This window comes from Enterobacter sp. SES19 (genome assembly GCF_011765665.1).
In the GTDB taxonomy this organism is placed as follows: domain Bacteria; phylum Pseudomonadota; class Gammaproteobacteria; order Enterobacterales; family Enterobacteriaceae; genus Enterobacter; species Enterobacter pseudoroggenkampii.
This window is the reverse complement of the sequence record NZ_CP050320.1, coordinates 1889321-1945310: the sequence shown is the minus strand read 5'-3', so window position 1 is coordinate 1945310 and position 55990 is coordinate 1889321. Positions and strand designations below refer to the sequence as shown.

Annotated in this window: 58 protein-coding genes and 1 pseudogene (2 of these 59 cut by a window edge); 26 read left to right on the top strand and 33 right to left on the bottom strand. The window is 56.0% G+C overall.

The window, feature by feature from the left end; genetic code table 11:
- The 6 genes and pseudogenes from GXP72_RS09245 to osmE form a co-directional block, all read right to left on the bottom strand.
- On the bottom strand, window positions 1-1179 hold the 5' portion of the coding sequence (locus GXP72_RS09245) for a 6-phospho-beta-glucosidase (protein ID WP_024909441.1). 177 nt of this gene lie to the left of the window's left edge; only the first 1179 of its 1356 coding nucleotides appear in the window; it begins with the start codon at window positions 1177-1179; its stop codon lies beyond the left edge, outside the window.
- Window positions 1180-1288: 109 nt separating this feature from the next.
- A pseudogene (gene chbR, locus GXP72_RS09240) lies at window positions 1289-2125 on the bottom strand (transcriptional regulator ChbR); the annotation flags it as partial.
- An 11-nt stretch (window positions 2126-2136) separates the two neighbouring features.
- A complete protein-coding gene (gene chbA, locus GXP72_RS09235) occupies window positions 2137-2484 on the bottom strand; it encodes a PTS N,N'-diacetylchitobiose transporter subunit IIA (protein ID WP_024909443.1) in 348 nt (115 codons plus the stop codon).
- Between the two features lie 47 nt (window positions 2485-2531).
- On the bottom strand, window positions 2532-3890 hold the full coding sequence (chbC, locus tag GXP72_RS09230; protein WP_028017210.1) for a PTS N,N'-diacetylchitobiose transporter subunit IIC: 1359 nt from the start codon (window positions 3888-3890) through the stop codon (window positions 2532-2534).
- A 79-nt stretch (window positions 3891-3969) separates the two neighbouring features.
- Window positions 3970-4287 (bottom strand): PTS N,N'-diacetylchitobiose transporter subunit IIB, encoded by a 318-nt coding sequence (chbB, locus tag GXP72_RS09225; RefSeq protein ID WP_008500676.1) that lies wholly within the window; start codon window positions 4285-4287, stop codon window positions 3970-3972.
- Window positions 4288-4568: 281 nt separating this feature from the next.
- On the bottom strand, window positions 4569-4913 hold the full coding sequence (gene osmE / locus GXP72_RS09220) for an osmotically-inducible lipoprotein OsmE (RefSeq protein WP_010430142.1): 345 nt from the start codon (window positions 4911-4913) through the stop codon (window positions 4569-4571).
- Window positions 4914-5145: 232 nt separating this feature from the next.
- Between osmE and nadE the strand changes: the two genes are divergently transcribed.
- Together nadE and cho are read left to right on the top strand one after the other, a co-directional pair.
- Complete coding sequence (gene nadE / locus GXP72_RS09215; RefSeq protein ID WP_023335358.1) at window positions 5146-5973, top strand: ammonia-dependent NAD(+) synthetase; 828 nt, start codon at window positions 5146-5148, stop codon at window positions 5971-5973.
- A gap of 181 nt (window positions 5974-6154) precedes the next feature.
- Window positions 6155-7033, top strand: a complete 879-nt coding sequence (gene cho / locus GXP72_RS09210) for an excinuclease Cho (protein WP_208763788.1) — start codon at window positions 6155-6157, stop codon at window positions 7031-7033.
- On the opposite strand, the gene ves is transcribed toward cho, so the two are convergent.
- The 7 genes from ves to GXP72_RS09175 all read right to left on the bottom strand — a co-directional run bounded on the left by ves (window position 7011) and on the right by GXP72_RS09175 (window position 14722).
- Window positions 7011-7568: an environmental stress-induced protein Ves gene (gene ves / locus GXP72_RS09205; RefSeq protein WP_021241069.1), complete on the bottom strand. Its 558-nt coding sequence runs from the start codon at window positions 7566-7568 to the stop codon at window positions 7011-7013. The genes cho and ves overlap by 23 nt on opposite strands.
- Window positions 7569-7865: 297 nt before the next feature.
- A complete protein-coding gene (gene spy, locus GXP72_RS09200) occupies window positions 7866-8360 on the bottom strand; it encodes an ATP-independent periplasmic protein-refolding chaperone Spy (RefSeq protein ID WP_024908549.1) in 495 nt (164 codons plus the stop codon).
- Window positions 8361-8698: 338 nt separating this feature from the next.
- Window positions 8699-9664 (bottom strand): succinylglutamate desuccinylase, encoded by a 966-nt coding sequence (gene astE / locus GXP72_RS09195; RefSeq protein ID WP_048991589.1) that lies wholly within the window; start codon window positions 9662-9664, stop codon window positions 8699-8701.
- Window positions 9665-9674: 10 nt separating this feature from the next.
- Entirely contained in the window at window positions 9675-11000 is a 1326-nt protein-coding gene (gene astB, locus GXP72_RS09190; protein ID WP_208763787.1) for an N-succinylarginine dihydrolase, read from the bottom strand.
- Complete coding sequence (gene astD, locus GXP72_RS09185) at window positions 10987-12474, bottom strand: succinylglutamate-semialdehyde dehydrogenase (protein WP_208763786.1); 1488 nt, start codon at window positions 12472-12474, stop codon at window positions 10987-10989. Before astD ends, astB begins: the two co-directional genes overlap by 14 nt.
- The gene (gene astA, locus GXP72_RS09180; protein ID WP_090417314.1) at window positions 12471-13505 is read right to left on the bottom strand and encodes an arginine N-succinyltransferase; all 1035 of its coding nucleotides are present in this window, start codon (window positions 13503-13505) and stop codon (window positions 12471-12473) included. The genes astD and astA overlap by 4 nt, the downstream gene beginning before the upstream one ends.
- Window positions 13502-14722, bottom strand: coding sequence for an aspartate aminotransferase family protein (locus GXP72_RS09175; protein ID WP_048991592.1), 1221 nt, complete (start codon window positions 14720-14722; stop codon window positions 13502-13504). The genes astA and GXP72_RS09175 overlap by 4 nt, the downstream gene beginning before the upstream one ends.
- 433 nt (window positions 14723-15155) lie before the next feature.
- On the opposite strand from GXP72_RS09175, the gene xthA reads away from it, so the two are divergent.
- The 6 genes from xthA (at window position 15156) to GXP72_RS09145 (ending at window position 21331) form a co-directional block, all read left to right on the top strand.
- Window positions 15156-15962, top strand: coding sequence for an exodeoxyribonuclease III (gene xthA, locus GXP72_RS09170; RefSeq protein WP_032645347.1), 807 nt, complete (start codon window positions 15156-15158; stop codon window positions 15960-15962).
- Window positions 15963-15968: 6 nt separating this feature from the next.
- On the top strand, window positions 15969-16652 hold the full coding sequence (locus GXP72_RS09165) for a TVP38/TMEM64 family protein (protein WP_208763785.1): 684 nt from the start codon (window positions 15969-15971) through the stop codon (window positions 16650-16652).
- Window positions 16653-16658: 6 nt separating this feature from the next.
- Window positions 16659-17828 carry an ABC transporter substrate-binding protein gene (locus tag GXP72_RS09160; protein ID WP_208763784.1) on the top strand — a complete coding sequence of 390 codons (1170 nt, stop codon included), beginning with the start codon at window positions 16659-16661 and terminating at the stop codon, window positions 17826-17828.
- Window positions 17801-19330, top strand: a complete 1530-nt coding sequence (locus GXP72_RS09155; RefSeq protein WP_208763783.1) for a thiamine ABC transporter permease — start codon at window positions 17801-17803, stop codon at window positions 19328-19330. Before GXP72_RS09160 ends, GXP72_RS09155 begins: the two co-directional genes overlap by 28 nt.
- The gene (locus GXP72_RS09150) at window positions 19330-19950 is read left to right on the top strand and encodes an ATP-binding cassette domain-containing protein (protein WP_208763782.1); all 621 of its coding nucleotides are present in this window, start codon (window positions 19330-19332) and stop codon (window positions 19948-19950) included. The genes GXP72_RS09155 and GXP72_RS09150 overlap by 1 nt, the downstream gene beginning before the upstream one ends.
- Before the next feature lie 73 nt (window positions 19951-20023).
- The gene (locus tag GXP72_RS09145; protein ID WP_208763781.1) at window positions 20024-21331 is read left to right on the top strand and encodes a rhodanese-like domain-containing protein; all 1308 of its coding nucleotides are present in this window, start codon (window positions 20024-20026) and stop codon (window positions 21329-21331) included.
- Here GXP72_RS09145 and GXP72_RS09140 read toward each other — a convergent pair.
- Both GXP72_RS09140 and GXP72_RS09135 read right to left on the bottom strand, forming a co-directional pair.
- Window positions 21328-21945 carry a CDP-alcohol phosphatidyltransferase family protein gene (locus GXP72_RS09140; RefSeq protein ID WP_208763780.1) on the bottom strand — a complete coding sequence of 206 codons (618 nt, stop codon included), beginning with the start codon at window positions 21943-21945 and terminating at the stop codon, window positions 21328-21330. The genes GXP72_RS09145 and GXP72_RS09140 overlap by 4 nt on opposite strands.
- Window positions 21938-22507, bottom strand: coding sequence for a carboxymuconolactone decarboxylase family protein (locus tag GXP72_RS09135; RefSeq protein ID WP_208763779.1), 570 nt, complete (start codon window positions 22505-22507; stop codon window positions 21938-21940). The genes GXP72_RS09140 and GXP72_RS09135 overlap by 8 nt, the downstream gene beginning before the upstream one ends.
- A gap of 75 nt (window positions 22508-22582) precedes the next feature.
- On the opposite strand from GXP72_RS09135, the gene GXP72_RS09130 reads away from it, so the two are divergent.
- The gene (locus tag GXP72_RS09130) at window positions 22583-23002 is read left to right on the top strand and encodes a pyrimidine (deoxy)nucleoside triphosphate diphosphatase (RefSeq protein ID WP_280115404.1); all 420 of its coding nucleotides are present in this window, start codon (window positions 22583-22585) and stop codon (window positions 23000-23002) included.
- On the opposite strand, the gene GXP72_RS09125 is transcribed toward GXP72_RS09130, so the two are convergent.
- Window positions 22959-23237 (bottom strand): DUF1496 domain-containing protein, encoded by a 279-nt coding sequence (locus GXP72_RS09125; RefSeq protein WP_157188972.1) that lies wholly within the window; start codon window positions 23235-23237, stop codon window positions 22959-22961. The genes GXP72_RS09130 and GXP72_RS09125 overlap by 44 nt on opposite strands.
- 228 nt (window positions 23238-23465) lie before the next feature.
- On the opposite strand from GXP72_RS09125, the gene gdhA reads away from it, so the two are divergent.
- The gene (gdhA, locus tag GXP72_RS09120) at window positions 23466-24809 is read left to right on the top strand and encodes an NADP-specific glutamate dehydrogenase (RefSeq protein WP_208763778.1); all 1344 of its coding nucleotides are present in this window, start codon (window positions 23466-23468) and stop codon (window positions 24807-24809) included.
- Between the two features lie 71 nt (window positions 24810-24880).
- On the opposite strand, the gene GXP72_RS09115 is transcribed toward gdhA, so the two are convergent.
- The 3 genes from GXP72_RS09115 to GXP72_RS09105 form a co-directional block, all read right to left on the bottom strand.
- Window positions 24881-26788, bottom strand: a complete 1908-nt coding sequence (locus GXP72_RS09115; protein ID WP_208763777.1) for a DNA topoisomerase III — start codon at window positions 26786-26788, stop codon at window positions 24881-24883.
- A 4-nt stretch (window positions 26789-26792) separates the two neighbouring features.
- On the bottom strand, window positions 26793-27836 hold the full coding sequence (selD, locus tag GXP72_RS09110) for a selenide, water dikinase SelD (RefSeq protein ID WP_024908567.1): 1044 nt from the start codon (window positions 27834-27836) through the stop codon (window positions 26793-26795).
- A 116-nt stretch (window positions 27837-27952) separates the two neighbouring features.
- Window positions 27953-28504: an NAD(P)H nitroreductase gene (locus GXP72_RS09105; protein ID WP_024908568.1), complete on the bottom strand. Its 552-nt coding sequence runs from the start codon at window positions 28502-28504 to the stop codon at window positions 27953-27955.
- Between the two features lie 167 nt (window positions 28505-28671).
- On the opposite strand from GXP72_RS09105, the gene sppA reads away from it, so the two are divergent.
- The 4 genes from sppA to GXP72_RS09085 all read left to right on the top strand — a co-directional run bounded on the left by sppA (window position 28672) and on the right by GXP72_RS09085 (window position 33735).
- On the top strand, window positions 28672-30528 hold the full coding sequence (gene sppA / locus GXP72_RS09100) for a signal peptide peptidase SppA (protein WP_024908569.1): 1857 nt from the start codon (window positions 28672-28674) through the stop codon (window positions 30526-30528).
- Window positions 30529-30591: 63 nt separating this feature from the next.
- On the top strand, window positions 30592-31608 hold the full coding sequence (ansA, locus tag GXP72_RS09095; protein WP_008500705.1) for an asparaginase: 1017 nt from the start codon (window positions 30592-30594) through the stop codon (window positions 31606-31608).
- Window positions 31609-31617: 9 nt separating this feature from the next.
- Window positions 31618-32259, top strand: coding sequence for a bifunctional nicotinamidase/pyrazinamidase (gene pncA, locus GXP72_RS09090; protein WP_148769061.1), 642 nt, complete (start codon window positions 31618-31620; stop codon window positions 32257-32259).
- Between the two features lie 219 nt (window positions 32260-32478).
- Window positions 32479-33735 (top strand): glycoside hydrolase family 18 protein, encoded by a 1257-nt coding sequence (locus GXP72_RS09085; protein WP_208763776.1) that lies wholly within the window; start codon window positions 32479-32481, stop codon window positions 33733-33735.
- Between the two features lie 60 nt (window positions 33736-33795).
- Here GXP72_RS09085 and GXP72_RS09080 read toward each other — a convergent pair whose 3' ends face one another.
- Together GXP72_RS09080 and msrB are read right to left on the bottom strand one after the other, a co-directional pair.
- Window positions 33796-34074 (bottom strand): YeaC family protein, encoded by a 279-nt coding sequence (locus GXP72_RS09080; protein ID WP_024908572.1) that lies wholly within the window; start codon window positions 34072-34074, stop codon window positions 33796-33798.
- A gap of 41 nt (window positions 34075-34115) precedes the next feature.
- Entirely contained in the window at window positions 34116-34529 is a 414-nt protein-coding gene (gene msrB / locus GXP72_RS09075; RefSeq protein ID WP_024908573.1) for a peptide-methionine (R)-S-oxide reductase MsrB, read from the bottom strand.
- Window positions 34530-34869: 340 nt separating this feature from the next.
- Between msrB and gapA the strand changes: the two genes are divergently transcribed.
- Window positions 34870-35865 (top strand): glyceraldehyde-3-phosphate dehydrogenase, encoded by a 996-nt coding sequence (gene gapA, locus GXP72_RS09070; RefSeq protein ID WP_014831506.1) that lies wholly within the window; start codon window positions 34870-34872, stop codon window positions 35863-35865.
- 73 nt (window positions 35866-35938) lie between these two features.
- Window positions 35939-36823 (top strand): D-hexose-6-phosphate mutarotase, encoded by an 885-nt coding sequence (locus tag GXP72_RS09065; RefSeq protein WP_208763775.1) that lies wholly within the window; start codon window positions 35939-35941, stop codon window positions 36821-36823.
- A 78-nt stretch (window positions 36824-36901) separates the two neighbouring features.
- Here the strand turns inward: GXP72_RS09065 and GXP72_RS09060 are convergent, their stop codons facing one another.
- On the bottom strand, window positions 36902-37648 hold the full coding sequence (locus tag GXP72_RS09060; protein WP_157188968.1) for a MipA/OmpV family protein: 747 nt from the start codon (window positions 37646-37648) through the stop codon (window positions 36902-36904).
- A gap of 430 nt (window positions 37649-38078) precedes the next feature.
- Between GXP72_RS09060 and yeaG the strand changes: the two genes are divergently transcribed.
- The 3 genes from yeaG to GXP72_RS09045 all read left to right on the top strand — a co-directional run bounded on the left by yeaG (window position 38079) and on the right by GXP72_RS09045 (window position 41970).
- Window positions 38079-40013 (top strand): protein kinase YeaG, encoded by a 1935-nt coding sequence (yeaG, locus tag GXP72_RS09055; RefSeq protein ID WP_008500713.1) that lies wholly within the window; start codon window positions 38079-38081, stop codon window positions 40011-40013.
- Window positions 40014-40087: 74 nt separating this feature from the next.
- Entirely contained in the window at window positions 40088-41371 is a 1284-nt protein-coding gene (locus tag GXP72_RS09050) for a YeaH/YhbH family protein (protein ID WP_148769065.1), read from the top strand.
- 98 nt (window positions 41372-41469) lie between these two features.
- Window positions 41470-41970, top strand: coding sequence for a YbaK/prolyl-tRNA synthetase associated domain-containing protein (locus GXP72_RS09045; protein WP_047651996.1), 501 nt, complete (start codon window positions 41470-41472; stop codon window positions 41968-41970).
- Window positions 41971-41990: 20 nt separating this feature from the next.
- On the opposite strand, the gene yoaI is transcribed toward GXP72_RS09045, so the two are convergent.
- Entirely contained in the window at window positions 41991-42095 is a 105-nt protein-coding gene (gene yoaI, locus GXP72_RS09040; RefSeq protein ID WP_010430055.1) for a small membrane protein YoaI, read from the bottom strand.
- Window positions 42096-42240: 145 nt separating this feature from the next.
- On the opposite strand from yoaI, the gene GXP72_RS09035 reads away from it, so the two are divergent.
- Window positions 42241-42687, top strand: coding sequence for a DUF441 domain-containing protein (locus GXP72_RS09035; protein ID WP_024908579.1), 447 nt, complete (start codon window positions 42241-42243; stop codon window positions 42685-42687).
- On the opposite strand, the gene GXP72_RS09030 is transcribed toward GXP72_RS09035, so the two are convergent.
- Window positions 42671-43462, bottom strand: a complete 792-nt coding sequence (locus GXP72_RS09030; RefSeq protein WP_048990780.1) for a helix-turn-helix transcriptional regulator — start codon at window positions 43460-43462, stop codon at window positions 42671-42673. The genes GXP72_RS09035 and GXP72_RS09030 overlap by 17 nt on opposite strands.
- A 99-nt stretch (window positions 43463-43561) precedes the next feature.
- Here GXP72_RS09030 and GXP72_RS09025 point away from each other — a divergent pair, with 99 nt between their 5' ends.
- Window positions 43562-44749, top strand: coding sequence for a CynX/NimT family MFS transporter (locus tag GXP72_RS09025; protein ID WP_208763774.1), 1188 nt, complete (start codon window positions 43562-43564; stop codon window positions 44747-44749).
- 31 nt (window positions 44750-44780) lie between these two features.
- Here the strand turns inward: GXP72_RS09025 and GXP72_RS09020 are convergent, their stop codons facing one another.
- Window positions 44781-45488, bottom strand: coding sequence for a CTP synthase (locus GXP72_RS09020; RefSeq protein ID WP_208763773.1), 708 nt, complete (start codon window positions 45486-45488; stop codon window positions 44781-44783).
- Window positions 45489-45589: 101 nt separating this feature from the next.
- On the opposite strand from GXP72_RS09020, the gene GXP72_RS09015 reads away from it, so the two are divergent.
- Window positions 45590-45934, top strand: a complete 345-nt coding sequence (locus GXP72_RS09015) for a DUF488 domain-containing protein (protein ID WP_032650899.1) — start codon at window positions 45590-45592, stop codon at window positions 45932-45934.
- On the opposite strand, the gene GXP72_RS09010 is transcribed toward GXP72_RS09015, so the two are convergent.
- Together GXP72_RS09010 and GXP72_RS09005 are read right to left on the bottom strand one after the other, a co-directional pair.
- Complete coding sequence (locus GXP72_RS09010; protein ID WP_032650897.1) at window positions 45935-46240, bottom strand: periplasmic protein; 306 nt, start codon at window positions 46238-46240, stop codon at window positions 45935-45937. It lies immediately after the preceding gene.
- 80 nt (window positions 46241-46320) lie between these two features.
- Window positions 46321-46575 (bottom strand): DUF333 domain-containing protein, encoded by a 255-nt coding sequence (locus GXP72_RS09005; RefSeq protein WP_024908585.1) that lies wholly within the window; start codon window positions 46573-46575, stop codon window positions 46321-46323.
- A gap of 309 nt (window positions 46576-46884) precedes the next feature.
- Here GXP72_RS09005 and GXP72_RS09000 point away from each other — a divergent pair, with 309 nt between their 5' ends.
- Both GXP72_RS09000 and GXP72_RS08995 read left to right on the top strand, forming a co-directional pair.
- Window positions 46885-47913, top strand: coding sequence for a sensor domain-containing diguanylate cyclase (locus GXP72_RS09000; protein ID WP_048990801.1), 1029 nt, complete (start codon window positions 46885-46887; stop codon window positions 47911-47913).
- A 45-nt stretch (window positions 47914-47958) separates the two neighbouring features.
- On the top strand, window positions 47959-48057 hold the full coding sequence (locus GXP72_RS08995) for a YoaK family small membrane protein (protein ID WP_014883431.1): 99 nt from the start codon (window positions 47959-47961) through the stop codon (window positions 48055-48057).
- 129 nt (window positions 48058-48186) lie between these two features.
- Here the strand turns inward: GXP72_RS08995 and GXP72_RS08990 are convergent, their stop codons facing one another.
- The 3 genes from GXP72_RS08990 to GXP72_RS08980 form a co-directional block, all read right to left on the bottom strand.
- A complete protein-coding gene (locus GXP72_RS08990; RefSeq protein ID WP_008500746.1) occupies window positions 48187-48435 on the bottom strand; it encodes a GlsB/YeaQ/YmgE family stress response membrane protein in 249 nt (82 codons plus the stop codon).
- A 113-nt stretch (window positions 48436-48548) separates the two neighbouring features.
- On the bottom strand, window positions 48549-50021 hold the full coding sequence (locus GXP72_RS08985; protein ID WP_208763908.1) for a sensor domain-containing diguanylate cyclase: 1473 nt from the start codon (window positions 50019-50021) through the stop codon (window positions 48549-48551).
- 125 nt (window positions 50022-50146) lie between these two features.
- On the bottom strand, window positions 50147-51667 hold the full coding sequence (locus tag GXP72_RS08980) for an EAL domain-containing protein (RefSeq protein WP_208763772.1): 1521 nt from the start codon (window positions 51665-51667) through the stop codon (window positions 50147-50149).
- Between the two features lie 235 nt (window positions 51668-51902).
- On the opposite strand from GXP72_RS08980, the gene GXP72_RS08975 reads away from it, so the two are divergent.
- Entirely contained in the window at window positions 51903-53402 is a 1500-nt protein-coding gene (locus GXP72_RS08975) for a cyclic diguanylate phosphodiesterase (protein WP_208763771.1), read from the top strand.
- A gap of 287 nt (window positions 53403-53689) precedes the next feature.
- On the opposite strand, the gene GXP72_RS08970 is transcribed toward GXP72_RS08975, so the two are convergent.
- The 3 genes from GXP72_RS08970 to icd form a co-directional block, all read right to left on the bottom strand.
- Entirely contained in the window at window positions 53690-53935 is a 246-nt protein-coding gene (locus GXP72_RS08970) for a DUF2543 family protein (protein ID WP_032650892.1), read from the bottom strand.
- 74 nt (window positions 53936-54009) lie between these two features.
- Window positions 54010-54357, bottom strand: a complete 348-nt coding sequence (locus GXP72_RS08965; RefSeq protein ID WP_032650890.1) for a DUF1304 domain-containing protein — start codon at window positions 54355-54357, stop codon at window positions 54010-54012.
- Window positions 54358-54434: 77 nt separating this feature from the next.
- Window positions 54435-55685, bottom strand: a complete 1251-nt coding sequence (gene icd / locus GXP72_RS08960) for an NADP-dependent isocitrate dehydrogenase (RefSeq protein WP_008500752.1) — start codon at window positions 55683-55685, stop codon at window positions 54435-54437.
- A gap of 117 nt (window positions 55686-55802) precedes the next feature.
- Here icd and rluE point away from each other — a divergent pair, with 117 nt between their 5' ends.
- Window positions 55803-55990, top strand: the start of a protein-coding gene (gene rluE, locus GXP72_RS08955) for a 23S rRNA pseudouridine(2457) synthase RluE (protein WP_032650888.1). Its footprint extends 466 nt past the window's final position; 188 of the gene's 654 nt are visible here — the first part of the coding sequence; it begins with the start codon at window positions 55803-55805; its stop codon lies off the right edge, out of view.

Here is a 55990-nt window from a genome sequence, read left to right as displayed (position 1 = left end):
TGCCGCCACTTCAAAGCCCTTAATGGTGTGGATCAGGCCCATGACCTTGTCATCAAAGTGGGTGATACGAGGATGCGGTTTAGCGCCCTCGCGCCCCAGGATGCAGGTCATCTCGACGGCCCAGTCCGCCGGGATATTGTCGATATGGCCGTGGTGCGGCACGTTGACATAGTGTTCCGCCTGCTTGTCGTTATAGATGGCGTTGATCACTTCACACGCCGCATCGGAGTAGTAGGCCCCGCCGCGCTGCTCCAGTTCTTTCGGTTTGACGTTCAGGTTCGGGTCTTTATACAAATCGAACAGCTGCTTCTCGACCTTCTGAACGATCTGCGCGCGCGCGCCGCCCTTATAGTACTCGCCCATTTCGATAGCCAGCATCTCTTTCTGCTTGAAGTAGTAAAGCAGGTACGAGCACGGCAGCAGGTTCAGCGAGCGGATCAGCCCTTCGCTGAACGGCAGGTCAAAGATGTTTTTCACGGATGCCGCCGTCAGGCGACCGGAAGCCACGCCGTCGAGGAGCTCGGCAAAGCGCGATTTTCCGTTCACGATGACATCTTTAATAAACACCATGTGGTTCAGGCCGAACAGATCGATGGAGAGATCGTCGCTGTCGGTCAGCGCCAGCACGTCGCGGATAAACATCTTCATGCCGATCGGAATGTTACAGACGCCGATAAAACGTTTGAAGCCGGTATGACGATAGACCGCTTCAGTGACCATCCCGGCCGGGTTGGTGAAGTTAATCACCCACGCGTTCGGGCAGATCTCCTGCACGTCTTTGACGATGTCGAAAATGACCGGGATGGTACGCAGACCTTTAAACAGGCCGCCTGCGCCGTTGGTCTCCTGCCCCAGATAGCCATGGCTCAGCGGAATACGCTCGTCCAGCTCGCGCGCCTTCAGCTGGCCAACGCGCAGTTGGGTGGTGACGAAATCCGCATCTTTCAGCGCCAGACGACGGTCCAGGGTTTTATGCACGGTCAAAGGCACGCCCGCTTTTTCCACCATGCGCTTGCACAGGTCGAAAATAATATTCAGCTTCTCCTGACCTTCCTCAACGTCCACCAGCCATAATTCGCTGACCGGTAATTCATGATAACGTTTCAGGAAACCTTCAAGTAATTCCGGGGTATAGCTGCTGCCGCCACCAATGGTTACGACTTTTAATTTCTTCTGCATAATATCTCCCTTAGCGTATCAGGTTAATCGCCTGCAAGGTATAGCGTACTCTTCCCGCTATTTGGGCAAGCCATTAAAGCAATATTTGTGGCGGATAATCCGCCGAAAGTTAATTCATTACCGTTAAATTCTTCCGGTAACTGTTCGGTGTGAATGACGTCAATTTTTTAAAGGTCTTAATAAACAGGCTGGGACTGCTGTATCCTGACTCGTACGCAATATCGGTGACAGAATAGTTGGTAATTTCCAGCTGTTTTTTGGCAAAGTTAATGCGGATTTCATTAATAATTTGCACGGGCGTTTTACGATAATAGCGCTGCGTTGCACGGGTCAGATATTCCTGGGATTTGCCCGACAGCGACACCATATTTTCCAGCGCATTTTCGCTGAACTGGCCTTTATCGTGCATCAGCTCAACGGTGCCACGCAGCCATTGCGGAATATCATCCGTCACCTGCTGCTCTTCACGATGGTGGCGCAGCCGGTTCATCACGTAGAAGGTCACCGTTTCAATAAACTCATCAAATTCATTGTCGCGGAAGTTAAGCGAAGCGATAACCGTCTCAATCCAGGTCATGAACTCGTTTTTGACCCGATAGACCTGGGAGGCAACGAAGCAGAACGGCACCAACGGCAGATAGTGCTTCTCGAAGAAACGTCTGCTGACGCCCACGTTCAGAATGCGGGTGGCACCAAATTCGTAAAAGCTCTGGTGATAAGACCCCATCGGCAGGAAGACAAAATCCCCTCGCTCAAGCAGGACGCGCTTACCGTTGATCTCCTGGTAGTAGCGACCGGTCAGAACAATCGTGAACTCGTAGTAGTCATGCTGGTGCAGACCACTGGCGCTCTCCGTTTTGTTGTAGATAACCACATGAAAATTTTTGCCATTAAACAGCTGCTGTTCAAGTGCGGTTTTAATTTCCATCGTGCTGACCTCCTGCTGCTCAGTCTGACTTACTGCATCTTCTCGTGAAGCTCAATGAGCTCCGCCACCAGCTCACGCGCCAGCATCGAGGTCATCAGGTGATCCTGCGCGTGGACCAGCACCAGGCTGACCTTCATCTTCCCTTCGCCCTGATCGCTTTCAATCAGCTTTGTCTGCACCAGGTGCGCTTCATTCAGCGCCGTGCGGGACTGCTCCATCATGGTTTTCGCGGCGGCGAAATCCCCCTGCTTGGCCTGCTTCAGTGCGGCATAGGCCAGGCTGCGGGCCTGTCCGGAGTTGATGATAAGCCCCATCACCACTTCTTCAAGATCGTTCTCGGCGGCTTCGTCTGCGACAATACTATCCAAATCTAACATGTTTAAGCTCCTTGTGGCTGGCGCGGGCTTCCCCGCGCCGGTCAATCTTAGAATTTCAGTGAGAGGGCAATATCCTCTTCGCTCTCTTCTTCATCAATGATGGTGGCGGCTTTGTTGGCAATCGCCACGAATGGCATGTACAGCAGGGTGGCAATCCCGAGGTTGAATATCGCCAGCAGGAAGGCTGCGACGCTGCCGTTGGTGTTGAAGAAGGCGCCCAGACCTGCTGGCATGGTCCACGGTGCAATGTTGGTAATCGGTGGAATGATGCCCATGTAATACGCCGTCAGAGTGATAGCGGCCAGCAGCGGCTGAATCAGGATGAACGGAATGAACATTACCGGGTTCATGATGATTGGCAGACCGAACAGAATCGGTTCGTTAATCTGGAAGATGCCTGATGGCAGCGCCAGCTTCGCGACCTGACGGTAATCAGCACGACGAGAGACAATAAAGACCGCGATGATCAGACCCAAGGTCGCCCCGGTACCGCCCAGGAAGATATAGGAGTCAAGCATCGGCTTCGCCCACACATGGAAGGTTTTACCGGCTGCCAGCGCCGCGTCAACGGAGCCGTACTGCTGGTAAAGCGCAACGTTTTCCAGTGCCCAGGGGGTCATAATCCCGCTGTCCAGCGCGGCCAGTGCCAGTGAACCATGCACGCCAAAGAACCACAGCAGAGAGGTGAAAATCACATACGCCCAACCGACCACGCCACCCATCGACGCCAGCGGCGTAGAGATAGAGTCCATGATGATCTGGTGGAAGTTTGTGCCCCAGTGGGAGAGCGCCCAGGCGATAATCCCCATGATAGAGAGAATAATGAAGCCCGGAATCAACGCGGAAAATGAACGGGAAACGGAAGCCGGTACGCTATCCGGCAGGCGGATAACCCAGTTGCGACGGATAATAAAGGTGAACATTTCTGCCACCACCAGGCCGATAACAATACCGGAGATAATGTTGGCCCCACCCAGCCAGTTGGCGCCGACGGCATAGGCTTCACCCACGCTGTATGGCGTCACGGTCATGAAAGCGGCGACGGATAATAACCCGGCGGCCAGCGGATCGACTTTACGCTCTTCTGCCAGTGCCATCCCAATAAAGAAAGGCGCCATCAGCGACATAATCCCCAACGTACCGTTATAGACGTTGCCGCCGATGGCTTTAAAACCATTAAGGGTTTCAATAGTGGAAGCGTCTAACCGAATTCCTAATGAATAAAAGAAGGAACCTTCACCAAAGCTCAGAAAAACGTTGTTAATTAAAACGAACATGGCCCCGGCCAGCGTCAGCGGCATTAATTTAATAAAGCCGTTTTTGATGGCATTAACGTGAGGCTGCTTTCCTATTTTAACAGCAAAAGGAAGGAGTACCTTTTCAAGTGAAGCGATGACTTTACTCATAGGAAAATACCCTTAAATGCCGTAACGCATGTTACGGCGTATTGTGTGTGAAATAACTCTTTGACGGGAAAAATAAAAATTAATTAGCAGCTTTTTTAATGGCTGCCACAGCAGCTTTAAGAACACCTAAACCATCAATCTTGCCGTACAGCCCCGAGTCGATCACTTCGACCGGTTTATTCGGTAACAGTCGTTGAATTTCGGGCAACATATAGGCAATTTGCGGCCCCAGTAAAACGACATCGGCTGTCTGGCCTTTTTCGCCCGCCAGCGTCTCTGGAAACGCTTCAATCACCACAGGGACTTCATACTTTTCAGCCTGCGCACGCATCTTTGACACCAGAAGCGAGGTTGACATGCCCGCTGAGCAGAACAGGTAGATATGTTTCTTTTCCATCGTGTTTTCCCTCTTTTATGACTACCTGCCATCGCGCTATCACTCGACTCGCTGTCCCGGCAGACAGGTAGCTTGCGTACTGTTGTTTATCGTTGGAGTGAGTATACGCAATGGTACAGACAGGGGATAATTCTGGATAGACTCAAATTGTCTCTCATTGACCTGGCTTGTTGACTCCCTTCACATTTCGGGCAAATAATTCGCGCAAAGAAATAAGATTTACGTATGCATAAAAAAACCGGCCCCTGGGCCGGTTTGTTAACATCCTCAGGCAAGGAGGGTTACTGCGCCTTAGGTGCCTGCGGATCGGTGTCGTATTCAGCACAGGTCTGATAGCCGGAGTTGATCACATGACCGGTATCATCCAGCGCGACAAAGTAGGTTTCTGCCTTACCATCACGTTGACCCAGGATATAGGTCTGGCAGGTCCCTTTCGCATGAATCATGGTCACTTCAGAAGAAGGTTTACCGGCAATCGCGGCCACCTGCGAACGGGTCATCCCTTTTTTAACGTCTTTTACTACGGGCTGCGTAAACTGATCCTTGGTTCGATCGTAAGCCGTACACCCTGCCAGCATAGTCAGTACCGCCGCTGCGCTAAGAATTCCTGCTACGTTCTTGTTCATATTCCGTCCTCTTGTTTATCAGCGTGTTATATAAGCATGGGATAAAAAGTACTATTGTTCAACTTTGTGAGTTACGCCAGACGAATTTCGGAAAATTCTAATAAAACAACGATAACCTGCTAAATCGGCGCAAATTAGCGCACTCGAAACTGTGATCCTTGTCGTTTCTCGCCCAAAGGGTTAGTTTTAACAGCTAACACATTCTGTTTATGTACTGCATATGGAGGGCGTGATGGCTCTGCAACAAGAGATTATTCAGGCACTGGGCGCGAAGCCCACGGTAGATGCACATGAAGAGATCCGCCGCAGCGTGGATTTTTTAAAATCGTACTTAAAAAAGAACGCTTTCCTGAAATCCCTGGTGCTGGGCATTAGTGGCGGCCAGGACTCTACCCTGACCGGTAAACTCTGCCAGATGGCGATTTCAGAGCTTCGCGAAGAGACGGGCGATGAGACGCTGCAGTTTATCGCGGTGCGTCTTCCTTATGGCGTGCAGGCGGACGAGCAGGATTGCCAGGATGCCATTACCTTCATTCAGCCTGACCGCGTGCTCACTGTGAATATTAAGGGCTCGGTGCTGGCAAGCGAGCAGGCGCTTCGCGAAGCGGGCATTGAGCTGAGCGATTTTGTTCGCGGCAACGAAAAAGCCCGCGAGCGCATGAAAGCGCAGTACAGCATCGCCGGGATGACCAAAGGCGTCGTCGTCGGCACCGACCATGCGGCAGAAGCGATCACCGGTTTCTTCACCAAATACGGCGACGGCGGCACCGACATTAACCCTATCTTCCGTCTGAACAAGCGTCAGGGTAAGCAGCTGCTGGCCGCGCTGGGCTGTCCTGAGCATCTGTATAAGAAAGCGCCGACAGCGGACCTTGAAGACGATCGCCCTTCCCTGCCGGATGAAGCGGCCCTTGGCGTCACCTATGACAACATTGATGATTATCTGGAAGGCAAAAAGCTGGATGAAGGTACCGCGAAAATCATCGAAGGCTGGTATCTGAAAACCGAGCACAAGCGCCACACGCCAATTACGGTGTTTGACGACTTCTGGAAGAAATAAAAGCAAAACGGTAACCCCAGGTTACCGTTTTTAGTGTTTGCGCCCTCTCCCGTGGGAGAGGGTTGGGGTGAGGGCATCAGGCCGCACGTCATGACCGGGTAAGGCGTCGCCGCCACCCGGCTCTTTTTTAACCACCACACTCCTGCTACACTGTATACCTGAACAGTATATGGAGCAGTATGTGAGCAGGCGTCAATCCGCCCCGCGTCTTGAGTTTGAAGCGGCGGCTATCTACGAATATCCCGAGCACCTTCGCCCCTGGCTTGAAGCATTGCCTAAACAGCCGGGCGTGTACATCTTTCACGGCGAAAGCGACACCCTGCCGCTCTACATCGGCAAGAGCGTTAACATTCGCAGTCGGGTGTTATCCCATCTGCGTACGCCGGACGAGGCCGCCATGCTGCGCCAGTCGCGACGCATTACCTGGTTCCAGACGGCCGGAGAAATGGGCGCGCTGTTGCTGGAGGCGCGGTTGATAAAAGAACAACAACCGCTGTTCAACAAGCGCCTGCGCCGCAACCGTCAGCTCTGCTCCCTGCAGATCTGCGAGGGCAAGCCGCAGGTCGTCTACGCGCGCGACGTTGATTTTTCTCATGCCCCGAATCTCTACGGGCTGTTCGCCAATAAACGAGCCGCACTTCAGGCGCTGCAGACGCTCGCGGACGAGCTCCAGCTTTGCTACAGCCTTTTAGGTCTGGAGGCAACCACCCGCGGACGCGCCTGTTTTCGATCCGCGCTGAAGCGCTGCGCCGGTGCCTGCTGCGGGAAAGAAAGCGTTGAGGCGCACCAGGCCCGCCTCCTCAGCGGTCTGGCAGCCATCAGCGTGAACTGCTGGCCCTGGGAAAGCGCCGTTGCGCTCAAAGAGGTGGGCGAGGCAATGACCCAGTATCACATCGTCAACAACTGGCTCTGGCTGGGCGCCGTCGACGACATCAACGACGCGGCAACCCTGCTGCGCACGCCCGCCGGATTTGACCACGATGGCTACAAAATTCTCTGTAAACCGGTCCTGGCCGGTAAGTTTGAGATCATTGAACTCAATGGCCTGGCAGCCATGTGATTTCGCTGAACAATAAGGTACCCTGAGCCTCCAGCAGACGCAGCGTATGGGTACCCTCCTCCCAGCTGGCGCCCTGATCGGCCGTCAGCAATTTATCACCCAGCTGCCACGCCCCGCTTAACACAAACACCACGCCCCCGCGTGTGCCAAAGGTGGTAAAGGTACGGTCAGCCACGCGCACCTTCGCCCGGCAGCAGTCGCGACGGGTCATGATGTTGAAGTCCATCGCCATCCGCCCATCGGACAGCAGCGCTTTCACCGGCAGGTCGCCGGCAAAGCTATAGGGCTGATGGTGCTTCAGGGTATGGAAGAACGCCTGACCGGCATCCAGGGTCACCTCCCCGCCTTCCAGCAAAGTAATCACCCGATCGACGCCGGGAAACGAGGAGAATTCGCCGTTGCTGGCGATAGTCGCGATACTGGCACGCCAGTGAAAATCCCTCGTCGCGGGAGGGAAGCAGCAAATCTCACGCGTTTCGCCAGCACCATTGCGCCAGAGGCTGACCGGCATCTTACGGATATCAAAGAACTCCATCACCACTCCTGAATGGCACAACCCGTGCCAGGGCAAGGATATCGCTATCGTTGCTGTCTTGATTGTTATCGTTGGGTATTCACAGAAACAGTATCGGCAGCAGAGCGGGCAGGCCTTAGCGCAACGTTAATAAAAATGCTAACGCCATGACTCTACGAACATTCTCTGAAGCGACTACAGGAGGATACCGCGCTGGCGGCGGCAGGCAAGAGGGCAGGAAAGAAAAACCGCCGGTCCTGTCCACAGCGATTGCGCTTTTGTGGACAGGATCCCGGCGGTCTTAAGAGTGTGAACCGATTATTCGGTTGGTGCTGGCATTTTACCTTCCATCGCCGGACGTTCTGTCAGACGCTTCTCAAAATTCGCATTAAATTGTTTTTTCTGTTCCGGGGTCAGAATGTTGTAGATCTTGTTCTGAGTTTCCATGTGAGCCAGCATGCGGGCTTTGTGCTGCGCGGCCATTTTGTCAATCTGCGCTTCGGCTTTCGCCTTGTCGAAGCTGTCGCTGGCGATGATGTCATGCATCGCACGACGCTCTTCAAGCGGAGGACGTTTCATCTGGTCGCGTTCACCTTTTCTGATGTCGCGGATCTGCTGCTTCTGCGCATCCGTCAGGTTGAGATCCTTAAACATCATCATCTCGTTGTGCATACCCGGACCTTTATGATGCATCATCATTTTGCCTTCAGCAGGCGCGGCAGTGGTGGTGGTCGCAGTATCTGCGGCGAACGCCATGCTGGTAGCGCCCAGAGCCAGGGTAGAAGCAACAAACAGTGCAGTAAACTTACGCATAATTTATTTCCTTTCTTTCAGTTATTCTTCGGCGCTATGCCGTGTTGACGAGATTAACTTTACGGGGTTTATCGTCAATTAGTCAGAGCAACGGTAAAACAATGAAAGTGTAAAAAACAAATTTTCGCCAAATGTGGAGGAAATAAGGATAAAGCGTGGAGAGTTGCAACAAAAAATATTCAATGCGATGATTTTAAAGCGATTTAGCAGAATTATAACGGAGTGAAGGTGAATAATAAAGCAATTCACCAGGAATATTCTGCAAAACAAGCGCAAGCGCTTTAATCGTTAAGAAAAGTTTTTTACTTCCCCCTCCCGAATGATGAGAGGGGAAAGGTTCAGGATATTTTTTCCAGCATCAGCCCGGCCCGCAGGCCAAACGCGACGGTGGGGTTAGGGAATAAAACATACTCGGTGGTTTTCTGCACCTCGTAACGCTCCTCGCCATCCTCGGCCAGCAGCGCCCCTTTGCGGAACGGCGTGAAGTTGAGGGTATGTGCGGCCATGTGGAGCAGGAAGGCATCGCTGCGGCGCGTGATCTGCTGTACGACCCGGTACCGCTCAACGGGTTGATGCGCGTGCTCGGGAGCCTTTCCTCCCAGCAGCGCCCGAAGGGCGAGATGCGTAGGCGCAAAGCGGGTGAGATCGTTCTGGCCAAACGGCAGCGCTTTCCCCAGTTCCAGCGTACAGGACAACGCACCAAAGTTCTCACAGGTGAAGTGCGTAAAGGTTCCGCCCGGCGACTGGTGAAAGACCAGCGCCTCCAGCCCGGCGTCTCCCAGCCAGCTCAGGAAATCTTCCTCCCACGGCTGATTGCGCTGCGGCAGAACGCCAAAGCGAACATGGTAAGACGCGCGGATGGCCGTATGCAGATCCAGATGCCAGCGCACGGGCCCCGCAGCGGCAAAAAACGTGGTCACCACGTTCTCCAGCCACGCTGCCCGCGCCGTTTCATCGCTCTGCGGAAACTGCGCCCAGCGCCCGCCGAACATGCGGTTAATGTCGCTGACCAGATACCGTTTGTTTTGGGCCAGCGCAGGGGGATTGCCCAGCACCACCAGCACGCGGCACGTCAGGGCAATTTCATTGCGATACAGCGCGCGCAGCAGCAGATCGACAATCTCAACGGGTGCCGTTTCATTCCCGTGAATGCCCGTTGAAAGCAGCAGCGAGAGATCGCTTTTTGCGGTCGGCGTCAGCTCAAGCACCCCGCGCCCCAGCCACCGCCAGCGAAATGAGGGGCCGTCCCCCTCTTTCTGTTCCGGCGTCTCATCGGCCAGGGTCAGCGCCAGTAAATTTTCCATATCCACTCCTTTAGCGCTGGAACGGGTAAACCGATCCCAGCTGCAGGATTGTCGATAACGCGTCCAGCGCCTCGCGTCCTTCACGCAGAAGCTGCGGGTCAACCAGATCCGCCTGCGTTAGCCGATCGCGATAGTAGCGATCGACCCAGTCATTCAGACGGGTAAAGAGCGTATCGTTCATCATGACCGCCGGGTTAACCGCCTGCATTTCGTCCTGGGTCAAGACCACGCGCAGACGTAAACAGGCTGGGCCACCGCCGTTAGCCATGCTTTCGCGCAGATCAAACACGCGCAGTTCGTCAATCGGGTTATCGGCCTTCACCAGCTCGGTCAGGTAGCGCCACACGCCCTGATGATCCCGGGACTCCTGCGGCAGGACCAACATCATGCTGCCGTCATCGCGGCTCAGCAGCTGGCTATTGAACAGATACGTTTCGACCGCGTCCTGCACGCTTACCGCCGCCGTTGGCACCTGAATTGGCGTGAAGCCGCGCACGCGCTCATGCAGCGTGGCGAGCAGCTTCTCCTGATGGGCAAACGCCTGCTCGTGGCAGAACAGCACCTGGCGGTTGGAAACGGCAATCACGTCGTTGTGGAACACGCCCTGGTCGATCACATGCGGGTTTTGCTGGGCAAAAATCACCTGGGAAGGATTAACCTTGTTCAGGCGGGCAACCGCCTGGCTGGCCGCCAGCGTCTGACGCGCAGGATAACGGGTTGGCGCAGCGTGCCCCCCCTCTTCTCGTCCGTAGATAAACAGCTGCAGGCCCGGGTCGCCATAATCGCCCCCCAGGCGGTTATGGTTGGCCGCGCCTTCGTCGCCGAACATCGCCACCTGCGGCAGAGCCTGATGCACCTCAAAATGGGCGTCCTGGCTGAAAATGGCGCGCAGCACGCGCTCGGTGGTTTCCGCTTCGGTGGCGCGGTGGAATTTATTGTTCAGGTTCGCCACCGTCAGATGAACTTTGCCATCCAGCGTATCGGATGACGGCGCGACGGTCGCGGCGTTGGCCACCCACATCGAGGAGGCCGAACTTGCCGCCGAGAGCAGGTGCGGCGTCTGCGTACCCGCTTTTTCAACCACCTGCTCATCGGTGCCGCTAAAGCCGAGCTGACGCAGCACCGCCACGTTCGGACGCTCCTGCGGCGGGATCACCGCCTGCGGGAAACCGGTATCCGCCAGCGCCTTCATTTTTAGCAGCCCCTGCTTCGCCGCCAGCTTCGGGTTCGAGACCTGAAAGCGATGCTTCGTCGAGGCTTCATTACCAAAAGAGAGACCGGCATAGTGGTGCGTCAGCCCCACCAGCCCGTCAAAGTTAACTTCACGCGCTTTCATGACGATCCCCTCCGGTAAAGTCCAGCCCCGGATTCAGCGTGTCCGGCAGCGTCAGCGCCGGGGTTTCCAGGCTCGCCATCGGCCACGCACAGTAATCAGCGGCATACCACGCGCTGGCGCGATGGTTGCCCGACGCGCCCACGCCGCCGAACGGCGCGGTGCTCGCGGCCCCGGTCAGCGGTTTATTCCAGTTCACAATACCGGCGCGTGCTTCCAGCAGCAGTTGTTCAAACTTCTCGCGATGCGGCGAAATCAGCCCGCTCGACAGGCCGTAGCGGGTGTTATTGGCCATCGCAATGGCCGCATCAAAATCGTCGTAGCGCCAGACGCACAGCAGCGGGCCAAAGACCTCTTCATCCGGCACGTTGCTCGCGCCGCTCATCTCAACGATGCCCGGCGTCAGCAGCGAGGTGCCCGGCTGAACCTGCTTTGGCTCGAGCAGGGTTTTCGCGCCGCGCGCGACGTGGTCCTGCCAGGCCTTCAGTACGTTCAGCGCGGCCTGTTCAGAAATCAGCCCGCCGATAAACGGCTGCGGGTCGGCATCCCACGCGGCAGGCACCAGACGCGCGCTCACCTCTACCAGACGTTTGAGGAAGGCATCGCCCTGCGCGCCGCGCTTGACCAGCAGGCGGCGGGCGCAGGTGCAGCGCTGTCCGGCGGTAATAAAGGCGGACTGAATCGTCAGGTGCACCGCGGCGTCGATATCATCAGGATCTTCCACAATCAGCGGGTTGTTGCCGCCCATCTCCAGCGCCAGAATTTTCTCCGGCTGCCCCGCCAGCTGGCGGTGCAGCTGATAGCCCGTCCCGGCGCTGCCGGTAAACAGCAGGCCGTCGATATCGCTCAGCGCGCTCAGCGCCTGGCCGGTTTCACGTCCGCCCTGCACCAGGTTCAGCACGCCCGGCGGCAGGCCGGCCTGTTCCCACAGCTTAACCACCGCCTCGCCGGTTAATGGCGTGAGCTCGCTCGGTTTGAAAATGACGGTATTGCCCGCCAGCAGCGCGGGCACAATGTGGCCATTCGGCAGATGCCCCGGGAAGTTGTACGGACCAAACACCGCCAGCACGCCGTGCGGACGGTGGCGCAGCGTGGCCGCGCCGTCCGGCATGTCGGTATGCTGTTCGCCGGTACGGGTATGGTACGCCTTGACCGAAATGGCGATTTTATTGATCATCGCCGTCACTTCGGTTGTCGCTTCCCAGCGCGGTTTACTGGTTTCAGACGCGATGATGCGCGTCAGTTCAGCCTTGTTTGCCTCCAGCAGCCCGGCGAACTTTTCAACAATTGCCTGGCGCACGGCGAAAGGCTGTTTTGCCCACGCCGGAAACGCGCGGCGAGCGGCATGGCAGGCCTGATCTACCTGCGCGGCGCTGGCGTCATGCCCCTTCCAGAGCACCTCTTTTCCAACCGGATTGGTCTTTACGCGCTGTTCGCCTTCACCCGTGACCCAGTCACCGTTAATCCATAATGTCATGCTGTTTTCTCCTCAGGGCAGAGACGCACCAGGCGAACCGTATCGCCGGCGTTACATTTCAGGGCATCGAGCTCAGCAGCCGTCAGCACCAGACGTTCACATTTCGGGTTGGTTCGCACCAGCATGGCGCGGAAGTTGGCGTAATTTTCGTTTGCCACCAGGCATGCGGGCCAGTCGCCCGGCGCGGGCTGGCCTTCAGAGACCTCAACCAGCCGGCTTTTACGGATCGCGCGCACGCGGTCGATATCGCACTCAAGCGTAGGCCCGCCGTCAAAGATGTCGACATAGTTGCGGTAGCGGAAGCCTTCTTTCTCCAGCACCGCGCGGGCGGGGGCGGTTTGCGGATGCACTTCGCCGATCACCGCCTGCGCTTCCGGGCTGAGGAAATGGGTATAGATAGGATGCTTCGGCATCAGCTCGGCAATAAAAGCTTTCTGGCCGGTACCGCACAGGTAGTCCGCCCGGCTGAACTCCATCGAGAAGAAGCGCTCGCCCAGGCTCTCCCAGAACGGCGAGTAGCCGGTGTCGTCGATCACGCCGCGCATCTCTGCGACCACTTTTTCGTTAAAGCGATCGCGGAAGGCGGCCATAAACATAAAGCGCGATTTGGAGAGCAGATAGCCGTTACCCTCTTTGCGCCACGCCGGATCGAGGAACAGCGTGCACAGCTCGCTGGCCCCCGTGTGGTCATTGCAGAGAAACAGCGTGGGCAGCGCGTTATAAACGTTCAGCTCTTTCGAGGCGTGAACCATGGTGCCGACGCGGTAGTTGTACCACGGGTCGTTAAGCCCGACGGCCACTTCAATGGCGCAGATCCCGGCCACGGTTCCCGTGTCGGTGTCTTCCAGCACGAACACATACCCCTGCTCGCTTTTTGGCAACGTCCCCTGCCAGGTTTGCAGGGCGCGCTCGATGCGCGCCGACAGCGTTTTTTCATCGGCAGGAAGCGAGGTCAGCCCGCCTCCCGTCTTACCGGCAAGCTGCATGAGCCCGGCGAGATCGCCGAGCTCAACGGGACGGATGACCATCATGATGACACCCCGGATTTCACTTTTTCACACGCCAGCGCAAAACGGTCCAGACCGGTTTGCACTTCTTCTTCGCTGACGATCAGCGCAGGCGCAAAACGCACCACGTTGGCACCGGCAATCAGCACCATCACGCCCACTTTTGCCGCTTCCTGTGAAATAAGTTTAGCTTTCCCGGCAAACTCAGCGGTGAGCTCGCAGCCGATTAACAGCCCCAGACCGCGAATTTCTTTAAACAGCCCCGTTTTGCTGTTGATGGCATTCAGACGCTCGACAAACCAGTCGTGACGCTGCTTAACGCCTTTCAGCACCTCAGGGGTGTTAATGATATCGAGAACCTGTCCGGCAACGGCGGTAGCCAGCGGGTTGCCGCCGTAGGTGGTGCCGTGGGTGCCCACGGTCATTACGCTGGCGAATTTATCGGTGGTCAGCATCGCCCCAATCGGGAAGCCGCCGCCCAGCGCTTTGGCGGTCGAAAGCACGTCCGGCGTCACGCCGTAGTGCATATAGGCATACAGCTCGCCGGTGCGGCCCACGCCGGTCTGCACTTCGTCGAAAATCAGGACCGCATCGTGACGATCGCACAGCTCGCGCAGCCCCTGCAGGAAGGCTTTTTGCGCCGGAAGCACGCCGCCTTCGCCCTGCATCGGCTCGACGATCACCGCGCAGGTGGTGTCGTTAATCAGCTCGCTGGCGGACTGCAGATCGTTATAAATACCGTGACGAATATCCGGCGGCAGCGGCGCGAAATCCTGCGAATAGGAAGGCTGACCGCCCGCGCTGACGGTAAAGAGCGTGCGTCCGTGGAAGGCATTTTTAAACGCCACGATGCCGCTCTTGTGGGTTCCAAATTTATCGTGCGCATATTTGCGCGCCAGCTTCAGCGCCGCCTCGTTGGCTTCCGCCCCCGAGTTACAGAAAAAGACCTTCTCCGCAAACGTCGCGTCGATCAGTTTTTTGGCCAGGCGCAGCGCGGGCTCGTTGGTAAAGCCGTTGCCGGTATGCCAGAACTTCGCCGCCTGGTCGTTCAGCGCCTGACGCAGCGCCGGGTGCGCATGACCCAGCGCGTTGACCGCAATCCCACCTGCAAAGTCGATGTACTCTTTACCCTGCTGATCCCACAGGCGCGAGCCTTCCCCACGAACCGGAATAAAAGCCGCCGGAGCGTAAACCGGCATCATCCATTCATCGAAATTTTCACGCGTAATTGACAGAGACATAGCGACCTCATCCGGTAAATAAAAGGTTATTTGAATGTTAAATAATTGAGTGTTTGCACTGTGAATGTAGATTGCAGCCTTCGTGCCAGCCAGCGATAAAAATGCATAAACGGGTTGAGGTAACAGAATATCAACAAGTTACGACATGGAGTTATTCACTGTTAGTGCATAAAAAGTGAATATTTTTACGACAAGCGGCGCTTTGCCGCATGAAAATCAGAAAGAGTATGCACAGGCCAAATATAATTCTGGAATTGTGATCGCTCGCGAAATTTATCGGTCATTTACGCCCTGTTTGGGGGCGAGACGCGTCAGAATGGTGCAAATATTGCACCACCGGCATTATCTGTCGCAGTTATTGGTCGAACCCGGTAACAGTTGACGCAAATTCTGCTACCATCCATGCACTATTCACCTTGCACTGGCAGCGACTATGAAATTTGTCTCTTTTAATATCAACGGCCTGCGTGCCCGTCCTCATCAGCTTGAAGCTATCGTTGAGCAACATCAGCCAGATGTGATCGGCCTGCAGGAGACAAAGGTTCACGACGACATGTTCCCCCTCGAAGAGGTGGCGAAACTCGGCTACAACGTCTTCTATCACGGTCAGAAAGGACACTATGGGGTCGCGCTGCTCACCAAAGCGCCGCCGGTTTCCGTGCGTCGCGGCTTCCCTGGCGACGGTGAAGAAGCGCAGCGTCGCATCATCATGGCGGAAGTGCCTTCTGCGCTCGGGAATATCACGGTCATTAACGGGTATTTCCCGCAGGGTGAAAGCCGTGACCATGAAACCAAATTCCCGGCCAAAGCGAAGTTTTATCAGGATCTGCAGGACTTCCTGACAACCGAACTCAAAAAAGAGAATCCGGTGCTGATCATGGGCGACATGAACATTAGCCCGACGGATCTCGATATCGGTATTGGCGAAGAGAACCGCAAACGCTGGCTGCGTACCGGCAAATGCTCCTTCCTGCCGGAAGAGCGTGAGTGGATGGAGCGCCTGCTGGGCTGGGGCCTGGTGGATACCTTCCGCAATGCCAACCCGGAAACGCAGGATCGCTTCTCCTGGTTTGACTACCGCTCAAAAGGCTTTGACGACAACCGTGGCCTGCGTATAGACCTGCTGCTGGCCAGTTCGCCGCTGGCCGAGCGCTGCATCGAAACCGGGATCGACTACGATATCCGCAGCATGGAAAAACCGTCCGACCACGCGCCGGTGTGGGCTAAATTCAAACTGTAATGACGCGTGAACATTCGAAAAATCGCTTTCCTGTGCGCCCTTCTGGGCGCATTTATTCTGACGTTTGTCATGCTTCCCCCGGGAACCCTCTCCCTGGAAGGGATTAAAACTCACCAGCAGGCGTTACTTTCCCATGTCGACCACGCGCCGCTGCGCAGCGCGCTGATCTTTTTTGCGCTCTATGTCGCGGTCTCCGCCCTGTCGATACCCGGCGCGGCGGTCCTAACCCTGCTGGGCGGGGCATTGTTTAGCCTGTGGGAAGGCACCGTGCTGGTCTCCTTTGCCTCCACGCTCGGGGCCACGCTGGCGATGCTCGCCAGCCGCTATTTTTTGCGCGACTGGGTGCAACGGCGGTTTGCCCGGCAGATGAGTACGGTGAATACCGGCATGGCACGCGACGGCGCGAACTTTCTTTTTGCCCTGCGCCTGATGCCGCTGTTCCCGTTTTTTCTGGTGAATTTGCTGATGGGGCTGACCCGGATTGGGGTATTTCGCTACTGGTGGGTCAGCCAGGTCGCCATGCTGCCCGCCACGATTATCTTTCTGAACGCCGGGCGCGAGCTGGGAAAAGTGACCTCGCTGCGCGATATTTTGTCGCCGGGCATGGTATTCGCCTTTACACTACTGGGGTTATTACCGCTGGTCACCCGCCGGCTGTTTTCCCGTTTTCTCCCGTCTGCTAAAAAGTGAGGCATTATGCGCCGTGTGCGTTTTTGCACGTTCCTGACCGGTCTGCTGCTGGCAGCCCCCCTATTTGCCGCCGACGGCTGGCAGGTCATTCAGCAACAGGCTAAAGGCCAGACCGTCTGGTTTAACGCCTGGGGCGGCGATCCGGCGGTCAACCGCTATCTGGAGTGGATCAGCGGTGAGATGCAAACGCACTATGCCATTACCCTTAAAATTGTCCCGCTGGCGGATGCCGCCGACGCGGTAAAACGTATTCAGACCGAAGCCGCCGCGGGGCGTAAGACCAACGGCTCCGTCGACCTGCTGTGGGTTAACGGCGAGAACTTCCGCACGCTGAAAGAGGCAAACCTGCTTCAGACCGGATGGACGCAGACGTTGCCCAACTGGCGCTATGTTGATACCCGCAAGCCCGTCACGGAGGATTTTGCTATCCCCACAGACGGCGCGGAATCGCCATGGGGCGGCGCGCAGCTGACCTTTATCGCCCGCAAGGCCAGCATGCCGACGCCGCCTGTGGATCCTCAGGCGCTGCTGGCTTACGCGCAGCAGCACCCCGGCAAGATCAGCTATCCTCGCCCGCCCGATTTTACCGGCACGGCATTTCTTGAGCAGCTGCTGCTGACGCTAACCGCTCACCCGGAGGCACTGCAAAAGGCCCCCGATAGCACCTTTGCCGAGGTCACGGCCCCACTCTGGGATTATCTGGACAAACTCCACCCGCTGCTGTGGCGCGAAGGGAAAGATTTTCCCCCTTCTCCTGCACGGATGGATGCCCTGCTTGCCAGCGGCAGCCTGAACCTGTCCCTGACCTTTAACCCCGCACATGCGCAGCAAAAAGTGGCGAGCGGCGAACTTCCCGCCGACAGCTACAGCTTTGGTTTCCACGGTGGAACGATTGGCAACGTCCATTTTGTGGCGATTCCGGCCAATGCCAGCGCCAGCGCAGGGGCGAAAGTGGTCGCCAATTTTCTGCTTTCACCGCAGGCGCAGATCCGCAAAGCTGACCCGGCCATCTGGGGCGATCCGAGCGTGCTGGATGCCAAAACGCTGCCTGAAGGTGAAGCCAGACAGCTGCTGGCCCACACGCCGCAGGGGCTGCCGAAGGTGCTTGCAGAGCCCCAGTCCGCCTGGGTGAATGCGCTGGAGCAGGAATGGCTGCGTCGTTACGGCACCCGCTGAGCAGGCTTGTCTGGCTGGCGATGGCGGTAATTTATCTGCCGCTCCTGCCCGCCAGCGCCATGCTGTTTGCCCCGGCGTTTTCGGTGACAAACTGGCAGCGGCTGCTGAACGATCCGCAGCTACCTCAGGCGACCGTCGCCACGCTGGTCTCAACGCTCATCGCCACGCTGGGGGCGTTGCTGATTGCCCTTCTCCTCGTCAGCCTTGTCTGGCCCGGGAAACGCTGGCGACGTCTCACAACCCGCCTGCCGTGGCTGCTGGCGATCCCCCATGTGGCGTTCGCCACCGGCGCGCTACTGCTGTTTGCCGAGGGCGGTCTGTTTTATCAGGTCTGCACCGTCTGTTCCCCACCGTTTGACCGCTACGGTGCCGGGCTGGGCCTGACGCTCGCCGTCAAAGAGAGCGCCTTTGTCCTGTGGGCGATTTACGCCGTGCTGCCGGAAAAACGGCTCGCGCAGCAGAAAATCGTCCTGCAGACATTCGGCTATGGCCGTTTTCAGACGCTCAGCTGGCTCATCCTGCCGGCTATCGCGCCCGTTCTCGGCGCGGTGATGCTGGCGGTGCTGGCGTGGTCGCTGTCGGTCGTCGATGTGGCGATCGTTCTCGGGCCGGGCAACCCGCCTACCCTGGCCGTGCTGGCCTGGCAGTGGTTAAGCCAGGGCGACGCGCAGCAGCAGGCAAAAGGGACGCTGCTGTGCCTGCTTCTCCTTCTGCTGCTGGCCGCGCTTGCCGCCCTGGGATACGGCCTCTGGAAGGCATGGGTTCGCACGTTTGCGGATTTCTCCGGAACGCGTCCCCGGTCTCAGCTCGCCCTGCCTGAGCGGGCACTGAGCGGGTTCCTGCCCGCGTGCGGCGTGCTGTGCGCCGCGGTGCTGCTGATGCTGGCGCAACGGGAAGACGTTGGCCCGGTGGGGACCAGCCTGTCATTCGGTCTGCTTTCAGCCCTGATTGCCCTGGTCGTCGGCTTACTCTGGCTGGAATGGGGTCCGCAGCGCCGCGCGCTGTGGGTATGGTTACCGCTCGCCCTTCCGGCCCTCCCGCTCGTCACCGGCCAGTATGCGATTGCGTTGCATCTGGGACTCGACGGGCGCTACGCCGCCGTACTCTGGAGCCACCTCCTGTGGGTATTACCGTGGACGCTGCTGGTGCTGCAACCCGCCTGGCGGCGGATCGATCCCCGACTTGTTCTTACCGCCAGAACGCTCGGCTGGCGACGGGAAAAAATATTCTTGCTGCTGAAATGCCCCCTGCTGGTGCGCCCTGCGCTGCTGGCCTTTGCCACCGGCTTTTCCGTCAGCATGGCACAATACATGCCGACGCTGTGGCTGGGCGCGGGGCGTTTCGCCACGCTGACCACCGAAACCGTCGCGCTCAGCAGCGGAGGCAGCATCCCGATTCTCGCTAACCGGGCGCTGGGATTACTGCTGGTCACGGGCACGGTGTTTGGTCTTGCCGCCCTGTTATCCCGGCTCGCGGGCCGCTACCGTCAAGGATTACGATAATGCTGAAGGTAAAAGATCTCACCATCGAACCGCTTTTCCGCGAGGTCAGTTTTTGCGTGCCCCGCGGGGAGATCGTCACCCTGATGGGGCCGTCCGGCAGCGGAAAATCGACCCTATTTGCGTGGATGGTCGGCGCGCTGTCAGACGATTTCCAGGCACGGGGCGAACTGTGGCTCGACGCGCGTCGCTGCGACGGACTTCCCGTGGAGTCCCGCGGGCTGGGTATTCTCTTTCAGGACGCGCTGCTGTTCGACCCGTTCAGCGTCGGGCAAAATTTGCTGCTGGCGCTGCCTGAACGGATCGCCGGGCGCGCGCGTCGGGAAGCGGTCGAGCAGGCGCTGGATTCCGCCGGGCTGAGCGGTTATTACGCCAGCGATCCGGCCACCCTTTCCGGCGGGGAGCGCGCACGGGTCAGCCTGCTGCGGGCCCTGCTCGCGGAGCCGCAGGCGCTGCTGCTGGATGAACCGTTCAGCCGCCTCGATAAAGCGTTGCGGGCTTCATTTCGGGCATGGGTGTTTGACGCCGTCCGCGCGCGCAATATTCCGGTGGTGCTGGTCACGCACGATGAGGACGATATTCCACCCGGCGGCGAGCTGATTGAGATTTCTCGCTGGCAATAATGTGCTAACGCAATGTTTTCCGATTCGGGAGAGACGACAATGCCCCCCTCTTTTACTGACGTCAGGTTATACGATGAAACGTGTTTCTCAACTGACCGCGCTGGCCCTGCTCTGCGGCCTCGCTTCTTTTTCCTCGCTGGCGGCTGATATGCCCAACGCCATCACGCTGTCTCAGCTTCAGGCACAGCACGGCACGCCTGTCGACACACGCGCCAGCGCCTTCTATAACGGCTGGCCGCAGACGCTCAGCGGCCCCTCCGGGCATGAACCCACCGCACTCAACCTTGCTGCCGCCTGGCTTAGCGCCATGAGCGACGAGCAGATTGCGCTGTGGGCCAAACAGCATCAGCTTACCCCTGCGACGGCCATCGCGCTGTACGGCGACGAAAACGATAACCAGGCGGTGAAAGCCCGCCTGGAGAAAGCCGGTTACCGCCACGTTTCGCTGCTCAGCGATGCACTGCAGACCCCAGACCGCCTTCAGCGTCTGCCCCACTTTGAACAGCTGGTTTACCCGCAGTGGATCCACCGGCTCCAGCAGGGTAAACCCGTGACTGCCGCACCGGCGGGCGACTGGAAAGTGATCGAAGCCGCCTGGGGCGCGCCGAAGTTTTACCTGCTGAACCACATTCCCGGCGCGGGCTATATCGACACCAACGAGGTGGAAAGCGAACCGTTGTGGAATAAAGTCTCCGACGACAAGCTGAAAGCGATGCTGGCGAAGCACGGGATCCGTCACGACACCACTGTCATCTTGTATGGCCGCGACGTCTACGCCGCCGCGCGCGTGGCGCAGATTATGCTGTATGCGGGCGTGAAGGATGTGCGTATTCTCGACGGTGGCTGGAAGGCGTGGTCAGATGCAGGCCTGCCGGTTGAGCGCGGCACGCCCGGTAAAGTAATGCCAGCCCCCGATTTTGGCGCGCCAATCCCCGGCCAGCCGCAGCTGATGGTGGATATGGAACAGGCGCGCGGCATGCTGCACCGTCAGGATGCCTCCCTGGTCAGCATTCGTTCGTGGCCGGAGTTCATCGGCGAAACAAGCGGCTACAGCTACATCAAGCCAAAAGGTGAAATAGCCGGTGCCCGCTGGGGTCATGCGGGCAGCGATGCTACCCACATGGAGGATTTCCATAACCCGGATGGCACCATGCGCAGTGCGGACGACATCGCCGCCCAGTGGAAGCGCTGCAATATTCTGCCGGAACAGCACGTCGCGTTTTACTGCGGCACCGGCTGGCGGGCGTCCGAAACCTTTATGTACGCCCGGGCGATGGGCTGGAAGAATATCGCCGTCTATGACGGCGGCTGGTACGAATGGAGCAGTCACCCGCAGAACCCGGTGACAACCGGTGAGCGCGGGCCAGAAAGCGCTCTCTAAGGGTTGAGTGACTTCAGCGTCACGTAGCCGCTCCAGACGCGCGTTGTGGTGGTCAGCCAGCACAGCGCGCCAAATACCCACGCGAAAAGCGTGAAGTGCGCCGGGAAAAGGCAGCACAGCACAAACAGCGCGATGGTCTCCGTCCCTTCCGTTAACCCGCCGATGTAATAAAACGACTTGTGCGCATAGCCGGGGTTGTCGATGTCGTGCTTCGCGGCCAGCGCCGCAAACGCCAGAAAACTGCTGCCGGTACCAATAAACGCAAACAGCAGCCAGGCGGCCGCCAGCGCATTCTCTGCGGGAGCCGCGAGCGCAAAGCCAAACGGCACCAGGGCGTAGAACAGAAAGTCGAGCTCGATATCGAGAAATCCTCCCGCATCGGTCAGCCCTCTGCGGCGCGCCAGCGCCCCGTCCAGACCGTCCAGCAGGCGGTTCAGCACGATGACGACCAGCGCCGCCGGATACCAGCCGAGGGCCAGAAACGGCAGCGCCAGCACGCCAATCGCAAACCCGGTAAGGGTTAATCCGTCGGGCGTAATGCCCGGCCTGTCCAGCACGGAAACCAGACGATTCAGAACGGGCTTTACCCGCGGGTGCAGGTGACGGTCAAGCATGAGGCGTCTCATTAAACGTGGCGCACAGCCCCTGAGCCGGAATATCCAGCGCGGCATTAAAGCGGGCGGAGAGATTCTGAAAGGCAATGAGCGCCGTCATCTCGGTGATGGCGTCATCCGTAAAGTGGCGCTTCAGCGCCGTTCTGATGGCCTCATCCGCCCGGGGCGGCGTGGCGGTCACCGCCTCGGCGTAGGCCAGCGCCGCGCGCTCCTGCTCGGTGAACAAGGCGGAACCCTGCCAGTCGCTCACGGCCTGCACCTTATCCAGCGCGCCGCAGCGCTCGGCCAGCCGCAGGCTGTTGGCATCAATACAGAAAGCGCAGTGGCAGAGCTGGGACACCCGCGTCATGAGCAGCGAACGAAGCACGGGCGTCAGGCGCGCGCGACGACGCTCCAGAAAACCGACAAACAGCGCCACCAGCCAGAACAGACGCGGCATGCGCGCCCACCAGCGCGTGGGATTCAGCACCGCGCCAAAATGCTTTTTCTGCATGGCGGCAATGGGTTTAAGGCTGGCGGGAAGGGATTCGATAGGGGCAACCCAGGTGGTAGTCTCTTTCACCTGATTCTCCTGATAGCTGGACTCTGAGAAAGGGCACGATAATATGTCTTTTTTCGCTATCAATTATTGACGACCATGCTGAAAACACTCGATGTCGTTGCCGCCATCATCGAAAAAGACGACAAAATTTTACTGGCACAGCGCCCTGCCCACGCCGACCAGCCGGGCATGTGGGAATTTGCAGGCGGCAAAGTCGAGGCGGGTGAAACCCAGCCCGAGGCGCTTATCCGCGAGCTGCGTGAAGAGTTGGGTATTGAAGCGCTGCCTGCGCAATATGTGGCAAGCCACCAGCGCGAAGTCTCGCAGCGGTTAATCAACCTGCACGCCTGGCACGTTCCTGCTTTTCGCGGCGAGCTCACGGCGCACTACCACAGCGCGCTCGCGTGGTGTACGCCGGAAGAGGCGTTTGGCTACGCCTTAGCCCCCGCGGATATTCCGCTGCTGGAAGCGTTTATTGTTTTACGCGACGCCAGACCAGCGGGTTCGTACCGATAACGCGCTCGTCGCGCTGGCACTGCAGCAGAATGCCGTCCGCTTTCACAACGGCCCCTTCCGAGTAGTTCTGATTCTGATAGATACAGCACTGATTGCAGGGCTGCACCGTTTGATTCTGGCCGCTGGAGCTAAACACTTCCGGCGGCACATTCACCTCCACGTCCGGGAGAATGGGGTTGGCCTGCACGCCTGCGGCAAAGATCGCGCATAACGCGGTGAGTAGATAACGTTTCATAGACACATCTTCCTGTAGTTCCTTGATAATGACTATAACGGTAAACCAGAGCGGAACCTTTAATTTATCTCTTCATCGCTTTTGGTTATGACGCCCGCGCTCTCATTAATTTCCCTTTCGCCCTACATTTCTGCTTGCCTCACAAAGCGGTACGGGTGGTATAGTCAAAAAAACAACACAAATCGCATAAGTAATACACATAAAATACGATAAGAGGTTCTTATATCTATGGATCAGACACGCTCTCTGGAAAGTTTCCTTGCCCATGTTCAGCAGCGCGACCCGCACCAAAGCGAGTTCGCGCAGGCCGTACGAGAAGTGATGACCACCCTGTGGCCCTTCCTTGAACAAAACCCGCGTTATCGCCAGATGTCGCTGCTTGAACGCCTTGTCGAGCCAGAGCGCGTGATCCAGTTCCGCGTGACGTGGGTTGACGATCGCAATCAGGTACAGGTTAACCGCGCGTGGCGCGTGCAGTTTAACTCGGCCATTGGCCCGTTTAAGGGTGGCATGCGCTTCCACCCGTCCGTAAACCTGTCAATTCTGAAGTTCCTCGGCTTCGAGCAGACCTTTAAAAACGCCCTCACCACGCTGCCGATGGGCGGCGGGAAAGGCGGAAGCGATTTCGATCCGAAAGGCAAAAGCGAAGGCGAAGTGATGCGCTTCTGCCAGGCGCTGATGACCGAGCTCTACCGTCACCTCGGCCCGGATACCGACGTCCCTGCCGGTGATATCGGCGTCGGCGGACGTGAAGTGGGCTTTATGGCCGGAATGATGAAAAAGCTCTCCAACAACAGCGCCTGCGTCTTTACCGGAAAAGGGCTGTCGTTTGGCGGGAGCCTGATCCGCCCGGAAGCGACCGGATACGGCCTGGTTTACTTCACCGAGGCCATGCTCAAGCGCCACGGTTTAGGCTTTGAAGGCATGCGCGTCGCGGTGTCCGGCTCCGGTAACGTGGCGCAGTACGCGATTGAGAAAGCGATGCAGTTTGGCGCTCGCGTGGTAACCGCCTCTGACTCCAGCGGCACGGTGGTGGATGAAGCGGGCTTCACGGCAGAGAAGCTGGCGCGCCTGTGTGAAATCAAAGCCAGCCGCGATGGACGCGTGGCGGATTACGCCCGGGAGTTTGGCCTGACCTACCTGGAAGGAAAACAGCCGTGGGGCGTGCCGGTGGATATCGCCCTGCCGTGCGCCACGCAGAACGAGCTGGACGTTGAAGCCGCGCGCACGTTGATTAGCAACGGCGTAAAAGCGGTGGCCGAAGGGGCGAACATGCCGACCACCATCGACGCGACCAATCTGTTCCTGGACGCGGGCGTGCTGTTTGCACCGGGCAAGGCCGCTAACGCCGGTGGCGTGGCAACCTCCGGCCTCGAGATGGCGCAAAACGCCGCGCGTCTCGGCTGGAAGGCAGAAAAAGTGGATGCGCGCCTGCACCATATCATGCTGGATATTCACCACGCCTGCGTGGAGTACGGCGGTGAAGCGTCACAAACCAACTACGTGCGCGGGGCGAATATCGCCGGGTTCGTGAAGGTGGCAGATGCCATGATTGGGCAGGGTGTGATTTAAGGTTTATATCGTGCGGCCGGGTGCCCTCACCCCAGCCCTCTCCCACAGGGAGAGGGAGAAAACCGGGCGTATCAGGCCGCGCTCTTCTTCTTTTTAAACGGTTTCTTCGCCCCCGCGCCTGGTGCAACCATCCCTCTGAAGCGCTTCACCGGCGTGCTGCGCGCCTGATCGATCAGCTGGTAAAGCGTCCCCACCAGCGGCTGCATAAAGTCCTGATAGCGACACTGCTTCTCGCTGATCTGCGTCAGCACCGATTCCCAGTGCGCGGTCATGTCCGGCCTGGCGGCCAGCTCCGGCAGGGAATGAATCAGCGCGCGTCCCGGCTCGGTCGAATGGATATAGCGCCCCTTTTTCTCAAGAAAACCGCGCTTAAAGAGCAGCTCGATGATCCCCGCGCGGGTTGCTTCCGTACCCAGACCGTCGGTGGCGCGCAGGATCTTCTTCAGATCTTTATCCTGAACAAACCGGGCGATGCCGGTCATCGCCGACAGCAGCGTCGCATCGGTGAAATGGCGCGGCGGCTGAGTCTGACGTTCAACCACTTCGCCCTTCTCGCACAGCAGTTCGTCATCTTTAGCAACTACCGGCAGCGGCGTGCCGTCGTTCTCCTCGTCACGCTCTTTGTTCCCCAGCAGCGTGCGCCAGCCTGCTTCTGCAAGGAAACGGGCTTTAGCAATAAATTTCCCTTTCGCGATTTCCAGTTCGATTACGCATTTGCGGAACACCGCGTCCGGGCAGAACTGCATCAGGTACTGACGGGCGATCAGGTTATAGACCTTCGCTTCGTTGTCGGTCAGGTTGACGCTGCTGGCACGCGCCGTCGGGATAATCGCGTGGTGGGCGTCCACCTTTTTATCGTCCCAGCAGCGGTTATGGGTGTCCGGGTTCACCACCGGCTGCGGCAGCAGATCCGGCGCGTGCACGCTAATGGCGTTCATCACCGAATGACGTCCGGCAAAGTGCTCTTCCGGCAGATAGCGGCTGTCCGAACGCGGATAGGTGATGAGCTTATGGGTTTCGTAGAGCTTCTGGCAGATATCCAGCACGTTCTGCGCGCTCAAGCCAAACTTTTTGGCCGCCTCAATCTGCAGGGCCGACAGCGAGAACGGCAGCGGTGCGGGTTCTGATTCCCGTTTATCGTTATAGCTGGTAACGATAGCCGGCTGCCCGGTAATGCGGTTAACCACATGATCGGCCAGCGGACGATGGAGCAGGCGCCCCTCTTCATCCTGATAGGATTCGCAGGCATCGCTTGGCTGCCAGACGGCGGTAAAGCGCTCGTCTTTAGGCGTGACGATATGCGCTTTCACTTCAAAAAAATCTTTAGCGACGAAGTTCTCAATCTCTTCGTCACGACGCACGACCAGCCCCAGCACCGGCGTCTGCACGCGGCCCACGGAGAGCACGCCCTGATAGCCCGCGTTGCGCCCGAGGATGGTGTAGGCGCGGGTCATGTTGATGCCGTACAGCCAGTCGGCACGGGCGCGGGCTAAAGCCGAGACGCACAGCGGAATAAACTCGCTGTTGGCGCGCAGGCGCGAAATGGCTCGCTCCACCGCCTGCGGGTTGAGGTCGTTGATCAGGCAGCGCTGCACCTGCTGGCGCTTTTCCGGCGCCAGCTCCAGATAGTCCAGCACCTCATCCACCAGCAGTTGCCCTTCCCTGTCCGGGTCACCCGCGTGCACGATTTCAGCGGCTTCATGCAGGAAGCGCTTGATCACGTTGAGCTGTTTGGTGACTGAAGGCCGGGGCTGCAGGCGCCATTTTTCCGGCACGATGGGCAGATCGTTTAAATTCCAGCGGGCGTAGCGGCTGTCATAGACATCCGGCTGCGCCTGCTCAAGCAGGTGACCGATACACCAGGTGACCACCTGCCCGTTACCGCATTCGATAAAGCCGTCGCCTTTGCGATGCGGCTTAGGCAGCACGTCGGCGATGGCACGGGCCAGGCTCGGCTTTTCGGCAATAAACAACCGCATCGAATTAACGGATCTCAATCATCGGTCGGCCACCGCGCGCGGTCACCAGCTCGCCGATCGCCGTCAGGGTGATGCCGAACTCGGCGGCGGTCGCCTGAACGTCAGCTTCTGACTCCGGCGTCACCGCCAGCAGCAGGCCGCCGGAGGTTTGCGGATCGCACAGCAGGTTGCGCCACTCCTCAGGCATTTCGCCCATCAGGTGACCGTAGCTGGCGAAGTTGCGCTGGGTACCGCCCGGAACCGCGCCCTGAGCAATATACTCCTCCACGCCCGGCAGCTTCGGCACGTCCTGATACCAGATCTGCGCCTGCACGCCCGCGCCCTGACAGACCTCAGAGAGGTGTCCCAGCAGACCAAAACCGGTGACGTCGGTCATCGCCTTCACGCCGTCGATATTGGCGAATGCCGCACCGGCGAGGTTCATCTGGCACATCACTTCCGTTGCCAGACCTTTGTGCTCGGGCTTCAGCAGGGACTTTTTCTCGGCGGTGGTCAGCACGCCAATGCCCAGCGGCTTGGTGAGGAACAGCTTGCAGCCCGCCTGCGCGGTGCTGTTGCGCTTCACGCGTTCGGTCGGCACCACGCCGGTGACGGCCAGGCCGAAGATCGGTTCAGGTGCATCAATAGAGTGACCGCCGGCCAGCGCAATCCCCGCCTGCTGGCAGGCAAAACGGCCGCCATCAATCACTTCACGTGCCACTTCCGGCGGGATGGTGTTGATCGGCCAGCCCAGAATGGCAATCGCCATGATCGGCTTCCCCCCCATGGCGAAGATATCGCTGATGGCGTTGGTGGCCGCAATGCGACCGAAGTCGAACGGGTTGTCGACAATCGGCATAAAGAAGTCGGTGGTGCTGATAATACTGGTGCCGTTACCTAAGTCATAAACTGCAGCATCGTCACGCGTTTCGTTGCCGACAAGCAGGTTCGGGTCGACAAACTTCGCCTGTTCACTGTGCAGGATGGTCTCCAGCACTTTCGGGGAAATTTTACAACCGCAACCGGCTCCGTGGCTGTACTGCGTTAAACGAATGGTTTGCTCGCTCATGGACGTCTCCTGTCATCTCAATCGCGCTATGGTAGCGCTCATTCCATAAAGAGGTAAGTATGACTGTCTGAATTCTGCGGCAGATGCTCAGAATCCAGACAGTTTAGCGTGCGTTATCAGAAACGGCTGACGAAAGGCGTGGTGTCCGGCACGCTGATGGTGCTGGAGGCTTTAAGCTGCGGGGTGCCGAGGTAGAGGAAGCCGACAATTTTGTCATGCTCACCGCAGCCAAAACCGTCCCGGACCGCCGGGCTTTCGGTCAGCGGGCCGGTGCGCCAGATACCGTTGAAGCCTTGTGCGACAGCGGCCATTTGCATCGCCATCACCGCACAGCCTGCGGACATTTCCTGCTCCCAAACCGGCACCTTATGGTCGGCCTGGCATTTTGCCACGACGGTGACGATCATCGGCGCGCGGAACGGAGCATTGCGCGCCTTGTCGATCCCTTTCTCATCCTGCCCGGCGGCCACCGCCCCCTGCTCCAGCAGTTGACTGAAACGATCGCGGCCTTCGCCTTCAATTACAAAGAAGTGCCATGGCTGCAGTGTGCCATGATCGGGGGCACGCATGCCGGCACGCAGAATGTTCTCCAGCTGCTCGCCTGCCGGGGCAGGTTCGGCCAGACGGGAAGCGCTACGGCGGTTAACAAGCAGTTCGAGTGCGTCCATTGGTTAACTCCTTTCTTGAAATTTACTCACAAAATTAACACGGCGGCAGATTTTGTTACAGCCTGGCAGGCGATTCCTGCTGACAAGTGGCGGTTGGGTCATTACGATAACCCAACATTACCGTCCAGTGGCGACGGAAACAGTCATTTTCTGGTTAGGGAGAATACATGCGAACCCTTTGGCGAATCATTGCCGGTTTCTTTAAATGGACGTGGAGACTGCTCAACTTCGTCCGCAACCTGGTGATGAACATCTTCTTCATCTTCCTGGTTCTGGTTTGCGCGGGCATCTGGATGCATATCAGTAACGCTAATCAGGCGCAGCATTCAACGCGCGGCGCGCTATTACTCGATATCACCGGCGTTATCGTTGATAAGCCGTCCACCAGCAGTCGCCTGAGCGTGATTGGTCGCCAGCTGTTTGGCGCAACCTCAGATCGTCTGCAGGAAAACTCCCTGTTTGATATCGTCGATACCATCCGCCAGGCCAAAAACGACCGTAACATCACCGGGATCGTGCTGGATCTGAAAGATTTTGCCGGAGGCGATCAGCCTTCAATGCAGTACATCGGTAAAGCGCTGCGCGAATTCCGCGACAGCGGCAAGCCGGTAATTGCCGTGGGCGACAGCTACAGCCAGGGGCAATATTATCTGGCGAGCTTCGCCAATAAGATCTGGCTCTCCCCGCAGGGTACGGTGGATCTGCACGGCTTTGCCACCAACGGCCTGTACTACAAATCGCTGCTCGACAAGCTGAAGGTCACCACCCACGTCTTCCGCGTCGGTACCTATAAATCCGCCGTTGAGCCGTTTATCCGCGACGATATGTCCCCTGCCGCCCGCGAAGCGGACAGCCGCTGGATTGGCGAGCTGTGGCAGAACTATCTGGGCACCGTTGCCGCGAACCGTCAGATTACACCTGAGCAGGCGTTCCCCGGCGCGCAGGGCGTGCTGGAAGGCCTGCGTAAGGTTGACGGTGATACCGCGAAATATGCGCTGGATAACAAACTGGTTGATGCCCTGGGCACCAGCGCCGAGATTGAAAAATCCCTGAGCAAGCAGTTTGGCTGGAGCAAAGAGGATAAAAACTACAGCGCCATCAGCATGTATGATTACTCGACGAAAAAGCCGGATGACAGCGGTGACAGCGTCGCGGTGGTCTTTGCCAACGGTGCGATCATGGACGGTCAGGAGACCCCGGGGAACGTGGGCGGCGATACTACCGCGTCACAAATCCGCGATGCGCGCCTCGATCCAAAAGTGAAGGCGATTGTCCTGCGGGTCAACAGCCCTGGCGGTAGCGTCAGCGCCTCCGAGGTGATCCGCGCTGAACTGGCCGCGGCGCGCGCCGCCGGCAAGCCGGTCGTCGTCTCAATGGGCGGAATGGCCGCCTCCGGAGGTTACTGGATCTCCACGCCAGCCAACTACATCGTGGCTAACCCAAGCACGCTGACCGGTTCGATTGGCATCTTCGGGGTGATCAACACCGTAGAGAACAGCCTGGATTCCCTGGGCGTGCATACCGATGGCGTAGCGACCTCTCCGCTGGCGGATGTGTCGGTGACCAAATCTCTGCCGCCGGAAGTCTCTGAGATGATGCAGCTCAGCATTGAGAACGGCTATAAACGCTTTATCACCCTGGTCGCAGACTCGCGTAAAAAGACGCCTGAGCAGATCGACCAGATTGCGCAGGGCCACGTCTGGACCGGTCAGGATGCGAAGAGCAACGGACTGGTGGACAGCCTGGGTGACTTCGATGACGCGGTGAAGAAAGCCGCCGAACTGGCGAAGCTGAAGCAGTGGCATATCGAGTATTACCAGGACGAACCGTCGTTCTTCGATATGGTCATGGACAGCATGTCCGGCTCGGTACGCGCCATGCTGCCGGAGGCGCTGCAGGCTTACCTGCCTGCGCCAGTCGCCACGGCGGCAAAAGCGATGAAGGCAGAAAGCGATAAGCTTGCGGCCTTTAACGATCCACAGAGTCGTTACGCGTTTTGCCTGACCTGCGCTAACGTCCGTTAAAAACCGTCCCCTCTTCCCGCGAAGAGGGGATTTTTTTCTTTTGAAGAACAAGAACTCACTACCATGCAGAAGAAATCGATTTATGTAGCCTACACTGGCGGTACCATCGGTATGCAGCGCTCCGAAAACGGCTATATCCCCGTCTCCGGCCACCTTCAGCGTCAGCTTGCGCTGATGCCTGAATTCCACCGTCCGGAAATGCCTGACTTTACTATCCACGAATACGAGCCGCTGATGGACTCCTCCGACATGACGCCGGAAGACTGGCAGCACATCGCGGATGACATTAAAGCCCATTACGACCAGTACGACGGCTTCGTGATCCTGCACGGTACCGACACCATGGCGTTTACCGCCTCGGCGCTCTCCTTCATGCTGGAGAACCTGAGCAAGCCGGTTATCGTCACCGGGTCGCAAATCCCGCTGGCGGAGCTGCGCTCGGACGGGCAGATCAACCTGCTGAACTCCCTGTACGTGGCGGCGAATTACCCGATCAACGAAGTGTCGCTGTTCTTTAACAACCGTCTGTATCGCGGCAACCGCACCACCAAAGCCCACGCAGACGGCTTTGACGCCTTTGCCTCCCCTAACCTGCAGCCGCTGCTGGAGGCCGGTATTCATATCCGTCGTCTGGGAACCCCTCCGGCGCCGAACACCGCCGGCGAGCTGATTGTGCATCCGATTACTCCGCAACCGATTGGCGTGGTCACCATCTATCCGGGTATCTCTGCGGACGTGGTGCGTAACTTCCTGCGCCAGCCGGTGAAAGCGCTGATCCTGCGCTCCTACGGCGTGGGCAATGCGCCGCAGAACGGTGAATTCCTGAAAGAGCTTCAGGAAGCCAGCGAGCGCGGAATTGTGGTGGTGAACCTGACCCAGTGCATGTCCGGTAAAGTGAATATGGGCGGCTATGCCACCGGCAACGCGCTGGCGCATGCGGGGGTCATCAGCGGCTTCGATATGACCGTTGAGGCAACGCTGACTAAACTTCACTATTTACTGAGTCAGGATCTGGACATTCAGTCCATTCGCAGCGCGATGATGCAAAACCTGCGCGGCGAGCTGACCCCGGACGAATAAGGAGTGCTCATGAAGCAACGCGCCCTGCTACTGGTCGATTTGCAAAATGATTTCTGCGCGGGCGGTGCGCTGGCCGTCGCTGAAGGTGACAGCACCGTTGACGTGGCCAACACGCTGATAGACTGGTGCAAAGCCCGCGGCGAAGCGGTTGTCGCAAGCCAGGACTGGCACCCGGCGAACCACGGCAGCTTTGCCAGCCAGCATAACGTCGAGCCTTTCACTCAGGGAGAGCTCGACGGGCTGGCGCAAACCTTCTGGCCGGATCACTGCGTACAGCAGACGGAAGGCGCGGCGCTGCATCCGCTCCTGAATCAGAGAGCCATCGACGCGGTGTTCCATAAAGGTGAAAACCCGGCTATCGACAGCTATAGCGCGTTTTTTGATAACGGGCATCGCCAGAAAACGGCGCTGGACGCGTGGTTACGTCATCACGAAATCACGGAGCTGATTGTGCTGGGGCTGGCGACGGACTACTGCGTGAAGTTCACCGTGCTGGATGCGCTCCAGCTAGGTTATACCGTCAGCGTCATCACCGACGGCTGCCGCGGGGTGAACATTCACCCGCAGGACAGCGCTCAGGCGTTTATGGATATGGCTGCGGAAGGCGCGACGCTGTATACGCTCGAAGACTGGCTAGAGACGCAGGCGTAAGCCTTTTAAGCCGGGTGGCGCTGACGCTTACCCGGCCTACCTTTCCCCGTAGGCCGGGTAAGGCGCAGCCGCCACCCGGCAAAACTCCCCCTCCGATCCCCCATAAAGTGAACTCCCTCGCATCCTCAGCGAAGCGGCAATGCTATTCTCTGTAGGTTGTTTTTTCGCCACGCCTTTTCCGTGGCGTGGTTAATATTATTAAGTCAAAGAGGAACTTGTATGAAACGTTTGCCCTTGCTGGCAGCATTACCCTTGCTTTGCGCGTCAGTTGCCTCCGCCAGTTCCATGATGTCCGTGGGCTACTTTAACGGGGGTGGCGATGTCACCGCCGGACCGGGTGGCGATATCAATAAACTGGACGTTCGCCAGATCACCCATCTGAACTACTCGTTTGGTCTGGTTTATAACGACGAAAAAGACGAAACCAACGCCGCGCTGAAAGATCCGGCGAAGCTGCATCAGATCTGGCTATCGCCAAAAGTGGCGTCCGATCTGGCTTTAATCCCCACTCTGCGTAAGCAAAACCCAAATCTTAAGGTCCTGCTCTCCATCGGCGGCTGGGGCGCGCGTGGCTTCTCTGGCGCAGCGGCAACCAAAGAGACGCGCGCGGTGTTCATCCGCTCCGCGCAGGAGATTGTCGACAAATATGGTCTGGACGGGATCGACCTCGACTGGGAGTATCCGGTCAACGGCGCCTGGGGGCTGGTGGCAAGCCAGCCCGCCGACCGGGATAATTTTACCGCCCTGCTGAAGGAGATGCGCGACGCGTTCGGGCATAAAAAGCTGGTCACCATTGCGGTAGGCGCGAATGCGGAAAGTCCGAAAAGCTGGGTGGATGTCAAAGCTATCGCCCCCCTGCTCGACTACATCAACCTGATGACCTACGACATGGCGTACGGTACGCAGTATTTTAACGCCAACCTGTATGACTCCAGCGCCTGGCCGACGGTGGCCGCCGCGGACAAATACAGCGTGGACTTTGTGGTGAACAACTATCTGGCCGACGGGCTGAAGCCGCAGCAGATGAATCTCGGGATTGGTTTCTATGGCCGCGTGCCGAAACGCGCCGTAGAGCCGGGGATCGACTGGACCAAACCGGATGCGCAAAAAAATCCGGTTACCCAGCCCTACTTCGGACCGCAGGAGATCGGGTTGTTCAAGTCACTCGGCTATGACCTGACCAAAGATACCTACGTGAAGTACAACGATATCGTGAAAAAGCTGTTGAACGATCCGCAGAAGCGCTTTACCGAGCACTGGGACGACCAGGCAAAAGTGCCATGGCTCTCGGTGAAGGGTGCCGATGGCAACGCGCTGTTTGCGATTTCCTATGAGAACCCACGTTCCGTTGCGATCAAAGCGGACTACATCAAAGAGAAAGGTCTCGCCGGGGCGATGTTCTGGGAGTACGGGGCTGATGACAACAATCAGTTAGCGAAACAGCTGGCGGAGTCGCTCGGGATCCCGCATAAGTAGTAAGACAATCAAGCCCTCTCCCCGTGGGAGAGGATTGGGTGAGGGCATCAACCCGCACCGTTATTGCATTTTCATCGTCGCAATCGGCTTCGGCGTGATACCGAAGTCCTCTTTCAGCTCACGCTTGCTCTTCATCACCATCTGACCACGGGTGTCGATCGTCATGTGCTGCGCGTCGGTGTTGTTGCGCGCCTGCCACAGCATCACCAGCTGCAGGCTGTTCTCTTTCTGCTCAGGGGTCAGCGCGACGCCATCGGGCCATTTTCCCAGCTCTACGGCGGTCACCAGACGCTGATAAATCTCCGGCGTCATACCGCTAATCATGTCATCAATATTCACAATCCCGCCCTTTCAAAGGAATAATTTGCTGAATCGTTTTTTCAACCCTTCACCTGGTCGCCGTTTTCGTCGTCAGTGAAGCTCATTGAGGCTGAATTCACGCAGAAACGCTCGCCCGTGGGCTGAGGGCCATCCGGGAAGACGTGCCCAAGGTGCGCATCGCAGTTGCCGCAGCGAATTTCCGTGCGCACCATGCCGTGTGACGAGTCGGTCAGGTAGCGTATGGCCTCATCGCTCACCGGCTCGTAAAAGCTCGGCCAGCCGCAGCCAGAATCAAATTTCGTTTGGGAATTAAACAGCGGTGCATCACAGACCAGGCAGTGGTAGACGCCGTCCCGCTTGTTGTGCAGTAAACGCCCGGTGAACGGCGGTTCCGTCCCGTGGTTCTGCGTCACGTAAAACTGCATTTCTGTGAGGTTTTTTTTCAAATCTTCAGGGTTACGTTGGTTCGACATATGCTTACATCTCGCTGTAGAAACAGACATCTTTTAACCCGGATTCTAACAAAACATTAACACCCTTGCGTGCACTTTTGATCTAAACTTATGTGTCGCGAAAAGGCGGTCAGGCAATTGTGATCATGCTCACATTTTTATCCTGCGAGGCCTTTAAAATCCCGGCGCAGCCCCCATATGGGTGCAAGCTCAAAGGGAAAGTGAGGCGAGTCAGTCGCACAAACGTTAGTCACAGGATTGATTTGTCGCAATGATTGACACGATTCCGCTTGACGCTGCGTAAGGTTTTTGTAATTTTACAGGCAACCTTTTATTCACTAACAAATAGCTGGTGGAATATATGACTATCAAAGTAGGTATCAACGGTTTTGGCCGTATCGGCCGTATTGTTTTCCGTGCTGCTCAGAAACGTTCTGACATCGAAATCGTTGGTATCAACGATCTCCTGGACGCTGAATACATGGCGTACATGCTGAAGTACGACTCAACTCACGGTCGTTTCGACGGCACCGTTGAAGTGAAAGACGGCCACCTGGTTGTTAATGGCAAAACCATCCGCGTTACTGCTGAAAAAGACCCAGCTAACCTGAAATGGAACGAAATCGGTGTTGACGTTGTTGCTGAAGCAACCGGTATCTTCCTGACCGACGAAACTGCACGTAAACACATCACTGCGGGTGCGAAGAAAGTTGTTCTGACTGGTCCTTCCAAAGACAACACCCCAATGTTCGTTCGTGGTGCAAACTTCGAAACTTACGCTGGCCAGGATATCGTGTCTAACGCATCCTGCACCACCAACTGCCTGGCACCGCTGGCTAAAGTTATCAACGACAACTTCGGCATCATCGAAGGTCTGATGACTACCGTTCACGCAACCACCGCTACTCAGAAAACCGTTGATGGCCCGTCTCACAAAGACTGGCGCGGCGGTCGTGGCGCGGCTCAGAACATCATCCCATCCTCTACCGGTGCTGCTAAAGCTGTAGGTAAAGTACTGCCAGAACTGAATGGCAAACTGACTGGTATGGCGTTCCGCGTTCCAACTCCTAACGTATCCGTTGTTGACCTGACCGTTCGTCTGGAAAAAGCTGCTTCTTATGAAGAAATTAAGAAAGCAATCAAAGCTGCTTCCGAAGGCGCAATGAAAGGCGTTCTGGGCTACACCGAAGACGACGTTGTATCTACCGATTTCAACGGCGAAGTGTGCACTTCCGTGTTCGATGCTAAAGCGGGTATCGCACTGAACGACAACTTCGTTAAACTGGTATCCTGGTACGACAACGAAACTGGCTACTCTAACAAAGTACTGGACCTGATCGCTCACATCTCCAAATAAGTTGAGATGAGTGCTTGATCCAAAAAGGCGACTTCGGTCGCCTTTTTTTATTTATAAGACAGAGGATTGCTTAATGATTAATAAAATTTTTGCACTTCCGGTAGTCGAACAGCTTACCCCTGTGCTCTCCCGCCGTCAGATTGACGGTGCCGACGTTATCGTCGTTGACCATCCGCGCGTTAAAGCCTCCGTGGCGCTGAACGGCGCCCACCTGCTCTCCTGGAAACCGGAAGGTGAAGCCGAAGGTTTGTGGCTGAGCGATGCGACCTCCTTCAAAAAAGGGGCAGCGATCCGGGGTGGCGTGCCGATCTGCTGGCCATGGTTCGGCCCGTCCGCACAGCCGGGTTTACCGTCTCACGGTTTTGCCCGTAACCAGCAGTGGACCCTGAAAGCGCACAACGAAGATGACAACGGCGCCGTGCTGACCTTTGAGCTGAAGGCTAATGATGAAACCCGCGCCCTGTGGCCGCACGATTTCACCCTGTATGCCCGCTTTAAGCTGGGTAAAACCTGTGAAATCGAACTGGAAGCCCACGGTGAGTTTGAAACCACCGCAGCCCTGCACACCTACTTCAACGTAGGTGATATCGGCGCAGTGAAGGTGAGCGGTCTTGGCGATACCTTTATCGACAAAGTGGATAACGCCAAAGAAGGTAAACTGAGCGACGGTATACAGACATTCCCTGACCGTACCGACCGCGTCTACCTGCACCCGGAAGCGTGCAGCGTGATCCACGACGGCGCGCTGAACCGCGGAATTGAAGTGGTCCATCATCATCACAGCGACGTGGTGGGCTGGAACCCGGGCCCGGCGCTGTCCGTCAGCATGGCCGACATGACGGATGAAGGGTATAAAACGTTTGTCTGCGTGGAAACCGCCTGCGTGAGCACCCCGCAAAAAGCGAGCGACGAAAAACCGTCTCGTTTAGGGCAGACGATTCGCATTGTTAAGCGATAATCTTACTGCACCACATCAAAGCAAACGGGGCGCGCGCGCCCCGTTTTAATGCATCACTTGCACGATATTAGTGCGCAATCAGAACTTGTAGCTCACGCCGACAGAGAAAATACCTGCCCAGGACTTGTCGACCATCGGGCTATCCTTCACTTCGTCGCTCAGACGCTCATAGCGGCCGGTACCGTACACGCTCCAGTCGCCGAGGAAGTTATAGCTCGCGGTCAGCTCCAGGTACGGATCCCAGCCGTCATCCGCGCTGTAGCTCTTCAGACCACTGCGGCGGGACTCGTTTTTAGACACGCCATAGTAGTAGTCGTTGTAGTTCTCGCTGTTGTACTGCACACCAATACCCGGCGTCAGGGTCAGCCCACCGTTGGTATAGCGGTACAGCCACGCCAGGTCCCAGATAAAGCCGTTGCTGTTATCGAGCGTATCGCCTGCCAGGGCCGTACGCAGGAAGCCATACTGGGTGTTATGCACGTATGAGAGGCCGGCCATCATCGAGCTTTTGCGCTTGTCGAGCTGGCGAAGCGCGTGGCTGTCGCTGTCACCCGGCTTGAAGTGCGTCGGATCATAGTAGGCCATGATGGAGAGCTTATCGGCCGTATCGTTCCAGAGATAGTAGCCGCCGCCGAGCCCGCGGAACCAGACGTTATCGCCTTCATAGGTGATAACGGGAACAGGATAAACGTCACGGTCATACTGTTTGTACGGGCTGTTAATGACGCCAACACCCGCGCCAACCGTCCACTGACTTTCCGCCTGTGCGGTGTTCACAGTGGTCGCGGCAAGGATGCCTAATGCCAGAAGTTTGAGTTTGGTCACAATCCATTCTTTCCTGTAGTCAAATAATCAGCGGATGAAGTGTAACCGCCATTCCCGTACATCCCAAAATTTTTTGCCTGCTAATCAGCCTGATTAACCCATTATTTTTAACTTATCAGATGACAGCCTGCTTTCATTTATATGACCGCTGAATGAAAAACGTGCATTTGTCTTATAACGACAGTGGAAATTTTTGGATGAGTTATTGATATGTCATTGAAAGTAGATTTTCTGGGCATGCAAGTTTTGCAAATGCCATCTACGCTTTAATTTAAGAAGAGTTTTCCTGAACACCTGCGGTTCTTAGCGTCTGACCTGGCACACAGGTTGCTGCTCTGGCAGTGAGGTGCGAGAGATTCTCTTCCGGGAGCCTCCACTACTCATACGAACGGCTCTTATCCTGTGCTAAAAAACGAAAGGACGGCATGCCATGAATATATTCGATCACTATCGCCAGCGCTATGAAGCTGCCAAGGACGAAGAGTTCACACTGCAGGAGTTTCTTACCATCTGTCGGCAAGATCGCAGTGCCTATGCCAATGCGGCAGAACGGCTATTGATGGCTATTGGTGAGCCAAACATGGTTGACACTGCCCTGGAGCCTCGGCTTTCCCGTCTCTTTTCGAATCGGGTGGTCGCCCGATATCCGGCGTTTGAAGAGTTCTATGGTATGGAAGATGCCATCGAACAGATTGTCTCCTATCTGAAGCATGCCGCTCAGGGTCTGGAAGAGAAGAAACAGATCCTCTATTTACTCGGCCCCGTGGGCGGCGGTAAATCCTCGCTGGCGGAACGCCTGAAGTCGCTGATGCAGCGCGTGCCTATCTATGTGCTGAGCGCCAACGGTGAACGCAGCCCGGTGAACGACCATCCGCTGTGCCTGTTCAATCCGCAGGAAGATGCGCAGATTCTGGACAAAGAGTATGGCATCCCGCGTCGCTATCTCGGCACCATCATGTCGCCGTGGGCGGCAAAACGCCTGCACGAGTTTGGTGGCGATATCACCAAATTCCGCGTGGTGAAAGTCTGGCCGTCTATCCTTGAACAGATCGCCATCGCCAAAACGGAACCTGGCGATGAGAACAACCAGGACATCTCGGCGCTGGTGGGTAAAGTCGACATCCGCAAGCTGGAAAACTTCGCGCAAAACGATCCGGATGCCTACGGTTACTCGGGCGCGCTGTGCCGCGCGAACCAGGGGATTATGGAGTTCGTCGAGATGTTTAAAGCACCAATCAAGGTGCTGCATCCGCTGCTGACGGCGACTCAGGAAGGCAACTACAACGGGACGGAAGGTATCTCCGCCCTGCCGTTTAACGGGATTATTCTCGCCCACTCGAACGAATCTGAATGGGTGACCTTCCGTAATAACAAAAACAATGAGGCCTTCCTTGACCGCGTGTACATCGTCAAGGTGCCTTATTGCCTGCGGATCTCCGAAGAGATCAAAATTTACGAGAAACTGCTTAACCACAGTGAGCTGGTGCATGCCCCCTGCGCGCCCGGCACGCTGGAAACGCTGTCACGCTTCTCCATCCTTTCGCGTCTGAAAGAGCCGGAAAACTCCAGCATCTATTCGAAAATGCGCGTCTATGACGGTGAGAGCCTGAAAGATACCGACCCGAAAGCGAAGTCGTATCAGGAATACCGCGACTATGCCGGGGTTGATGAGGGGATGAACGGTCTGTCCACGCGCTTCGCGTTTAAGATCCTCTCCCGCGTCTTTAACTTCGACCATGCGGAAGTGGCGGCCAACCCGGTTCATCTGTTCTACGTGCTGGAACAGCAAATCGAGCGCGAGCAGTTCCCGCAGGAGCAGGCTGAACGCTACCTTGAGTTCCTCAAAGGTTACCTGATCCCGAAATACGCCGAGTTCATTGGCAAAGAAATCCAGACGGCCTACCTGGAATCCTATTCAGAGTACGGGCAGAACATTTTCGACCGTTATGTCACCTACGCTGACTTCTGGATCCAGGATCAGGAGTACCGCGACCCGGATACCGGCCAGCTGTTTGACCGTGAATCCCTGAACGCGGAGCTGGAAAAAATCGAGAAGCCTGCCGGGATCAGCAACCCGAAAGACTTCCGTAACGAGATTGTGAACTTCGTCCTGCGCGCCAGAGCGCATAACAACGGGCGCAATCCGAACTGGACCAGCTACGAGAAACTGCGCACGGTCATTGAGAAGAAAATGTTCTCCAATACCGAAGAGCTGCTGCCGGTGATCTCGTTTAACGCCAAAACCTCAACCGATGAACAGAAAAAACACGACGATTTTGTCGACCGTATGATGGAAAAAGGCTACACCCGCAAACAGGTCCGCCTGCTCTGCGAATGGTACCTGCGCGTGCGTAAATCGTCTTAAAACAAGTGCCCGGCGGCGTTTAGCGCCTGCCGGGCCTACAAAATGCAAGTTGGCAAATGCAGTACGGGGGGTATATGACCTGGTTTATTGACCGGCGTCTTAACGGCAAAAACAAGAGCACGGTGAACCGCCAGCGCTTCTTGCGTCGTTATAAAGCGCAAATTAAACAGTCTATCTCCGAGGCCATCAACAAACGCTCGGTGACCGACGTCGACAGCGGCGAGTCTGTCTCCATCCCCACCGATGACATCAGCGAACCGATGTTTCATCAGGGGCGAGGTGGCCTGCGCCATCGCGTACACCCAGGTAATGACCACTTCGTTCAGAACGACAGAATTGAGCGCCCTCAGGGCGGCGGAGGTGGTTCAGGAAGCGGTCAGGGACAGGCCAGCCAGGACGGTGAAGGCCAGGACGAATTTGTCTTCCAGATTTCGAAAGATGAATATCTCGACCTGCTGTTTGAAGACCTGGCGCTGCCGAATCTGAAAAAGAATCAGCATCGTCAGCTTAATGAATATAAAACCCACCGCGCGGGCTATACCGCCAACGGCGTACCCGCCAACATCAGCGTTGTGCGTTCGTTGCAGAATTCGCTGGCGCGACGCACGGCCATGACGGCAGGCAAACGTCGCGAACTGCGCGAGCTCGAGAGCAACCTGAAGGTCGTGGAAAACACGGAACCGGCGCAACTGCTGGAAGAGGAGCGCCTGCGTAAAGAGATTGCAGAACTGAGGGCGAAGATAGAACGGGTACCGTTTATCGACACCTTTGACCTGCGCTACAAGAACTACGAAAAACGCCCTGAGCCCTCCAGCCAGGCGGTGATGTTCTGTCTGATGGACGTGTCCGGCTCGATGGATCAGGCAACCAAGGATATGGCGAAGCGTTTTTATATTCTGCTCTATCTGTTCCTGAGCAGAACCTATAAGAACGTGGAGGTGGTCTATATCCGCCACCACACTCAGGCGAAAGAGGTGGATGAGCATGAGTTCTTCTACTCGCAGGAGACCGGCGGGACCATCGTCTCAAGCGCCCTGAAGCTGATGGATGAAGTGGTGAAAGAGCGTTACGACCCGTCGCAGTGGAATATTTATGCCGCGCAGGCGTCGGACGGCGATAACTGGGCCGACGACTCACCGCTGTGTCACGAGATCCTGGCGAAGAAAATTCTGCCGGTGGTGCGTTACTACAGCTATATCGAAATCACCCGCCGTGCACACCAGACCCTGTGGCGGGAGTATGAACATCTGCAATCGATGTTTGATAATTTTGCCATGCAGCATATCCGTGACCAGGATGATATTTATCCGGTGTTCAGGGAGCTGTTCCACAAGCAATCTTCTACCAGCAACGCATAATCAAACAGCCAGCGAAAGCGCTGGCTGTTTTCTTTCGACCCCGTTCATCCCGTGCTAATGTAGAACGCTGCATACTGGATTATCACCGGGAAATCGTTATGACTGACGACGTTATTGGGGCAGGAACCCACCAGCAACTGATTACCTTACTCACCGAGCAGGGCGCGCGGTTTCGCGTCATGGAGCACGAGGCGGTCGGGAAATGTGAAGCGGTAAGTGAAATTCGCGGAACCGATCTGCGGCAAGGCGCCAAAGCCCTGGTCTGCAAGGTGAAGGGAAACGGCGTAAAAAAACACGTTCTGGCGATCCTCGCCGCCGATCTGCAGGCTGACCTGAGCCAGCTTGCCAGTCATTTTGGCGGGCTAAAGGCCTCCCTCGCCAGCCCGGCCGAGGTCGATACCCTGACCGCCTGCGTTTTCGGCGCTATCCCGCCCTTTAGCTTCCATCCTGATTTGGCGCTGGTTGCCGACCCGCTGCTGTTCGAGCGTTTTGACGAAATCGCGTTTAACGCTGGCCTGCTGGAGAAATCCGTGATTATGGATACCCAGGATTACCTGCGCATCGCCCGTCCTGAGCTGGTAACTTTCCATAAAGCGTAACTACAATGGCTGACGCCCTGTCAGCCTTTTCGTTCCAGAAACAGCACGGAGGCAACGAGAATAACGGCAATAGCGAAAAACGATGAGGAGATAATCAGCGTTTCCACAAACATGTGATCGTTCATGATGGCGACCCCTTTTGCGATATCTGCCTCCGTTTTAATCCGCGTAAATGACAAGGTTATGACAACAATAAAATCTTTTTAAAACTGTCCTGCGTCGCGTTTGCGCGTACAGTAAGCAGGTTAATTATTCTGGCAAGGATTCCCTATGTTTGACCCTACTCTGCTCATTCTTCTGGCACTCGCCGCGCTCGGCTTTGTCAGCCATAACACCACGGTCGCCATCTCGATTCTGGTGCTTATTATTGTTCGCGTGACCCCGCTAAATACCTTTTTCCCGTGGATAGAAAAACAAGGCCTCACCATCGGGATAATCATTTTAACCATCGGGGTAATGGCGCCCATCGCCAGCGGTACGCTTCCTGCATCAACCCTGCTGCACTCGTTCGTAAACTGGAAATCGCTGGTGGCGATCGCGGTGGGGATTTTTGTGTCGTGGCTGGGCGGACGCGGCGTCACGCTAATGAGCAGCCAGCCCTCGCTGGTGGCAGGTCTGCTGGTGGGCACCGTGCTGGGCGTGGCGCTCTTCCGCGGCGTGCCGGTCGGCCCGCTGATTGCGGCAGGCCTTGTCTCGCTGTTTATCGGGAAGTCGTAGTCAGGCTGGCCATATAACGCGCCGGCGTCTGGCCCAGTCCCTTTCTGAACATGGTGATAAACGCGGTGGTCGAGTCATAGCCCAGTGACTGGGCCACCTGCTGTACCGATTTCCCACTAATCAAATGCTGTAACGCCACGATCAGCTGCAGCTGGTGACGCCAGCGGCGAAAGCTTAAACCGGTCTCTTTCACCACCAGCCGCGCCAGGCTGCGTTCGCTCATGGCAAAATGGCTCGCCCACTGCGCCAGCGTCTGCCAGGCGGCGGGCTCTTCCGCCATCTTCTCGCTCATCAGTCGAATTTTAGGATGGGGCGAGACGGGCAGCTGCAGGTGCTCCTGTCGCTGGAGCGGCAGCTCGTCAAACAGGACGTCCACCAGGCGCGACGTGGTCGCAAGAGGAAGCTGCTCACGCGATTTTTCCGCCAGGGATAAAATCAGCTCCCGCACCAGAGGAGAGATTTTCAGGGTACAGCAGCGCTCGGGCAAGCTTGCCGCCCCCGGCTCAATAAACAAAAAGCAGAGCTGCGCGCCCGGCGTGGCCCTGTTGCTGTGCGGCATCTGGCCGGGGATCCAGACGGCATACTGAGGCGGAACCATCAGCATCGCATTTTCCACTTCGCAGGTGATTGCGCCGCCAAGGGCCAGAATCAGCTGCCCCTTACGGTGATGATGCCGGGGAATATATTGTTCCTCCGCCACCACCTGAATGCGAAATGCGACGGCCGCATCGTACTGGCTATCAGGATCATAGCCCTCCAGTCCCAGACCAATCATCAGTTTGTCCGATATTAGCGATAAACTGTCATTTTAGCCTGATTTCAACCGCTGAGAAAATCGGTATTGTGTGCCCTCGCTTGAACGTATGAGAACATAATGACTACTGCTATTCGCACCTCAGGAAAACACGGCGCGCTGTTAATTGCAGGCATCCTGATGATTGCCACTACGCTTCGCGTCACCTTTACCGGCGCAGCGCCGCTGCTCGACACTATTCGTCTTGATTATGGCTTAAGCACGGCGCAAACCGGTCTGCTGACCACCCTGCCCCTGCTGGCTTTCGCCCTCGTCTCGCCGCTCGCCGCAGGCATTGCCCGACGTATCGGCATGGAGCGCAGCCTGTTTATCGCCCTGCTGCTGATTTGCGCCGGGATTGCGGTTCGCTCTCTGCCTTCCGCCGCGCTGCTGTTTATCGGTACGGCGGTCATTGGCTGCGGTATTGCGCTCGGAAATGTGCTGTTACCCGGATTAATTAAGCGTGACTTTCCGGGCCAGGTGGCGAAGCTCACCGGTGCTTATTCCCTGACGATGGGCGTCTCGGCGGCGTTTGGATCAGCGATGATTGTTCCCCTGGCGCAGGGGAACGCGGGCTGGCATGGTGCACTGCTGATGCTGATGGCGTTTCCGCTGGTCGCGCTGCTGCTCTGGTTACCCCAGTGGCGTCAGAAACACGTTGCAGCGGTAACGGGCGCTGGCGCGCTGCATAATCGCGCCATCTGGCGCTCGGCGCTCGCCTGGCAGGTGACGCTCTTTTTAGGGATTAACTCGCTGATTTACTACGTCATCATCGGCTGGCTGCCGGCGATACTGCTGAGCCACGGCTACAGCGAAGCGCAGGCCGGCTCGGTGCACGGTCTGCTGCAGCTGGCCACGGCCGTGCCGGGGCTTGCCGTTCCGCTGATCCTCCACCGTCTGAAAGATCAGCGGGCCATTGCAGGCGCAGTGGCGCTGCTGTGCGCGATAAGCGCGGCGGGATTATGGTTTATGCCAGGCATGGCGGTGATGTGGACGCTGGTGTTTGGCTTTGGCACAGGAGCAACGATGATCCTCGGCCTGACGTTCATCGGTCTGCGCGCCAGCTCCGCGCACCAGGCTGCGGCGCTGTCCGGCATGGCGCAGTCGATTGGCTATCTGCTCGCCGCCTGCGGCCCTCCGCTGATGGGGAAAATTCACGATAGCGCAGGAGACTGGCGGATCCCGCTTCTGGGCTGCGCCCTGGCCGCGGTGATAATGGCCCTCTGCGGCATCTTAGCCGGGCGAGACCGGGAGATCGCGCCCCGTTAAACAGTGTGGCAGACCCTCGGGTCTGCCTTTTTTAACCGCGGGCCGCGCGCAGCATCGCCTGCACCAGCACGACCGGACGTCCTTCCAGCGCACCACGCTCATGCTGGAATAAGGTGATCACGAAGAACGGGTGCGTGACCAGCTCCGCGGCGCGAATTTCTCCCTGGTCGTCCCAGCCCGTAACATGCATATCACCGCTTTCCAGCGCCTGTGCAAACGCCGGCGACACGCCATAGTTACAGTGATACCCCTCTTCAATTTCCGGCTTGCCGTACGCTTTGGCGATCAGCGTATTTTTGCGCAGTTCAATCGCATCGGTTTTTTCCACCAGCGAGCAGGTCAGCGGCGCAATCACCATGGTGCCTTCGGTATCCGTCTCAGCGTGTGCCGCATCAGCCCAGCCCAGCACGTTTCGGGCATACTCAATCAGCGCATGCTGGAACCCGCCGCAGGTGCCCAGGAACGGGATGCTGTTTTCACGGGCATAGCGCGCGGCGATAAAAGCGGCCTCGGTGTTTTTATAGGGGCTGGCGGGTACCAGCCAGATGGCATCGTAGCCCACCAGATCTTCAGGGCTTGTCAGCTCCGTGGTGGCAAGCCAGTCGTAATCGGCGGTGAGGTCAAGCACTGCGGCGGCGTCGTCAATGGCCAGCGGGATCGCCTGATGCGCAATTACACTGGGATTGTAATCGCCAACCAGCGCAATGCGCAGCGTCGTTTTAACCGGGAAGTGTTCCATGAAAGGTTCCTTATGCCAGAGTATTATCAGATAACATAAGGAACCTCAGACTACCGATCTTTTGCAATTATCACAATACCTTAAATTGGGAGGGTGGAATCATGATTCAATGCAAACGCGTGTACGAACAGGCAGGCCCTGACGATGGCTATCGGGTACTGGTGGACAGGCTGTGGCCGCGCGGTGTTAAGAAAACGGACCTCGCGTATGACGAATGGTGTAAAGCGCTCACGCCCTCAACTGAACTACGCAAGGCCTTTCATAGCGAAACCATTGATTTCGCCGCCTTCAGTCAGGCCTATCGGGAAGAGCTGGCGCAGCATGCTGACGAGGGCGTGCGTCTGGCAACGCTGGCGCACAGGCAGACCGTCACCCTGCTCTTTGCTGCCAAAAACACGGAGCAAAATCACGCCCTGGTCTTAGCCGACTGGCTACGCCACCTGTGATCAGCCGATCGCCAGCTCATCGAGGATTTGCGGCGCTTCATCGGGGGTGAGCGGCATCAGATGTTCGGCGCGGACAAACGCAAAGCCGTGCTGGTTATCGAAGGCGTAGACATCCCCCGTCACCAGCCAGAGCGCGCGATCGGCGGTGGTCGGTAATTGCGTCATCACGCCGTTGACCGGGTTAACGAAGCGCAGGCCAGGCTGGCACAGGCCAAACAGCTCAACAGATTTACCAATATTTCGACGGCCTGACGCCGTGCGGGCACCCACGATCATCGCCATGCTGCCCGGTTTTAGCTGAAACATACTTCTCTCGCGGAAACGAACGCCAGAAACTGGCTAAGATTAATCCTAAAGAGAAGTGTATCGCAGGCGGTATCCGTCTGTCACCTGGTGGGTTGCGGATGATCGCGGCGATAGAGCGTCCATTCATCGATCACTTCGCCGCCCGGTAATTTGCACTCGGTGCGAACGCCCTGCGGACTTTGAACCGGGATCTGTTCCCCGCCTTTCTCCAGGCAGTAGACGGAGGCCGGGTTCGCCATACCAATAACGTGCGGCGGTTTCGGTGCATCGGGTGGCGTGGTTTTTGCGGTGCAGGCGGCCAGGGGAAGCGCCAGCGCCAGAAGCAGAAATCTCATCTCATTGATCCTTGTGACATCATGACAGCCTAAGGGTAACGGGTCATCGCCGCGTTCTCCATGATTTCTCCATTTTAACTGCACTTTTCAGCACTATAGTGTGGCATGTTCTCGATATGACCAGAGAACATCATTCCGTAATCAAGATGTCTTTGCCCCGGTCTCAACAACGGGGCTTTTTTTCTATCCTGCTGTCCGCTCCCTGAATATATTAAATTTTCTGTATTCATGTTTTACTATGCCAGAAGCCTAAAAACTCAGCATAACATGCAGATGCAGACGTCTTCTGCCTGGGAGTCATTCTACGTCATGTCGGATCTTATCCTCGCTCGCGTTTCAGAAACCCTTGCCACCGAGCAATCCCTTGAAAGCCTCGTTCGCCAGCTGCTGGAGATGCTGGAGATTGTCACCGACATGGAGTCGACCTACCTGACGAAGGTGGATATCGAGGCGCGGCTGCAGCACATCCTCTATGCCCGCAACAGCAAACAGATGACGATCCCGGAGGGGCTGAGCGTCCCATGGGATGAGACGCTGTGCAAACGCGCGCTGGACAGTGACACGATGTTCAGCAATGACGTGCCCGAACGCTGGCCCGAGTGTGAAGCTGCAAAAGCGCTTGGCATTACCACCTACATGAGTATTCCAGTCCATCTTGCGGATGGTTCACTTTACGGAACGCTCTGTGCCACCAGCACGGCCAGAAAGCCGCTGAGCGAGCGCGGTGAACAGGTTCTGAAGCTCTTCGCCGGGCTGATTGCCCAGTCCATTCAGAAAGAGTCGCTGGTGACCCAGCTTCGCGAAGCCAATGCGGCCCTCATCGCGCACTCCTATACGGATGCCCTTACCGGTTTACCCAACCGTCGCGCCATTTTTGAAGATCTGACCACCCTCTTTTCTCTGGCCCGGCACCTGAAGCGTAACGCCATCATCGCATTTATCGATCTGGATGATTTCAAGCTGATTAACGATCGTTACGGCCACGAGGCTGGCGACCAGTTCCTGATAGAAGTGGGCAAGCGTTTGACCGAAGAGAAACAGCAGGACGATATTATCGGTCGTCTGGGGGGGGATGAATTTCTGGTCGCGTCGCTGAGTCAGCCCCACCAGGACGGGGATAACGCGCAGCTTACGTTGCTCAAAACGCGCCTCAGCGCCTGCATCGCCGGCGAATACTGGCTGGGCAGCGTTCATATTATTTATCCGGGCGCCAGCTTCGGCGTTATCGAAGTGGACCCTGCCGCAACCGATCCTGACAGCGCGTTACGCGCCGCGGATGTGGCGATGTATCAGGATAAGAAAGGAAAAAGCAAAACACGCTTTCTCACTATGGATTAACCCCGTACACTCTACGGCGTTATTGAAACCGAAACAGGTGATGGTATGAGAATAGGGATCCTTTTCCCGGTCGTTATATTTATAACGGCGGTGGTTTTTTTAGCGTGGTTTTTTGTCGGCGGCTACGCGGCTCCGGGGGCATAAATGCGGAAGACAACCGTCATTATGCTGATCGTTGCCATTGCGGCGTTTGCCGGCACGCAGCTTGGCTGGTGGTAAACCCGATACGTAAAAAGGCCGCCATCCGGCAGCCTTTTTCATCGCTTTCAGAACTTAGCTTTTGATCTTTCTGTAGATAAACAGAACAACCAGCGCACCGATCACCGCGACGGCGAAACTGCCGAAGTTAAAGCCATCGACCTTGCCAAAACCGAACAGCGTACTGATCCAGCCGCCGACTACCGCACCGACAATACCCAGTATTACGGTGACGATAAACCCACCGCCATCTTTGCCCGGCATGATCCACTTCGCCAGAATACCCGCAATAAGCCCAAAGATAATCCAGGATAAAATTCCCATAACTTTCCTCTCTGTATGGTTTTTGTCATTAAATCAACGACACAAAAAAGAATAGCACAGGATCTGAGAAAGGAAATTTGTGATAAGCATCACTCTATGTGGTTTTTCTCCTGTCATACCCCAACAAACGCGTATCGGTTACGTCCCGCGCGTTTTGCCTGATAGAGCGCCTGGTCAGCGGCGATAATGATATTCTGCTGGCTGCCCGCGATGTCGACGGCACGTGCGGTAGAAATTCCGACGCTGACCGTTACCCGCCCGAAGGGGCTAAAGGCATGGGCGATTTGCAGCGAGAACACGTTGCGAATAATCGTCTGGGCCAGACGAAGCGCTTCCTGGATGTCCGTATCAGGTAATATCAGCGCAAACTCCTCTCCGCCGTAGCGCGCCACGATCTGATTACCACGAGTAAGACTCTCCCTGAGACTGTTTCCCAGCAGCGCAAGACAGCGGTCCCCTTCCGGATGGCCGTAGTTATCGTTGTATTTTTTGAAGAAGTCCACGTCCACAATCAGTATCGAAATCGGTGCATCATGCGCGGCACAAAGCGCGATTTCCGAGAGGATTTTTTCATCAAAAATGCGACGGTTGTAAAGCCCGGTCAGCGCATCCTCAGAGGCGATAATCTTCAGCGCCTTGTTATCTCTGGTTTTTCTGGATAAGTCGGAATACAGGAAGTATGACGCGACGATGAGTATCGCCGTGAACACGAAAATGAGTACCGCCAGCTGAATCGCCTGCTTGCGCCAGGGCGCAAGGGCCTCATCAATGCTGACGGCCACGGTGGTGACCAGCCCGTAGCGTCTGTTTTTCTCATAGGCATAAATGCGTTCGATTTTATCAAACCGCGAAATGGAACTGGCTATCCCGGTATTTTGTACCTTGAGGTATTTCCTGAAGAGCGGTGAATCGGAAACAATCGTGCCAATATAGGTATTTTTAAAAGGATAACGGACCAGCAGCACGCCTGACTCTGTTGTCAGGCCAATGACGCCCGCGTGACCAATATTAATCTGCCCGTAGAGCGCGAGAAAATTTTCGATACCCAGGGTCACCACCACGACACCGTTAAATGCCCCGGTGTGGGTTTCAAGGCGCCGACTAATGGTGATAACCCATTTACCATTGGTTCTGCTGACTACGGGCTCGCCAATAAAAATCTGCTGATTTTTATTTTCCTTGTGATAGATAAAAAATGACCTGTCCGATCCTTTGCGTGGGCCCGTAAAAGTTTCGTGCAACGCGGTAAAGATATCGCCCTGAGCATCGTAAACAACCACATTATTAATCTGGGTAAGGAGATTATCCTGATTATTTATCATCCGCTGAATATGGTTCGCCTGCTGCGGGGTCATACCATAAATTTCGATTATGTCGGAAACGGTAGTAATTAACATTTCACTCTGGCGCATGATCCCCTCGGTGTAGACATCAAGGGTATGGCTCAGGTTAGCGACGCTGGTATTAATTTGCTGGATTGACTGCTGTCTGGACGTGGCAATTTGGACGGCAAGCGACAGCGAGATGATCAATGAGACAATGATGACGGTAATGGTTGTTGTGTAAAAAGTATTTTTCACATGCACGAGCTTTTCCACCTTATCACGCCTGACATCCCTGGCTGACAACTCTTGTCACTGTAACAAAGCTCAGGATAAGAGGAAAATGAATTGCACTTAAGCATGCAACAGAAGCTCGTCTTAATTTCGTTTCACAAACTTACCGTCTCCCGGGGCTTAGATAAAATGACTTTAATAAAATCGATATAGGAGACGGGCTTACCAAAATAATAACCCTGCAACAGCGTAATCTCATTACGGTTGAGATACTCCAGCTGCGCTTTCGTTTCTACGCCTTCAGCCACAATGCGTAATGAGAGTTTTTTCGCCAGGTCAATGACGCAGTCCAGCAGGATCGTTGAGTCTTTTTCATCTGAAACCCGGTTCACAAAGCTTTTATCAATTTTAATATAATCAATGGCAAGCGCATTAAGGCATGAAAGACCTGAATAGCCGGTACCAAAATCATCCAGTGCAATGACAAAACCGGCGTTATGCAGCATGTTAAGGTTTTCCACCAGGTGAGGATTATCGATCAGCGGCTCACGCTCGGTCACCTCGAGAACCAGTTTGACTTCTTTACCCTGAAACCCCTTCCCGAAGACGCGACAATCACCGATGAAGGATGGCGCATTGATGTGTCTGGCGCTGATGTTCACCCCGATATGAAACCCGTCCGGGAGCTTAGGCAAAAGCGGCTTAAGCTGCATCACCACTTTCGCCATCAACCCTTTGGTTAGCGGAATAATCAAACCGCTACGTTCGGCAATCGGAATAAAGACATCCGGTGGAATAAAGCCTGACTTTGGATGCTTCCATCTTGCCAGGACTTCAACGCCATACAGCCCGCCGGTATCACCGTTCACGATCGGCTGGTAATACGGCACGATCTCCCCCTGCAAAATGGCCTTACGTAAGTCGTCTTCAAATGAGGTGCTTTTCCCCTTGTAACGGCGGATCAAAATGCCCACCGCCACCGATAGCACGAGAATCAGTAGTATCAGGCTCCATCCCTGTTGCAGCAGCCGCGTCAGGCTAAAAAAGGCAGGCGGTTGCCAGGCCAGACTAAAGGGGAATTGTGTAGATGCCGTAAGTGACCCCGTCCACGAGGCCGCTTTCCAGCCGGTCACATCACCGTTGCGCCCAAGCATGCTATTGCCGACAACCAACCCCAGGTCAACGCCGTTTGATGCGTTCGCGATGACGTCCTGCAAATGTGCATCACTGACGCTGACGATGACACGCCCTCCCGCGATGGGCATCTGGGAGACAAGCACCGGGACGCCGTTCACCAGTCGATTGCCGGGCAGCAGCATCAATTTATGTTCAGGTAACGTCTCCGGATGCACAATCAATACGCCATTCCCGGGAAGGGAAGTACAGATGATTTTACCCTGCTGCTGGATCATGATGGCGCGCAGATGTGGTTTTAGCGCGGCTTCTGTCCCCAGCGCCAGCTGTCCGCTGCTGGTACACCCCTGCTCCGCAACGCGCTTCGCCGTGCTGGCCGCACTGACGGCTTCCGCCAGGATATTTTCTATTTTCTGGGTGCTTGCCATGGCGGTATGACTATTATTAGCCTTCGCCATCTGCCATAGCTGCCAGTTAATAATCAGAATGCCGCTCAGAAAAAGAAACAAGGCACTCAGAATAGGGATCATCACGTTGCGCACGATGTTTTCCTTAATAGAAAAAACAAGCATCGATGTTCTGGAAGAAGAGCCTGTACTTACCCGGTATTGCTTATAACAATGAAAATAGCTTAGCTGAGAATTGTCTTAAAAAACTGATACTTTCGTATGAGTTCACCTGCCCGAATTTGATCACCTGACGTGATTATCAGGCTTGTGCCTTGCCCTGGCTGTGTTAAGATTTGTCAAATCAGGGAGCGGACAGGATAACTGGAAAATGAAAAAACTCGTTGCCGTTGCGATCGTTTCAACGCTCCTGGTCATCCTGTCTCTTTATGCGGTCAATGCTGTTATCGTGGGGCAGCAAAAGAGCAAACAGCGTGAGATATCCCTTACCCTATTACATTATTCGGAAGACCTGTCCCAAAGCATAGCGCTGGCCCTTAAAAGCATTACTACGCAGGGATGTGATAAAACCAGTCTTGATAGTTACAGACAAATAACGCTGAATAACTATTATTTCGACGATATTGGCTTTATCGAGAAGGGAAAAATAGTCTGTACTGCTTTTTGGGGTAAGCTTGCAACGCCCGTAGCGCTTCCTGCGGAACTGCATAAAACGCCGAGAGGCTTTCTTCTGGCGCAGTTTTCCAGAAAAGATTTTTTCACGGGCAATGCGGCAATTTATAATAATATTATTATCTTCACCACTCGCTATGCTTACGATAAATTCACCCCGGTTACGGCAAGCTATTCCCTGAGTACCACCACCAAAGACTTCGGCAGAACCTTTTTTACGACCTCCCCTGAGCTAACACAGCAGAGCTGGCTGCATTCGTCGTTGTTTACCCTGACCCTGACGCAGTGCAGCGCCTTCTGGGACCTGTGCGTCATCGTGAAGCATCACGATGCAGGGCTGGCCTCGTTACCCCTGTTTATCTTTTCGTTTCTCACGGTCATACTCTTTTTTATCTGGGTCGCGATAACGTTATTTATCTTCCGTATCTATGAAGACCGTTTTTCGCTGGAACGTACGCTGATCAAGACCGTCCTGACCAATACCATCAGCGTTAACTACCAACCTATTATCCGCATTCACGATCAAAAAATCGTGGGTGTAGAAGTTCTGTCGCGATGGCGCGACCAAAAGCATGGGGACGTCTCTCCGGAGCTGTTTATCCCATTAATAAAAAAAATCGGTCTGTATAAAAAATATTATAATAATATTATCGAAAAATCCCTCTCAGAAATTGCCCCGCTGGCGATTAAACATCAGCTGATCGTCTCCATTAACGTTGGGCGGAAGGAAATTGAAGATGGGCAATTCATTAACATTTTGCGTCGAGCGTGTTTAGCCAATCACTTTCCCCTTTCTCTGATGAAGGTCGAACTTTCTGAGAAAGCCGTTTCCACGGCAGATATCCTCGAGGGGTTCTGTCAGGAGCTCAAGTCGCTCGGCGTTAAAATATCAATAGATGATTTTGGTGTGCAAAATTCAAACCTCGCCCGCCTGTCGCTGCTTGAATATGATGAGATTAAAATCGATAAGTCACTGGTGGATGGCATCAGCGAACATTATAAGCAAAACATCTTTGCTATCTTCAGCGATGCCCTCGCGAAGTTGAATAAAACGCTTGTTTTCGAGGGCGTGGAAAATGAAGTTCAGTATCGCTTTATCGCGAGCCGATATCCCGATGCGCTGATTCAGGGATGGTATTTTTCAAAAGCACTCACCCGGAGCGAGCTGGCGAAACGACTCACCGGTGTTGCACCGTAACCAGAAGCCTGCCGTGACCTTTTTTAGATTTGGCGTTTCCATTTTTTACGCAAAAACATATAGTCGTCACAATCAGATGGTAGATTCCCCGGAAACACACTCTTATTTTGGTTAAAAACGTGAAATTATCCTTACTTTTTCCAGTGGTACTCTTTTTTCTGACCGTGATTTTCGTGCTGTTTATCGACAAACCTGCTTCGCATATTCTGCGGAAAAAATGCATGTGGTCCGATAGCGTGATGCTGAGCTGTATCGCAAAGCATCAGCATAACGGTTTTTAAAGCAGACTATTCATTTCCCCACTGATTGAGGAAATTTGCAATATCATCAATACGACCCGCACGGATCCCGGCCTCAGCGGCCATCTCCTGCTGAGCCTCCTCGCTGATCTCCTCATTATTCGATAAACGGGTGAGCAGCAGCTGGAAATAATGTGCCAGCACGTCGAGTTCTGACTCCGCAACTTTCTCTGCGGCTTCCGTCGCATACTCCTCAGCAATGTCATAATATTTCAGTGGGATATCGTTATTCATAACAGTCTCGTCTCTGGCCTTTAAGGGTAACGTCAAGATTATATCGGACGCATTATCTCAACCATAGCATTGCTTCAGATAAGTAACGCAAGCAGCGCAGCGAGTGCGGGCACGGCCTGTACATACAAAATTTTTCGGCTGGCGGTAGCCGCGCCAAAAAGTCCGGCAATCAACACGCAGGCCAGGAAGAAGATAGCCACCTGAATCCCCTTTTCGCCGAGCCAGAGGCTCCAGAGCAGGCCGGCCGCCAGAAAACCGTTATACAGCCCCTGATTTGCAGCCAGCACGCGGGTGTCGCGCGCAAAGTCGGGACGCAGATTAAAGGCCTTGTGCCCTGTTTTGGTATTCCACAGGAACATTTCCAGCACAAGAATGTAGAGATGGATGAGTGCAACGACAGCGATAAGGACGGTAGCTAGCATCGTGTTGTCTCCCGCAGGCAGAGGCAAAAAAAACGGGAACCCTCAGGCCCCCGCTCTTGTTTAACCCAGAATCTGGATTACATGTTCGCGATAATCGCGTCGCCAAACTCTGAACATTTCAGCAGCTTAGCGCCTTCCATCAGACGTTCGAAATCGTAAGTTACGGTTTTCGCGTTGATCGCGCCTTCCATACCTTTAACGATCAGGTCTGCGGCTTCGAACCATTCCATATGACGCAGCATCATCTCTGCGGACAGGATGATTGAGCCTGGGTTCACTTTGTCCTGACCTGCGTATTTTGGTGCAGTACCGTGGGTCGCTTCGAACAGGGCGCACTCGTCACCGATGTTCGCGCCTGGGGCGATACCGATACCGCCAACCTGTGCTGCCAGGGCGTCAGAGATGTAGTCACCGTTCAGGTTCATACAGGCAATCACGTCGTATTCTGCAGGACGCAGCAGGATCTGCTGCAGGAACGCATCGGCGATCACATCTTTAATGATGATCTCTTTGCCGGTGTTCGGGTTCTTGATCTTCTGCCATGGGCCGCCGTCGATCAGCTCACCGCCGAACTCTTCTTTCGCCAACTGGTAACCCCAGTCTTTGAACGCGCCTTCGGTGAACTTCATGATGTTGCCTTTGTGAACCAGGGTCACAGAGTCACGGTCGTTGGTGATTGCATATTCGATAGCTGCACGCACCAGACGCTTGGTCCCTTCTTCGGAGCACGGCTTAATGCCGATACCGCAATGCTCAGGGAAGCGAATTTTCTTCACGCCCATCTCTTCGCGCAGGAATTTAATCACTTTTTCTGCGTCAGCAGAGTCCGCTTTCCATTCGATACCCGCGTAGATGTCTTCTGAGTTTTCGCGGAAGATAACCATATCGGTCAGTTCAGGGTGCTTAACCGGGCTAGGGGTGCCCTGATAGTAACGAACCGGACGCAGACATACGTACAGGTCCAGCTCCTGACGCAGTGCCACGTTCAGGGAACGGATACCGCCGCCAACTGGCGTCGTCAGTGGGCCTTTAATAGCAACGCGGTAGTCGCGGATCAGGTCCAGCGTTTCTGCTGGCAGCCAGACGTCCTGGCCATAAACTTGAGTAGATTTCTCACCGGTGTAAATTTCCATCCAGGAAATTTTACGCTCGCCTTTGTAGGCTTTCTCAACAGCGGCATCAACCACTTTCAGCATTGCCGGGGTAACGTCTACACCGATACCGTCACCTTCGATGAACGGGATAATCGGATTGTGAGGAACGTTAATCTTGCCGTTTTGCAGGGTGATCTTTTTACCTTCCGCCGGAACAACTACTTTGCTTTCCATTAACCTCTCCTTCGAGCGCTTCTGGTTGTTACTGATCTTATGTTAATAAATTGTAATGAGCCCTTCGATAGTACCTGATTGTCCTGCGCCATGAAAGGTCTTCGTTATTAGGCTATAATGCGGCAATTGATAACGCCTGAAAATACCATGAAGAAAACTTCTTTTACAAAACACCGGGTTGAGCGATTCAGCTCGCGACAAGCCGCCAGAAGACCGCAGGAAACCCAGCCGAAGCGGGTTATTTTGTTCAATAAACCCTACGATGTTTTGCCGCAGTTTACCGATGAAGCCGGGCGCAGCACGCT

Coding starts and splice junctions, on each gene's coding strand:
- chbA (WP_024909443.1), bottom strand. CDS start 2,484: ATGTTAGATTTGGATAGTATTGTCGCAGACGAAGCCGCCGAGAACGAT.
- chbC (WP_028017210.1), bottom strand. CDS start 3,890: ATGAGTAAAGTCATCGCTTCACTTGAAAAGGTACTCCTTCCTTTTGCT.
- chbB (WP_008500676.1), bottom strand. CDS start 4,287: ATGGAAAAGAAACATATCTACCTGTTCTGCTCAGCGGGCATGTCAACC.
- osmE (WP_010430142.1), bottom strand. CDS start 4,913: ATGAACAAGAACGTAGCAGGAATTCTTAGCGCAGCGGCGGTACTGACT.
- nadE (WP_023335358.1), top strand. CDS start 5,146: ATGGCTCTGCAACAAGAGATTATTCAGGCACTGGGCGCGAAGCCCACG.
- ves (WP_021241069.1), bottom strand. CDS start 7,568: ATGGAGTTCTTTGATATCCGTAAGATGCCGGTCAGCCTCTGGCGCAAT.
- spy (WP_024908549.1), bottom strand. CDS start 8,360: ATGCGTAAGTTTACTGCACTGTTTGTTGCTTCTACCCTGGCTCTGGGC.
- astE (WP_048991589.1), bottom strand. CDS start 9,664: ATGGAAAATTTACTGGCGCTGACCCTGGCCGATGAGACGCCGGAACAG.
- astB (WP_208763787.1), bottom strand. CDS start 11,000: ATGAAAGCGCGTGAAGTTAACTTTGACGGGCTGGTGGGGCTGACGCAC.
- astD (WP_208763786.1), bottom strand. CDS start 12,474: ATGACATTATGGATTAACGGTGACTGGGTCACGGGTGAAGGCGAACAG.
- astA (WP_090417314.1), bottom strand. CDS start 13,505: ATGATGGTCATCCGTCCCGTTGAGCTCGGCGATCTCGCCGGGCTCATG.
- GXP72_RS09175 (WP_048991592.1), bottom strand. CDS start 14,722: ATGTCTCTGTCAATTACGCGTGAAAATTTCGATGAATGGATGATGCCG.
- xthA (WP_032645347.1), top strand. CDS start 15,156: ATGAAATTTGTCTCTTTTAATATCAACGGCCTGCGTGCCCGTCCTCAT.
- GXP72_RS09160 (WP_208763784.1), top strand. CDS start 16,659: ATGCGCCGTGTGCGTTTTTGCACGTTCCTGACCGGTCTGCTGCTGGCA.
- GXP72_RS09155 (WP_208763783.1), top strand. CDS start 17,801: ATGGCTGCGTCGTTACGGCACCCGCTGAGCAGGCTTGTCTGGCTGGCG.
- GXP72_RS09150 (WP_208763782.1), top strand. CDS start 19,330: ATGCTGAAGGTAAAAGATCTCACCATCGAACCGCTTTTCCGCGAGGTC.
- GXP72_RS09145 (WP_208763781.1), top strand. CDS start 20,024: ATGAAACGTGTTTCTCAACTGACCGCGCTGGCCCTGCTCTGCGGCCTC.
- GXP72_RS09140 (WP_208763780.1), bottom strand. CDS start 21,945: ATGCTTGACCGTCACCTGCACCCGCGGGTAAAGCCCGTTCTGAATCGT.
- GXP72_RS09130 (WP_280115404.1), top strand. CDS start 22,583: ATGCTGAAAACACTCGATGTCGTTGCCGCCATCATCGAAAAAGACGAC.
- GXP72_RS09125 (WP_157188972.1), bottom strand. CDS start 23,237: ATGAAACGTTATCTACTCACCGCGTTATGCGCGATCTTTGCCGCAGGC.
- gdhA (WP_208763778.1), top strand. CDS start 23,466: ATGGATCAGACACGCTCTCTGGAAAGTTTCCTTGCCCATGTTCAGCAG.
- GXP72_RS09115 (WP_208763777.1), bottom strand. CDS start 26,788: ATGCGGTTGTTTATTGCCGAAAAGCCGAGCCTGGCCCGTGCCATCGCC.
- selD (WP_024908567.1), bottom strand. CDS start 27,836: ATGAGCGAGCAAACCATTCGTTTAACGCAGTACAGCCACGGAGCCGGT.
- GXP72_RS09105 (WP_024908568.1), bottom strand. CDS start 28,504: ATGGACGCACTCGAACTGCTTGTTAACCGCCGTAGCGCTTCCCGTCTG.
- sppA (WP_024908569.1), top strand. CDS start 28,672: ATGCGAACCCTTTGGCGAATCATTGCCGGTTTCTTTAAATGGACGTGG.
- ansA (WP_008500705.1), top strand. CDS start 30,592: ATGCAGAAGAAATCGATTTATGTAGCCTACACTGGCGGTACCATCGGT.
- pncA (WP_148769061.1), top strand. CDS start 31,618: ATGAAGCAACGCGCCCTGCTACTGGTCGATTTGCAAAATGATTTCTGC.
- GXP72_RS09085 (WP_208763776.1), top strand. CDS start 32,479: ATGAAACGTTTGCCCTTGCTGGCAGCATTACCCTTGCTTTGCGCGTCA.
- msrB (WP_024908573.1), bottom strand. CDS start 34,529: ATGTCGAACCAACGTAACCCTGAAGATTTGAAAAAAAACCTCACAGAA.
- gapA (WP_014831506.1), top strand. CDS start 34,870: ATGACTATCAAAGTAGGTATCAACGGTTTTGGCCGTATCGGCCGTATT.
- GXP72_RS09065 (WP_208763775.1), top strand. CDS start 35,939: ATGATTAATAAAATTTTTGCACTTCCGGTAGTCGAACAGCTTACCCCT.
- yeaG (WP_008500713.1), top strand. CDS start 38,079: ATGAATATATTCGATCACTATCGCCAGCGCTATGAAGCTGCCAAGGAC.
- GXP72_RS09050 (WP_148769065.1), top strand. CDS start 40,088: ATGACCTGGTTTATTGACCGGCGTCTTAACGGCAAAAACAAGAGCACG.
- GXP72_RS09045 (WP_047651996.1), top strand. CDS start 41,470: ATGACTGACGACGTTATTGGGGCAGGAACCCACCAGCAACTGATTACC.
- yoaI (WP_010430055.1), bottom strand. CDS start 42,095: ATGAACGATCACATGTTTGTGGAAACGCTGATTATCTCCTCATCGTTT.
- GXP72_RS09035 (WP_024908579.1), top strand. CDS start 42,241: ATGTTTGACCCTACTCTGCTCATTCTTCTGGCACTCGCCGCGCTCGGC.
- GXP72_RS09030 (WP_048990780.1), bottom strand. CDS start 43,462: ATGATTGGTCTGGGACTGGAGGGCTATGATCCTGATAGCCAGTACGAT.
- GXP72_RS09025 (WP_208763774.1), top strand. CDS start 43,562: ATGACTACTGCTATTCGCACCTCAGGAAAACACGGCGCGCTGTTAATT.
- GXP72_RS09020 (WP_208763773.1), bottom strand. CDS start 45,488: ATGGAACACTTCCCGGTTAAAACGACGCTGCGCATTGCGCTGGTTGGC.
- GXP72_RS09015 (WP_032650899.1), top strand. CDS start 45,590: ATGATTCAATGCAAACGCGTGTACGAACAGGCAGGCCCTGACGATGGC.
- GXP72_RS09010 (WP_032650897.1), bottom strand. CDS start 46,240: ATGTTTCAGCTAAAACCGGGCAGCATGGCGATGATCGTGGGTGCCCGC.
- GXP72_RS09005 (WP_024908585.1), bottom strand. CDS start 46,575: ATGAGATTTCTGCTTCTGGCGCTGGCGCTTCCCCTGGCCGCCTGCACC.
- GXP72_RS09000 (WP_048990801.1), top strand. CDS start 46,885: ATGTCGGATCTTATCCTCGCTCGCGTTTCAGAAACCCTTGCCACCGAG.
- GXP72_RS08995 (WP_014883431.1), top strand. CDS start 47,959: ATGAGAATAGGGATCCTTTTCCCGGTCGTTATATTTATAACGGCGGTG.
- GXP72_RS08990 (WP_008500746.1), bottom strand. CDS start 48,435: ATGGGAATTTTATCCTGGATTATCTTTGGGCTTATTGCGGGTATTCTG.
- GXP72_RS08975 (WP_208763771.1), top strand. CDS start 51,903: ATGAAAAAACTCGTTGCCGTTGCGATCGTTTCAACGCTCCTGGTCATC.
- GXP72_RS08970 (WP_032650892.1), bottom strand. CDS start 53,935: ATGAATAACGATATCCCACTGAAATATTATGACATTGCTGAGGAGTAT.
- GXP72_RS08965 (WP_032650890.1), bottom strand. CDS start 54,357: ATGCTAGCTACCGTCCTTATCGCTGTCGTTGCACTCATCCATCTCTAC.
- icd (WP_008500752.1), bottom strand. CDS start 55,685: ATGGAAAGCAAAGTAGTTGTTCCGGCGGAAGGTAAAAAGATCACCCTG.